Source organism: uncultured Pseudokineococcus sp. (assembly GCF_947499845.1).
Classification (GTDB): Bacteria; Actinomycetota; Actinomycetes; order Actinomycetales; family Quadrisphaeraceae; genus Pseudokineococcus.
The window spans coordinates 1-56,669 of sequence record NZ_CANMPM010000018.1 but is presented as its reverse complement, the minus strand read 5'-3'; the positions used below and the strand labels follow the sequence as shown (position 1 = coordinate 56,669).

45 protein-coding genes, 3 tRNA genes and 1 pseudogene are annotated in these 56,669 nt (G+C 78.2%); 34 read left to right on the top strand and 15 right to left on the bottom strand.

Annotated features, from left to right (window positions below):
• Window positions 1-117: 117 nt before the first annotated feature.
• A complete protein-coding gene (locus tag Q0789_RS14250; RefSeq protein WP_298806353.1) occupies window positions 118-1,023 on the top strand; it encodes a GntR family transcriptional regulator in 906 nt (301 codons plus the stop codon).
• Window positions 1,024-1,068: 45 nt separating this feature from the next.
• Here the strand turns inward: Q0789_RS14250 and Q0789_RS14245 are convergent, their stop codons facing one another.
• Complete coding sequence (locus tag Q0789_RS14245; protein ID WP_298806352.1) at window positions 1,069-2,706, bottom strand: alpha-amylase family glycosyl hydrolase; 1,638 nt, start codon at window positions 2,704-2,706, stop codon at window positions 1,069-1,071.
• Window positions 2,703-3,755: a TIGR03885 family FMN-dependent LLM class oxidoreductase gene (locus Q0789_RS14240; protein ID WP_298806351.1), complete on the bottom strand. Its 1,053-nt coding sequence runs from the start codon at window positions 3,753-3,755 to the stop codon at window positions 2,703-2,705. The genes Q0789_RS14245 and Q0789_RS14240 overlap by 4 nt, the downstream gene beginning before the upstream one ends.
• A gap of 88 nt (window positions 3,756-3,843) precedes the next feature.
• On the opposite strand from Q0789_RS14240, the gene Q0789_RS14235 reads away from it, so the two are divergent.
• A complete protein-coding gene (locus tag Q0789_RS14235; RefSeq protein WP_298806350.1) occupies window positions 3,844-4,509 on the top strand; it encodes a GntR family transcriptional regulator in 666 nt (221 codons plus the stop codon).
• An 8-nt stretch (window positions 4,510-4,517) separates the two neighbouring features.
• Complete coding sequence (locus tag Q0789_RS14230) at window positions 4,518-5,846, top strand: nitrate/nitrite transporter (RefSeq protein WP_298806349.1); 1,329 nt, start codon at window positions 4,518-4,520, stop codon at window positions 5,844-5,846.
• A gap of 24 nt (window positions 5,847-5,870) precedes the next feature.
• Here Q0789_RS14230 and Q0789_RS14225 read toward each other — a convergent pair whose 3' ends face one another.
• Window positions 5,871-6,692 carry an ABC transporter permease subunit gene (locus tag Q0789_RS14225; protein ID WP_298806348.1) on the bottom strand — a complete coding sequence of 274 codons (822 nt, stop codon included), beginning with the start codon at window positions 6,690-6,692 and terminating at the stop codon, window positions 5,871-5,873.
• A complete protein-coding gene (locus tag Q0789_RS14220; protein WP_298806347.1) occupies window positions 6,689-7,669 on the bottom strand; it encodes an ABC transporter ATP-binding protein in 981 nt (326 codons plus the stop codon). The genes Q0789_RS14225 and Q0789_RS14220 overlap by 4 nt, the downstream gene beginning before the upstream one ends.
• A gap of 445 nt (window positions 7,670-8,114) precedes the next feature.
• On the opposite strand from Q0789_RS14220, the gene Q0789_RS14215 reads away from it, so the two are divergent.
• From Q0789_RS14215 to Q0789_RS14205, 3 genes are all read left to right on the top strand, one after another.
• Entirely contained in the window at window positions 8,115-8,828 is a 714-nt protein-coding gene (locus Q0789_RS14215; RefSeq protein ID WP_298806346.1) for a GAF domain-containing protein, read from the top strand.
• 83 nt (window positions 8,829-8,911) lie between these two features.
• The gene (locus Q0789_RS14210) at window positions 8,912-9,637 is read left to right on the top strand and encodes a GAF and ANTAR domain-containing protein (protein ID WP_298806345.1); all 726 of its coding nucleotides are present in this window, start codon (window positions 8,912-8,914) and stop codon (window positions 9,635-9,637) included.
• A 158-nt stretch (window positions 9,638-9,795) separates the two neighbouring features.
• Window positions 9,796-11,121 (top strand): diguanylate cyclase, encoded by a 1,326-nt coding sequence (locus tag Q0789_RS14205; RefSeq protein WP_298806344.1) that lies wholly within the window; start codon window positions 9,796-9,798, stop codon window positions 11,119-11,121.
• Here Q0789_RS14205 and Q0789_RS14200 read toward each other — a convergent pair.
• Both Q0789_RS14200 and Q0789_RS14195 read right to left on the bottom strand, forming a co-directional pair.
• A complete protein-coding gene (locus Q0789_RS14200) occupies window positions 11,118-11,339 on the bottom strand; it encodes an ANTAR domain-containing protein (protein ID WP_298806342.1) in 222 nt (73 codons plus the stop codon). The genes Q0789_RS14205 and Q0789_RS14200 overlap by 4 nt on opposite strands.
• A 492-nt stretch (window positions 11,340-11,831) precedes the next feature.
• A complete protein-coding gene (locus tag Q0789_RS14195; protein WP_298806340.1) occupies window positions 11,832-12,854 on the bottom strand; it encodes an acyl-CoA desaturase in 1,023 nt (340 codons plus the stop codon).
• 364 nt (window positions 12,855-13,218) lie between these two features.
• Between Q0789_RS14195 and glgX the strand changes: the two genes are divergently transcribed.
• The 3 genes from glgX (at window position 13,219) to Q0789_RS14180 (ending at window position 16,482) form a co-directional block, all read left to right on the top strand.
• Window positions 13,219-15,267: a glycogen debranching protein GlgX gene (gene glgX / locus Q0789_RS14190; RefSeq protein WP_298806337.1), complete on the top strand. Its 2,049-nt coding sequence runs from the start codon at window positions 13,219-13,221 to the stop codon at window positions 15,265-15,267.
• A 199-nt stretch (window positions 15,268-15,466) separates the two neighbouring features.
• Window positions 15,467-15,919 carry an SRPBCC domain-containing protein gene (locus Q0789_RS14185; RefSeq protein ID WP_298806335.1) on the top strand — a complete coding sequence of 151 codons (453 nt, stop codon included), beginning with the start codon at window positions 15,467-15,469 and terminating at the stop codon, window positions 15,917-15,919.
• Window positions 15,916-16,482: a DinB family protein gene (locus Q0789_RS14180; RefSeq protein WP_298806333.1), complete on the top strand. Its 567-nt coding sequence runs from the start codon at window positions 15,916-15,918 to the stop codon at window positions 16,480-16,482. Before Q0789_RS14185 ends, Q0789_RS14180 begins: the two co-directional genes overlap by 4 nt.
• 58 nt (window positions 16,483-16,540) lie before the next feature.
• On the opposite strand, the gene Q0789_RS14175 is transcribed toward Q0789_RS14180, so the two are convergent.
• Window positions 16,541-18,589: a penicillin-binding transpeptidase domain-containing protein gene (locus tag Q0789_RS14175; RefSeq protein ID WP_298806331.1), complete on the bottom strand. Its 2,049-nt coding sequence runs from the start codon at window positions 18,587-18,589 to the stop codon at window positions 16,541-16,543.
• Window positions 18,590-18,893: 304 nt separating this feature from the next.
• On the opposite strand from Q0789_RS14175, the gene Q0789_RS14170 reads away from it, so the two are divergent.
• Window positions 18,894-20,378 (top strand): LCP family protein, encoded by a 1,485-nt coding sequence (locus Q0789_RS14170; protein WP_298806329.1) that lies wholly within the window; start codon window positions 18,894-18,896, stop codon window positions 20,376-20,378.
• A gap of 85 nt (window positions 20,379-20,463) precedes the next feature.
• Here the strand turns inward: Q0789_RS14170 and Q0789_RS14165 are convergent.
• Window positions 20,464-20,551, bottom strand: a tRNA-Ser gene (locus tag Q0789_RS14165).
• 123 nt (window positions 20,552-20,674) lie between these two features.
• A pseudogene (locus tag Q0789_RS14160) lies at window positions 20,675-21,559 on the bottom strand (phosphoenolpyruvate carboxykinase domain-containing protein); the annotation flags it as partial.
• A 104-nt stretch (window positions 21,560-21,663) separates the two neighbouring features.
• Here Q0789_RS14160 and Q0789_RS14155 point away from each other — a divergent pair.
• The 10 genes from Q0789_RS14155 to Q0789_RS14110 all read left to right on the top strand — a co-directional run bounded on the left by Q0789_RS14155 (window position 21,664) and on the right by Q0789_RS14110 (window position 31,921).
• Window positions 21,664-21,736: transfer RNA gene (locus Q0789_RS14155), tRNA-Arg, on the top strand.
• Between the two features lie 392 nt (window positions 21,737-22,128).
• Window positions 22,129-22,962 (top strand): hypothetical protein, encoded by an 834-nt coding sequence (locus Q0789_RS14150; RefSeq protein ID WP_298806327.1) that lies wholly within the window; start codon window positions 22,129-22,131, stop codon window positions 22,960-22,962.
• Between the two features lie 88 nt (window positions 22,963-23,050).
• Entirely contained in the window at window positions 23,051-24,115 is a 1,065-nt protein-coding gene (locus Q0789_RS14145; protein ID WP_298806325.1) for a CbiQ family ECF transporter T component, read from the top strand.
• 23 nt (window positions 24,116-24,138) lie between these two features.
• Entirely contained in the window at window positions 24,139-25,941 is a 1,803-nt protein-coding gene (locus Q0789_RS14140; protein WP_366917746.1) for an ATP-binding cassette domain-containing protein, read from the top strand.
• Between the two features lie 128 nt (window positions 25,942-26,069).
• Complete coding sequence (locus tag Q0789_RS14135) at window positions 26,070-26,891, top strand: ECF transporter S component (RefSeq protein WP_298806321.1); 822 nt, start codon at window positions 26,070-26,072, stop codon at window positions 26,889-26,891.
• Window positions 26,888-27,823 carry a hypothetical protein gene (locus tag Q0789_RS14130; protein WP_298806319.1) on the top strand — a complete coding sequence of 312 codons (936 nt, stop codon included), beginning with the start codon at window positions 26,888-26,890 and terminating at the stop codon, window positions 27,821-27,823. Before Q0789_RS14135 ends, Q0789_RS14130 begins: the two co-directional genes overlap by 4 nt.
• Before the next feature lie 160 nt (window positions 27,824-27,983).
• Entirely contained in the window at window positions 27,984-28,370 is a 387-nt protein-coding gene (locus Q0789_RS14125) for an STAS domain-containing protein (protein ID WP_298806317.1), read from the top strand.
• A gap of 117 nt (window positions 28,371-28,487) precedes the next feature.
• A complete protein-coding gene (locus tag Q0789_RS14120; protein ID WP_298806314.1) occupies window positions 28,488-29,708 on the top strand; it encodes a multidrug effflux MFS transporter in 1,221 nt (406 codons plus the stop codon).
• A 131-nt stretch (window positions 29,709-29,839) separates the two neighbouring features.
• Window positions 29,840-30,811 carry an aldo/keto reductase gene (locus tag Q0789_RS14115; protein WP_298806312.1) on the top strand — a complete coding sequence of 324 codons (972 nt, stop codon included), beginning with the start codon at window positions 29,840-29,842 and terminating at the stop codon, window positions 30,809-30,811.
• 87 nt (window positions 30,812-30,898) lie between these two features.
• Window positions 30,899-31,921, top strand: a complete 1,023-nt coding sequence (locus Q0789_RS14110; protein ID WP_298806310.1) for an aldo/keto reductase — start codon at window positions 30,899-30,901, stop codon at window positions 31,919-31,921.
• Between the two features lie 118 nt (window positions 31,922-32,039).
• On the opposite strand, the gene Q0789_RS14105 is transcribed toward Q0789_RS14110, so the two are convergent.
• Together Q0789_RS14105 and Q0789_RS14100 are read right to left on the bottom strand one after the other, a co-directional pair.
• Window positions 32,040-32,750 carry a hypothetical protein gene (locus Q0789_RS14105; protein WP_298806308.1) on the bottom strand — a complete coding sequence of 237 codons (711 nt, stop codon included), beginning with the start codon at window positions 32,748-32,750 and terminating at the stop codon, window positions 32,040-32,042.
• A 131-nt stretch (window positions 32,751-32,881) separates the two neighbouring features.
• Window positions 32,882-33,670, bottom strand: a complete 789-nt coding sequence (locus Q0789_RS14100) for an SDR family NAD(P)-dependent oxidoreductase (protein ID WP_298806305.1) — start codon at window positions 33,668-33,670, stop codon at window positions 32,882-32,884.
• 190 nt (window positions 33,671-33,860) lie between these two features.
• On the opposite strand from Q0789_RS14100, the gene Q0789_RS14095 reads away from it, so the two are divergent.
• Complete coding sequence (locus Q0789_RS14095) at window positions 33,861-36,236, top strand: bifunctional diguanylate cyclase/phosphodiesterase (protein WP_298806303.1); 2,376 nt, start codon at window positions 33,861-33,863, stop codon at window positions 36,234-36,236.
• 58 nt (window positions 36,237-36,294) lie between these two features.
• On the opposite strand, the gene gndA is transcribed toward Q0789_RS14095, so the two are convergent.
• On the bottom strand, window positions 36,295-37,824 hold the full coding sequence (gene gndA / locus Q0789_RS14090) for an NADP-dependent phosphogluconate dehydrogenase (RefSeq protein WP_298806301.1): 1,530 nt from the start codon (window positions 37,822-37,824) through the stop codon (window positions 36,295-36,297).
• A gap of 262 nt (window positions 37,825-38,086) precedes the next feature.
• Between gndA and Q0789_RS14085 the strand changes: the two genes are divergently transcribed.
• Window positions 38,087-38,860: a haloacid dehalogenase-like hydrolase gene (locus tag Q0789_RS14085; protein ID WP_298806298.1), complete on the top strand. Its 774-nt coding sequence runs from the start codon at window positions 38,087-38,089 to the stop codon at window positions 38,858-38,860.
• Window positions 38,861-39,058: 198 nt separating this feature from the next.
• Window positions 39,059-41,455, top strand: coding sequence for an HNH endonuclease signature motif containing protein (locus Q0789_RS14080; protein ID WP_298806355.1), 2,397 nt, complete (start codon window positions 39,059-39,061; stop codon window positions 41,453-41,455).
• Between the two features lie 33 nt (window positions 41,456-41,488).
• Here the strand turns inward: Q0789_RS14080 and Q0789_RS14075 are convergent, their stop codons facing one another.
• Window positions 41,489-42,748 (bottom strand): isochorismate synthase MenF, encoded by a 1,260-nt coding sequence (locus Q0789_RS14075; RefSeq protein WP_298806296.1) that lies wholly within the window; start codon window positions 42,746-42,748, stop codon window positions 41,489-41,491.
• A gap of 249 nt (window positions 42,749-42,997) precedes the next feature.
• On the opposite strand from Q0789_RS14075, the gene Q0789_RS14070 reads away from it, so the two are divergent.
• On the top strand, window positions 42,998-44,806 hold the full coding sequence (locus Q0789_RS14070) for a hypothetical protein (RefSeq protein WP_298806293.1): 1,809 nt from the start codon (window positions 42,998-43,000) through the stop codon (window positions 44,804-44,806).
• A 78-nt stretch (window positions 44,807-44,884) separates the two neighbouring features.
• On the opposite strand, the gene Q0789_RS14065 is transcribed toward Q0789_RS14070, so the two are convergent.
• Complete coding sequence (locus tag Q0789_RS14065; RefSeq protein ID WP_298806291.1) at window positions 44,885-45,511, bottom strand: DUF2231 domain-containing protein; 627 nt, start codon at window positions 45,509-45,511, stop codon at window positions 44,885-44,887.
• 294 nt (window positions 45,512-45,805) lie between these two features.
• Between Q0789_RS14065 and Q0789_RS14060 the strand changes: the two genes are divergently transcribed.
• From Q0789_RS14060 to Q0789_RS14040, 5 genes are all read left to right on the top strand, one after another.
• Window positions 45,806-46,537 carry a hypothetical protein gene (locus tag Q0789_RS14060; protein ID WP_298806289.1) on the top strand — a complete coding sequence of 244 codons (732 nt, stop codon included), beginning with the start codon at window positions 45,806-45,808 and terminating at the stop codon, window positions 46,535-46,537.
• Window positions 46,534-48,819, top strand: a complete 2,286-nt coding sequence (locus Q0789_RS14055) for a YhgE/Pip domain-containing protein (protein WP_298806287.1) — start codon at window positions 46,534-46,536, stop codon at window positions 48,817-48,819. The genes Q0789_RS14060 and Q0789_RS14055 overlap by 4 nt, the downstream gene beginning before the upstream one ends.
• 72 nt (window positions 48,820-48,891) lie before the next feature.
• Window positions 48,892-51,162: an acyl-CoA dehydrogenase gene (locus tag Q0789_RS14050; RefSeq protein ID WP_298806285.1), complete on the top strand. Its 2,271-nt coding sequence runs from the start codon at window positions 48,892-48,894 to the stop codon at window positions 51,160-51,162.
• A gap of 22 nt (window positions 51,163-51,184) precedes the next feature.
• The gene (locus tag Q0789_RS14045; RefSeq protein ID WP_298806354.1) at window positions 51,185-51,739 is read left to right on the top strand and encodes a MarR family transcriptional regulator; all 555 of its coding nucleotides are present in this window, start codon (window positions 51,185-51,187) and stop codon (window positions 51,737-51,739) included.
• A 53-nt stretch (window positions 51,740-51,792) separates the two neighbouring features.
• Window positions 51,793-52,572 carry a 1-acyl-sn-glycerol-3-phosphate acyltransferase gene (locus Q0789_RS14040; protein ID WP_298806283.1) on the top strand — a complete coding sequence of 260 codons (780 nt, stop codon included), beginning with the start codon at window positions 51,793-51,795 and terminating at the stop codon, window positions 52,570-52,572.
• Window positions 52,573-52,633: 61 nt separating this feature from the next.
• On the opposite strand, the gene upp is transcribed toward Q0789_RS14040, so the two are convergent.
• A complete protein-coding gene (upp, locus tag Q0789_RS14035) occupies window positions 52,634-53,269 on the bottom strand; it encodes a uracil phosphoribosyltransferase (protein WP_298806281.1) in 636 nt (211 codons plus the stop codon).
• A gap of 36 nt (window positions 53,270-53,305) precedes the next feature.
• Here upp and Q0789_RS14030 point away from each other — a divergent pair, with 36 nt between their 5' ends.
• The 5 genes from Q0789_RS14030 (at window position 53,306) to Q0789_RS14010 (ending at window position 56,646) form a co-directional block, all read left to right on the top strand.
• A complete protein-coding gene (locus Q0789_RS14030) occupies window positions 53,306-53,929 on the top strand; it encodes a hypothetical protein (protein WP_298806279.1) in 624 nt (207 codons plus the stop codon).
• Window positions 53,930-53,967: 38 nt separating this feature from the next.
• The gene (locus Q0789_RS14025; protein WP_298806277.1) at window positions 53,968-54,459 is read left to right on the top strand and encodes a nucleoside deaminase; all 492 of its coding nucleotides are present in this window, start codon (window positions 53,968-53,970) and stop codon (window positions 54,457-54,459) included.
• 10 nt (window positions 54,460-54,469) lie between these two features.
• The gene (locus Q0789_RS14020) at window positions 54,470-55,762 is read left to right on the top strand and encodes a winged helix DNA-binding domain-containing protein (RefSeq protein ID WP_298806275.1); all 1,293 of its coding nucleotides are present in this window, start codon (window positions 54,470-54,472) and stop codon (window positions 55,760-55,762) included.
• 191 nt (window positions 55,763-55,953) lie between these two features.
• Window positions 55,954-56,043: transfer RNA gene (locus Q0789_RS14015), tRNA-Ser, on the top strand.
• A gap of 63 nt (window positions 56,044-56,106) precedes the next feature.
• Window positions 56,107-56,646 carry a hypothetical protein gene (locus tag Q0789_RS14010; RefSeq protein ID WP_298806273.1) on the top strand — a complete coding sequence of 180 codons (540 nt, stop codon included), beginning with the start codon at window positions 56,107-56,109 and terminating at the stop codon, window positions 56,644-56,646.
• The last annotated feature ends 23 nt before the right edge of the window (window positions 56,647-56,669 follow it).

Here is a 56,669-nt window from a genome sequence, read left to right as displayed (position 1 = left end):
TCGCCCTGGTCTACCGCGGCGGCGTCGTCCTGGCCGCCATCCTCACCTGGCTCAAGCCGTAGAGAGACACGCTCTAGGCCCCTCGCCCCTCCCCGGCGGTCGCCTACCCTCCCGCGCGTGGACCACGAGGTGCGACGGCCGCTGCACGCCCGGGTGGCGGCGGCGCTGCGGGCGGAGGTCGACGACCACGCCGCCCCGCCGGGGACCCTGCTGCCGAGCGAGTCCGCGCTCACCGAGCGCTTCGGCGTGAGCCGCTCGGTGGTCCGCCAGGCGCTCGCCGCCCTGGAGGGCGAGGGGCGGGTGCGGCGCGAGAAGGGCCGCGGCACCGTCGTCGTCGACCGCGCCGACCACCGCCGCCTCGTGCAGCGGGCCGGCGGCCTGCACGACCAGCTGGCCACCGGCGGCGCCGTCGTGACCACGCACGTGCTCGAGGCCGTCGTCGAGCCGGCGCCCGAGGTGGCCCGCTGGCTCGACGCCGACGAGGTGCTGCGGCTGGAGCGCGTCCGCAGCGTCGACGGCCGCCCGGTGGCGCGCATCCGCACCCACCTGCCCCTGCCGCTGCTGGCCGGGCTGCGCGCCGAGGACCTCGAGGACGCCTCGCTGCACGCCGCGATGGAGACGCTCGTCGGCGTCCGGCCGCGGCGCGGCTCGCGGCAGGTCCGCGCCGTCGCCGCGGACGAGGGCCTCGCCGCGCAGCTCGGGGTGCGCGCCGGCGACCCGCTGCTCCTGCTCGAGGGGCGCGGTGCCGCCGAGGACGGGACGCCGCTGGAGGTCTTCGCCACCTGGCACCGCGGCGACGCCGTCTCGTTCGAGCTCGACGTCGACGACGTCCGGGCCCGCCCCCTGGCCCCGGGCGAGGCCGGTGGACCGGGGGACCTGCCTGCCCCGGCCGAGGCCGCGCGCCGGGTCGGGCCGACCGCGGAGGGCGACGGCGTCGACGCCCGCCGCCTGCTCGCCGACCTCGACGACGTGCGGGCCCGCCTCGAGGCGCTGGTGGAGGGCGGACCTGCTCGCCGCTCGTGACCGCGCACGGTCACGGGCGGCGACCAGCTCCCCGGGCCGGTGTCGTCAGCCCTTGTCGCCGTACCAGCGGTAGCCGTAGCGCGGCAGCGTGAGCACCAGCCCGCCGGCGGGCACCTCCACCGGGTCGCCGGAGAAGAGCTCGACGACGTCGTCGCCGAGGACGTCGCCCGGCAGGCGCACCTCGACCTCCGCGTCGGACAGGTTGTGCACGGCGACCGTGGTCCGCCCGTCCCAGCGGCAGGCGTGGGCGAGGACGCGCTCGTCGCCGACGTCGAGCAGCTCCAGCGACCCGGCGCCGAGCTCGGGGCGGTCGCGGTAGCGCGCCACGAGGCGCCGCATCGCGTGCAGCAGCGAGGAGGCGTCGGCCTCCTGCGCCGCCACGCCCGTGGGCGCGTCGCGGCCCCAGTCCAGGGGCGTGCGGACGGCGACGCGGCCGGGCACCGAGAGGTCCTCCCGCTGGCCGACCTCCTCGCCGTAGTACAGGACGGGCACGCCGGGCACCGAGAAGACGAGCGCGTAGACCATCTCGAGGCGGTCCTGGTCGCCGTCGAGGATGGTCGGCAGCCGCAGGCGCAGGCCGCGCCCGAAGAGCTGCTGGTCCTCCCGCGGCCCGAAGGCGGCGAGCACCTCGCCGCGCTCGTCCTCGCCCAGCTGGTCGAGGGTCAGCTCGTCGTGGTTGCGTGCGAAGACGCCGAAGGACTTGCCCTCGGGCAGCTCGGGCCGGGAGGCGAGCGTGCGGCGCAGCGGCTCGCTCGTCCCGCGGGCCAGCGCCAGGTACATCGCCTGGTTGAGCGTGAAGTCGAAGTTGATCGTCATGCGGTCGCCGAGGTCGCCGAAGAACGCCTGCTGCTGGGCGTACGGCAGGTTGACCTCGCCGAGCATGAGGGCCTCGCTGCTGCGGCGGGCGAGGAAGGCGCGCATGACGTCGAGCATCCGCATCGACTCGGCCATGTGGTCCCCGTGCTCGCCGCCCTGGCCGGCGTCGTCGACGCCCTCGCCGTCGGGCGCGCCCTCGTCGTCGGCGTCGCCCGTGCGGCTCGCCGTCTCGACGAAGAAGGGCACGGCGTCGACGCGGAAGCCCGCGACGCCGAGCTGGAGCCAGAAGCCCATGATGCGGAGGATCTCCTCGCGCACGTCCTCGTTCGAGGTGTTGAGGTCGGGCTGCGAGGAGTAGAAGCGGTGGCGGTAGTGCTGCCCCGCCTCCTCGTCGTAGGACCAGATGGAGTCCTCCGCGTCGGGGAAGACGTTCTGCGCGTCGGCGTCCGCCGGGTCCGGCTCGTCGCGCCAGACGTACCAGTCGCGGTAGCGCGACTCCCGCGAGGAGCGGGCCTGCTGGAACCACGGGTGGTCCGCGGAGGTGTGGTTGACGACGAGGTCGACGAGCACGCGCATCCCGCGCTCGCGGCAGGCCCGCACCACCTCGACGAAGTCCCCGAGGCTGCCGGTCTGCGGGTCGACGGCGTAGTAGTCGGTGATGTCGTAGCCGTCGTCGCCCTCGGGGGAGGGGTAGAAGGGCTGGAGCCACACGAAGCCGACGCCGAGGCGCGACAGGTGGTCGAGGTGCCGGCCGAGGCCGACGAGGTCGCCGTGCCCGTCGCCGCTGGAGTCGGCGAAGCGCTCGACGTCGAGGCAGTACCCGACGCTCGTCGTCCACCAGTGGTCGGCGGTCGTCGTGAGCCTCACGCCGGCACCCCCTGCGGCGCGCGGGCGACGAGGGCCTCCGCCGTCGTGCCCGCGCCCGTGGTGCCGACGAGGGGCTCGGGCGCCGTGACGTCGAGCTGCGGCAGCACGTGCTGCCCGGCCGCGTCGAGCCACGCGTCCTGGTCCTGCCCCACGTGGTGGAGGTAGAGGCGGTCGAAGCCGAGGCCCGCCATCTCGGCCAGGCGCTCGGCGAGGCGGCCCAGGTCGTGCTCGACGACGACCGGGCCGTCGACGCCGGGCGGTGTCACCTGCCGGCCGACGTCGTCGAACTGCTCGGGCACCGCCAGCTCGGAGAGCACGTGGGAGGCGAAGACGTTGGTGCGCCACTGGTCGTGGGCGAGTCCGAGGGCCTCGTCGCGCGTGGGCGCCCAGGCCACGTGCACCTGGAGGCAGGCCGGTCCGCGTCCCCCGGCGTCGCGGTAGGCGCCGAGCACCTCGCGCAGGACGTCGTCGGAGGAGTTGACGGTGATGAGGCCGTCGGCCCACGTGCCCGCCCACGCGGCGGTGCGGGGGGTGATGGCCGCGGCCAGCAGCGCCGGCGCCGCCTCGGCGGGCGGACGGCTCCACACCCGCGCCCGGTCGACGACGACGCGCCCGCGGTGGGTCACCTCCTCGCCGGCGAGCAGGCGCCGCACGACGTCGACCGTCTCGGCGAGCCGGGCGTCGCGCTCCTCCTTGTGCGGCCAGTCGGTGCCAGTGACGTGCTCGTTCATCAGCTGGCCGGTGCCGAGGGCCGCCCAGAACCGCTGCGGGAACATCTCGGCGAGCGTCGCCACCATCTGCGCGCTGATCGCCGGGTGGTAGCGCTGCCCCGGCGCGTGCACCACGCCGAAGGTCAGGCGCGTGCTCGCCAGCGCGGCGCCGAGCCAGCTCCAGGCGAAGCCCGACTGGCCCTGGGCCGTGCTCCAGGGGGTGATGTGGTCGGAGCACATCGCCGCGCTGAAGCCGACCTCCTCGGCGCGCACGACGTCGCGCAGCAGGCGGCTCGGCGGGATCTGCTCGTGGGAGGCGTGGAAGCCGACGACGGTCACGGGCGCGAACGCTAGGGGCGCCGGGCCGGTCCCGCTCCGTGGGACGCCGGGCCGTCACCCGGCCGGGGCGCGGCACCATAGATGCATCATGCGTCCCAGCCCCGCCCCGACCGTCCCCGCGAGCGCCGAGCCCGCCTCGGCCCGCGTCTACGCCCACCTCAAGGCGGGCATCCTCGACCGCACCTACCCGGGCGGCTCCCTCGTGACCGAGGGGGAGGTGGCCGAGCGCACCGGCGTCAGCCGCACCCCCGTGCGCGAGGCGCTCCTGCAGCTGCAGGCCGAGCGGCTCGTGCAGCTGTTCCCCAAGCGCGGCGCGCTCGTCCTGGCCGTCAGCGACGTCGAGGCCCGCGACGTCCTCGAGGCGCGCGAGCTCGTCGAGCGGTGGGCGGCGCCGCGCGCGGTGGAGCAGCGCGAGCGGCTCCTCCCCGTGCTCGACGCCCACCTGGCCGCCATGGTCGGGGCGCGCGACGACGGCGACGCGCCGGCGCTCGTCGAGGCCGACCGCGCCTTCCACGAGGCCGTCGTCGACGCCGCGGGCAACGCCGTCCTCTCGCGCCTGTACGCCTCGCTGCGCGACCGGCAGCTGTGCATGGGCGTCGCGAGCATGGACATGGGCGCCGCGCGCCGGGACCGCGCCGTCCGCGAGCACACCGGGCTGCGCGACGCGCTGGCCGCGGGCGACGGCGAGGCCTTCGCCCGCCTGTCGGCCGAGCACGTGCGCGGGGCGGGCGACGTGCTGCGGGGCGGGCGATGACGGGGGCGGTGACGACGACGGCGCCGCCGGGGCTGCGCCGCACCCGGGCGCGCGCCTACCTCGTGTGGGGCGTGGGCGTGCTCGCCTACGTCGTCGCCGTCTTCAACCGCACCTCGCTCGGGGTCGCGGGACCGACGGCGCTCGAGCGCTTCTCGACCGGCACGGCGGTGCTGTCGGTCTTCGCCGTCGTCCAGCTCGTCGTCTACGCCGCGATGCAGGTGCCGGTCGGCGTCCTCGTCGACCGCTTCGGCACCAAGCGGCTGCTCGTCGCCGGCGCGGTGGCGATGGTGGCCGGCCAGAGCGTGCTGGCGGTCGTCACCGACGTGCCGGGCGCCTTCGTCGGCCGCGTGCTCGTGGGGCTCGGGGACGCCGTCACCTTCATCAGCGTCCTGCGCCTCGTGCCCGCCTGGTTCGCCGCGCGGCAGGTGCCGGTGCTCACGCAGCTGACCGGGCTGCTCGGCCAGCTGGGGCAGGTGCTCTCGGCCATCCCGCTGGCGGCCGTCCTCGCGGGCCCCGGCTGGTCGGCCGCCTTCGGCGGCGCCGCGGCCGTGGGCGCGCTCGTCGCCGTGCTCGTCCTCGCCGTCCTGCGCGACGCCCCGCCGGACGCCGTCGTCGTCCGGCGCCGGCGGTCGGCCTCCGAGGTGCGCAGCGACCTCGCCGGGGCGTGGCGCGAGCCGGGCACGCGGCTCGGCTTCTGGTGCCACTTCACCTCGCAGTTCTCCGGCATGGTCTTCGCCCTGCTGTGGGGCTACCCGTTCCTCACCCAGGGCCTCGACCTGGCGCCGGTGACGGCCGGCTCCCTGCTCACGCTGCTCGTCGCGGGCGGCGTCGCCGCCGGGCCGGTGGTCGGCCGGCTCACCGCCCTGCACCCGCTGCGGCGCTCGTCGCTCGTGCTCGGCGTCGTCACGACGACGGCGGTCGCCTGGGCCGTGGTGCTCGCCTGGCCCGGCGGCCCGCCGCTGCTCGTCGTCGCGCTGCTCGTGCTCGTGCTGTCCGTCAACGGCCCCGGGTCGATGGTCGGCTTCGACTTCGCGCGCACGGACAACCCGCCCGACCGGCTGGGGACGGCGACCGGCGTCGTCAACACCGGCGGCTTCACGGCCTCGCTGCTCACCATCCTCGGGATCGGCGTGGCGCTCGACCTGCTCGCCGGGGCGGCGACGCCGGACCTCGCCGACTTCCGCGTCGCGCTCGCCCTGCAGTACCTCGTCTGGGGCACCGGCGTCGTCATGGTCCTGCGGACGCGGCGGGTCGCGCGCCGCGAGCTGGCCGCGCGCGGCGTCGACGTGCTGCCGCTGCGGCAGGTGTGGGGCAGCCGCCCGCTCTGGCGGGCCTGAGGGCGGCGGGCTCGGGGCCGCGGATCAGACGTCGCGCGAGCGCAGCAGCGCGACCGCCGCGCCGCCGAGGACGGCGATCCACGCCGCCATGACGAGCAGGCCGGTCCACGGCCCCAGCGGGTCCCCGGTCGGCGCCACCTGCGTCACGACGGCGCCGGCCTGGCCGGGCAGGAAGGGGACCACGCGCCCGAAGGCCTCGACGCCGAGGGCGAAGCCTGCGACCTGCAGGACGCCGGGCAGCACGAGCAGCAGGCCGAGGACGACGGCGACGGCGCCCGCGGCGCTGCGCAGCAGGGCCCCGACGGCCAGAGCCAGCAGCGCCACCCCCGCGAGCCGCAGGCCGGAGCCGAGGACGACCCGCCAGGCGGTCGCCGTGGCCAGCGACGGGGCGGCGTCGCCGTAGAGCGGCAGCGTCACCACCCACGCGAGCAGGACGCCGACGACGCCGACCAGGGCCGCGAGGACGGCGAGGACGACGCCCTTGGCGAGCAGGACGGGCGTGCGCCGCGGGACGGCGGTCATGGTGGCGCGCACCATGCCGGAGGAGTACTCGTTCGTCACGGCCAGGACGCCGAGGACCCCGAGCGTGATCACCGCGACCTCGGTGCCCGCGGTGAGGGCGCCGACGTCGGGCCCGAGCGCGCCGCCCAGGGACGCCGGGTCGGCGGCGTAGAGGGCCGCGGGGAGGACCGGGACGGCCACCACGGCGAGCAGCGTCAGGGCGAGGGCCCACCACGTGGACCGCAGCGTGAGGAGCTTGATGCGCTCCGAGCGCACCACGCGCCCGAAGGTGACGGCGCGGCCGCCGCGCGGGTCGGCGGGGCGGGCGGACGTCGCGGCGCTCATGCGCGGGCCTCCTCGTCGGGGCGCCCCTGCCCGGCGGGCCGTGGACCCGAGCCGGGGGGACCGGCGGGCTGGGACGGGCTCGTGGGGTACTCGACGGCGTCGGCCGTCAGGGTCATGAAGGCGTCCTCGAGCGAGGACTGCTGCGGGGTCAGCTCGTGGACGGCGATGCCGGCGCCCGCCGCGAGGTCGCCGACGGCGGCCGCGTCGGGGCCCCGGACGACGAGGGCCCCGTCGTCGCGGCGCTCCAGCCGCGCTCCCGACCGCTCGAGGAGGGCGCCCAGCTCGCCGGCCCGCGGGCTGCGGACGAGGACGCTCGCGCCGCCGACGCCGCCCACGACGTCGCGCACCGGCCCCTGCGCGACGACGCGCCCCCGGCCGATGACGACGAGGTCGTCGGCGGTGATGGCCATCTCGCTCATGAGGTGGGAGGAGATGAAGACGGTGCGGCCCTCGTCGGCCAGGTGCCGCACGGTCTGCCGCACCCAGCGGACGCCCTCCGGGTCGAGGCCGTTGACGGGCTCGTCGAGCACGAGGACGCGCGGGTCGCCCAGCAGGGCCGCGGCGATGCCGAGGCGCTGGCCCATCCCGAGCGAGAAGCCGCCGACCCGGCGGCGCGCGACGGCGGACAGGCCCGTCATCGCGACGACCTCGTCGACGCGGGCGTCACCGATGCCGTGCGTGGCGGCGAGGGCGCGCAGGTGGCTGCGGGCGCTGCGACCCGGGTGCACGGCGCGCGCCTCGAGGAGGGCGCCCACCTCCTGGAGCGGGGCCGCGGAGTCGGCGTAGGCGCGGCCGTCCACGGTCACGCGGCCCGAGGTCGGGCGGTCCAGCCCGACGACCATGCGCATGGTCGTGGACTTCCCCGCGCCGTTGGGGCCGAGGAAGCCCGTCACACGACCGGGCTCAAGGGTGAAGCTGACGTCGTCCACCGCCGTCCGGTCGCCGTAGCGCTTGGTCAGGTGCTCGGCGACGATCACGCGACGTCCCCCCGGTGTCCCATGGCCGCGACGCTAGGAGCGTCCGACGGAGCGCGGACGAAGGCGCGCCCCGTCGGCGCGTCGCCGACGCGACCGGCTCAGGAGGCGGCGGTGCCCACGACGCCGAGGAGCCCGGCGCCCGGCGCCACGACGAGGAGCCCGCGGAGCCCCGCCGCTGCCGGGCGGCCCCGGGAGGTGGTGCGGCGCTGTCGGTGCGGACGCGCGGCACCCGAGCCCGGACCGCGGGAGCGCGGCGGCTCGCGGCAGGGGGCCGGACGGGAGCACGACCACCCGGGCGGGCGGGGTCGCACGGCGCGAGCGGCTGCCCGCGGCCTGCGATAATGGAGGCTCCTGCGGTGCAGCCAGCAGCGTGGAGCGGGCGCCGGACGTCGTCGACGGCCGGAGCCGCCCGCTGCAGGCCGAGCGACCGACGGGAGGGTCCGGCATGGCGCCGTCGCGCACGCGCGAGATCCTCACCCTCATCAGCGACCCCGACGCGGACCCCGGTGCCCTGGCCCAGCGCCTCGTCGAGCTCTGCACCGCCTCCCTCCCCGTGACGGGCGCGGGCCTGGTCGTGATGACGGACGCGGGCCCCGCCGGGACCGTCGCCGTCTCCGACGGCGCGGCGCGGACCCTCGAGGACCTCCAGTTCACCCTGGGGGAAGGGCCGTGCGTCGCGTCCTCGAGCAGCGGGCGTCCGGTCCTCGTCGCCGACCTCGCCGCCGCCGGCCCCGCCCGGTGGCCCGCCTTCACGGAGGGGGCCCTCGCCGCCGGGGTGCGCGCCGTCTTCGCCCTGCCGCTGCGGGTGGGCGGCATCCGCCTCGGGGTGCTCGACCTCTACCGGGCGGAGGTCGGCCTGCTCGGGCCGCTCGAGCTCGCTGAGGCCCTGGCCTTCGCGGACGCCGCCACGACGGTGCTCCTGCACCTGCAGTCCCGCGCGCCGGAGGGCGGCGACCCGCTCGCACCCTCGACGGTCCCCGTCCTCGACGACCGCGCCGAGGTCCACCAGGCGACCGGCATGGTGTCGGTCCAGGCCGACGTGCCGCTCGCGACGGCGCTGCTGCTGCTGCGGGCCCGGGCCTTCGCGACCGGTCGGCCCGTCGCGGACCTCGCCCGCGACGTGCTCGCGGGCGCCGTCCGCTTCGACGGTGGGGCATGATCGACCGCGGGTGCCCACCGGCACCGGGCGCAGGCCGACCGCATCGCGGTGCCGACGCCGCCGCCCGGCTGAGGAGGACCGACGTGGACGGAGCGCCCCGACGGATCGCCGAGGTGTTCGTGGAGCTGGCGGACACCCTCGTGGACGACTTCGACGTCGTCGACTTCCTCCAGGTGCTCACCGAGCGCTCGGTGGAGCTGCTGCACGCCGACGCGGCCGGGCTCATGCTCGCCGACCAGCGCGGCGGCCTGCGGCTCATGACGTCGACGACGCCGCGGGCCCGATCGCTGGAGATCTTCGAGGTCCAGTCGCTCGAGGGGCCGTGCCTCGACTGCTTCGCCACCGGGGTGCCCGTCGTCAACGTCGACCTCGCCACCGCGGGCGGCCGGTGGCCGCGCTTCGCCGCCGCCGCGGCCGAGCACGGCTACGGGGCCGCCCATGCGCTGCCCCTGCGGCTGCGCAAGGAGGTCATCGGCGCGATCAACCTCTTCAGCGACGCCGCGGTGCGCCTCGACGACGAGGACCTGGCCGTGGGGCAGTCGATGGCCGACATCGCGACGATCGGCCTGCTGCAGGAGCGCTCGCTGCGGGAGAAGTCGGCCCTGTCCGAGCAGCTCCAGACCGCCCTCAGCAGCCGCGTCCTCGTCGAGCAGGCCAAGGGCGTCCTCGCCGAGCGCGCGGGCGTCGGCGTCGACGAGGCCTTCACGCGCTTGCGCACGCGGGCGCGCCGACGCGGCGAGGCGCTGAGCGACGTCGCCGCCGCCGTCGTCCGCGGCGAGCTGGACGTCGAGGACCTCAGCGACCACTAGCCGCCGTCCCCACGGACGCTGCTGGGCGGGTCCGGTCGATCGTCCCCTCACCGGCCCGGGTGGTGGCACCATCGGCCCGTCCGCCGGGTGGGTCCCGGCGGTCGTCGCCCCAGACCCCGGCGGCGCGCTCTCGGGCGCCCCCTCGGCCGGAGCGCGCCATGAACCACCCGAAGGTCCCTCCCGTGCACCGCGGAGCGGTCGTCATCAGCGGCGACCTCGACGAGGACTCCGCCGACGACGTGCGTCGGCGGCTGGCCGCGGCGCTGCGCGCGTCCCCCGACGACGACGTCGTCGTCGACCTGTCGCGCGTGGCCTTCGTCGACTGCGCGGGCCTGGGCGTCCTGCTCGCGGTGCACGACCGCCTCCGGGTCCGGGACCCGGCGCCCCTCGTGCGCCACCTCCTGGCGGCCACCGGCACCGGCGGTCTCCTGCGCGGCGAGGCCGTGCCGGAGGACCCCCTCTGGTCGGACCCGCTGGTCACGTCCACGGTCGGCGCGGTCGAGCACCTGCGCGCGCGCTGGCCGGGCAGCGCCTGGTGGGTGGTGCGGGGCTCGGGGGACGCGTCGGACGTCGTGGCCGCGGCGGGGTCCCTCCCGCCGCGGCTGGTGCCGCCCTGGCCGGGGCCGCCCGCCCCGACGGTGGTCGAGGTCGCCCTGGTCGTCGCCGGCGAGCCCTCGGCCCTGCTCGTGGGCACGGGGGGAGGCGTGGGCGAGGACGACGGCGCCCGGGCGAGCGCGCACCTCATCGGCGGCCTCCTGCAGGCGGCGCTGGGGCAGCGCGCCGCGCTGCTGGCGGCGGAGGGCGCCGCGGCCGTCGCCCGGCGCCTCGCCGAGGTCGACGCGCTGACGGGGCTGCGCAACCGCCGCGGGTGGCGCGCGGCCCTCGACGACGAGCAACGCCGACGCGGACGGACCGGGGCCGCGACGGGCGTCGTCGTCGTCGACCTGGACGGGCTCAAGGCCGTGAACGACCGCCAGGGGCACGCCGCGGGCGACGCCCTGCTGGTGGCGGCCGCCGGCATCCTGCTGCGCTCCTGCCGCCCCCACGACGTCGTGGCCCGCTCGGGCGGCGACGAGTACGCCGTCCTGGCGCTCGACGTCGGGGTGGCGGGCCTCGAGCGGCTGTGCGAGCGCATCCGCGGCGGTCTGGCCGACGCCGGCGTCGCCGCGTCGGTGGCGGGCGCCTGCGAGGAGCCGGACGCGGGGCTGGCCGGCGCGTGGGAGCGGGCCGACCGGCGCATGTACGACGTCAAGCGCGCCCACCGGTCGGGGGTCGGTGCCCGGCCGGACGACCCGTCCGCGGACCCGCGGGCGGGCACCGCGGCGCGCCTGGCGTACATCCACGAGGCGGTGCGGGCGGGGCTCACCCCCTCGCAGGTGCGCGACGCGCTGGCCCAGCAGCAGGACGGGCGAGAGGACGACGAGCCGGGCGAGCGGCGTCGTCCGGGGGGCGAGCCCGCTCCCGACCCGTCGCCCCGGCGCTAGCCCGTCCCGCTGCCCGAGGTCTCCGCCACCACCTCGGCCGCCAGGTCGCGCAGCTTGCGGCCGCTCGCCTGGGACGCCGAGGACAGCAGGGCGAAGGCCTCGTCGGCCGAGCACCCGCGACGGGCCATGAGCACGCCCTTGGCCTGCTCGATGGTGGCGCGCGACGCCATGGCCGCCGTCAGCTGCTCCGCGCGCCCCCGTGCCGCCGCCAGCGCCACCGCGTTGGCGAGGACCGGGCCGGCGCAGCGCGCGACCTCGTCGGCGACGGCCAGGGCCGCCGCGTCCAGGTCCCCGGGCTCGCGGCTGCAGAGGGCGAGGGCGCCGACCGGTCCGGCGGGTCCGGGCAGGGGGGAGGGCGACGACCGAGCGCAGGCCGCGGCGGGCGGCGGCGCTCGCGAAGGGGGCGAGGTGCTCGGGGGGGCGGGCGGTGTCGACGTGCACGGCGCCCCCCGTGGTGGCGGCCTCGAGGACGGGGCCGGGGCCCGCGGCGAGGGCTCGCTCGTCGAGGACCGCGGCGTCCGCGCCCTCGAAGGCGGCGGCCCGGGTGCGCCCCTCCTCGACGACGAGGACGGCGAGGCCGTCGACGCCGGGCAGGGAGCGGGCCCCCGCGCGGACCGCGCGCGCCGCGACCTGGGCGAGGGAGAGGCCGCCGAGCGGCGTCCGCACGAGGTCCTCGAGCGTCTCGGCGGGATCCGCCGGCGCTGGGCCGCTCATCGCAGCTCCCGCGCCAGCGGGCACGAGAAGGTGCCGGGGGCGTGGACGCCGACCCGGTGGAGGTGCCCCACCACCGCCCGGTACGCGCCGAGCACGGAGGTCTCCGTGTAGAGGACGCCCTGCTCCGCGCAGTAGGCGCGCACGAGCACCTGGGCGTGGCGCAGGTTGGCCCTCGGCATGCTCGGGAAGAGGTGGTGCTCCACCTGGTAGTTCAGCCCGCCCATGGCGAGGTCGACGAGCGGCCCGCCGCGCACGTCGCGCGACATGAGCACCTGGCGCTGGAGGAAGTCGACCTTGGCGCCGCGCGGCACGACCGGCATGCCGACGTGGTTGGGCGCGAAGGCGAGCCCCATGGCCACGCCGAGGACGGCGAGGTGCACCCCGGCGAAGGCGGCCGCCCGCCCCGGGGGCAGGAGCAGCAGGAGGAGCGACGCGGCGGCGGCCCAGTGCGCGGCCACGAGGGCGACCTCGACCCGGCGGCGGGGGAGCGCCCGGCGCCCGAGGAGGCGGCGGGTGCTGTCCACGTGCAGGTTGAGCCCCTGCAGCAGCAGGAGGGGGAAGAAGAGCCAGCCCTGGTGCCGGATGATCCAGGCCCGCGGCCCGCGGCGCGCCCGCGCCGCCTCCGGGGTGAAGGCGAGGGCCTTCGAGTCGAGGTCCCCGTCGACGCCGACCTGGTTGGGGGCCTGGTGGTGGCGCGTGTGCTTGCCCGTCCACCAGCCGTAGCTGAGCCCGGTCATGAGGGAGGCGAAGACGCGGCCGGCCACCTCGTTGGCGCGCGCGGAGGCGAAGACCTGGCGGTGCGCGCCGTCGTGGCCGAGGAAGGCCATCTGGGTGGTCACGAGCGCCAGGGCGCCGGCCGCGAGCAGCACCAGCCACGAGTCGCGCAGCAGCGCGGCGGCGGCGACGACCGCGGTCCAGGCGAGGGCCGTGAGGACGATGCGGCGCCAGTAGTCGGCCCGGCGGCGCTCGAGCAGGCCGGCGGCGCGCACCCGGCGGGAGAGCTCGCGGTAGCTGCTCACCTGGCGCTCGCGCGGCCGGCCTCCCACGGCAGCCGGTCCCGCGGCGGGCGAGGGCGGGGCGCTCCCGGTCCGGGCTGGGCCGGGCAGGGCTGGGCCGGACAGCGCTGGGCCGGTCCGGGCGGGGCCGGACAGGGCGGGGCCGGACAGGGCGGGGCCGGACAGGGCGGGGGAGGGGTGCACGGGGGCGCTCCGGGCGTTCGAGGCGACGTCGAGGGCCGACGCGCGGCCGGGTCCGGGGCTGCGAGGCGATGGCCCGATGGGACCACCTCTCGCGGTGCCCGTCCACCCGGCGGCGCGGGTCGCACCGGCGGTCGCCCCGCCGTCCGGTCGCGCCGCGCGGCGCCGGACCGCAGGATCAGCCGTCGTGACCGCTCCCCGCTCCCGCCCCTACCCGCTCGGCGCCACGTGGCGCGACGGCGTCCTCGACGTCGCCGTCTCCTCCGAGACCGCCGACGCCGTCGAGGTCTGCCTCTTCGGCACCGCCGACGAGCCCCACGACGAGCGGCGGGTGCGCCTGACCGAGCGGACCGGCCACGTCTTCCACGGCCTCGTCGACGGCGCCGGGCCCGGCACCCGCTACGGCCTGCGCGTCCACGGCGAGTGGGCCCCCGACCGGGGGCTGCGCCACAACCCGCACAAGCTGCTGCTCGACCCGCACGCCCGCGCCGTCGAGGGCGGGTGGACCTGGGGCGAGGAGGTCTTCGGCCACCACCACGACGCGCCCGAGACGCTCAACGAGGCGGACTCGGCGCCCTCGAGCCCGCGGTGCGTCGTCGTCGACGACGCCTTCGACTGGGGCGACGACGCGCCGCCGCGCACGCCGATGGCCGACACGGTCGTCTACGAGGTGCACGTCAAGGGCTTCACGCAGCAGCACCCGGACGTGCCGGAGGAGATCCGCGGGACGTACGCGGGCCTGGCGCACCCGGCGGCGGTCCAGCACCTCGTCGACCTCGGGGTGACCGCCGTCGAGCTGCTCCCCGTCCACCAGTTCGCCCAGGACAGCCACCTCCTCGAGAAGGGGCTGCGCAACTACTGGGGCTACAACTCGATCGCGTTCCTCGCGCCCCACGGCGAGTACTCCTCGGCCGGCGACGGGGGCGCGCAGGTCGGCGAGTTCAAGGCGCTCGTCAAGGCGCTGCACGCCGCGGGCCTGGAGGTCGTCCTCGACGTCGTCTACAACCACACGGCCGAGGGCAACCACCTCGGGCCGACGCTGTCGCTCAAGGGCATCGACAACGGCGCGTACTACCGGCTCGTCGAGGACCAGCCGGACGCGTACTTCGACACCACCGGCACGGGCAACAGCCTCAACGTCGGCCACCCGGCGGCGCTGCAGCTCGTCATGGACTCGCTGCGCTACTGGGTCACCGAGATGCACGTCGACGGCTTCCGCTTCGACCTGGCGACGACGCTGACCCGCCAGGACGGCGACGCCGAGGTCCACAGCGCCTTCCTCACGCTCGTCCACCAGGACCCGGTGCTCGCCCGGGTCAAGCTCATCGCCGAGCCCTGGGACGTCGCCGGCTACCAGGTGGGCGGCTTCCCGGCGCGGTGGTCGGAGTGGAACGGCAAGTTCCGCGACGACGTCCGCGACTTCTGGCGCGGCGCGGACGGCGCCCTCGGCGCGCTCGCGCAGCGGCTCACCGGCAGCCCCGACGTCTACGAGGGCGCGGGCCGCTCGGCGCTGTGCAGCGTCAACTTCGTCACCGCGCACGACGGGTTCACGCTCGCCGACCTCACGATGTACGAGCAGAAGCACAACGAGGCCAACGGCGAGGACAACGAGGACGGCGAGAGCGACAACCGCAGCGACAACAACGGCGCCGAGGGCCCGACGGCGGACGCCGAGGTCGACGAGCGCCGCGACCGCCAGCGCCGCAACCTCCTCGCCACCCTCGTGCTGTCCGCCGGCGTGCCGATGGTCCTCGGCGGCGACGAGATCGCCCGCAGCCAGGGCGGCAACAACAACGCCTACTGCCAGGACGACGAGATCTCCTGGTTCGACTGGGCGCAGGCCGACCGGGACCTGCAGGCGTTCACGACCGAGCTGCTCGCTCTGCGCCGCGACAACCCCGTGCTGCGTCCGCGCTGGTACGGCGACGAGGGCCCCGGCACCCGCTCGGTGCGGATGCTGCGCGCCGACGGCGCCGACATGGGCCCGGAGGACTGGGACGACCCGGCGGCCAAGTCGCTCGGCGTCCAGATGAGCCCGGGCGAGGGCGCGGAGGAGGGCGCGTCGTTACTCCTGCTGCTCAACGCCGCCGACGGGCCGGTCGACTTCTCGGTGCCCGACGCGCCGGGCGGCGCCTGGACGCTGGCGATGTCGAGCGACCCCGAGCAGGAGGTCGGCAAGCAGGTGCAGGACCTCTTCGTCCGCGACCGGTCCTTCACGCTGCTGCGCTCGGCCTGACGCCGGGCTCCCGCCGTCCGTCACCCCCGGACTTCGTAGCCTCCCTCCGCCTCCGGGGCCCTCGAGGGCGGACGAAGGCTACGAAGTCCGGGGGGCGGGGATCCGTCGCCCCTCCCGTCCTCGTCGTGACGTGCGCCGCCGCGATGAGTCCCGGCCGTCGGACCGGTCTCCCCTCCACCAGGACCGCTGAGGAGGAGCCATGGGCATCCGCGTGATCGAGACGACCGTCGAGGTCGCCGCACCGCCCGAGCGCGTGTGGGACGTGCTGCTCGACGACGCCACCTACCGGCAGTGGACGGCGGCCTTCGCCGAGGACTGCTGGGCCGAGACCGACTGGTCCGAGGGCAGCGAGGTGCGCTTCCTCGGCCCGGGGCGCTCGGGGCTGCGCGGCCGCGTCGTGACGAGCCGCCGCCCCGAGCTCGTCGACGTCGAGTTCGACGGCCTCGTCGTCGACGGCCGCGACGACGTCGACAGCGAGGGCGCCCGGGAGTACCGAGGTGCTCACGAGACCTACCGGCTCAGCCCCGTGCCCGGCGGCACCCGGCTGGAGATCTCGGCCGCGATGGAGGAGGAGCACCACGACGCCATGACCGCCGCCTGGGACGACGCGCTCGCGCGGGTGCAGGAGCTGTCGACGGTGTCCGACCGGTGAAGGACGTCCTTCACGACTACCTCCGGCAGGGCCGCGACGTCGTGCTGTGGAAGCTCGAAGGGCTGACCGAGCGTGACGTGCGGCGCCCCAAGACGCCGACCGGCACGAACCTGCTGGGCCTCGTCAAGCACCTGGCGGGCGTGGAGGCCGGCTACCTGGGCGTCGTCTTCGGGCGCCCCTTCCCCGAGCCGCTGCCCTGGATGGAGCTCGACGCGGAGCCCGACGCCGACCTGTGGGCGACGGCCGAGGAGTTCCCGGCCGCCGTCGTGGCGCTCTACCGCCGCGTCCACGCGCACGCCGACGCGACCATCGCCGCGCTGCCGCTCGACGCCCCGGGCGAGGTGCCGTGGTGGCGTCCCGGAGCCCGGGCGGTGACCCTCCAGCGGGTGCTCGTCCACCTCGTCGCCGAGACCCACCGCCACGCCGGGCACGCCGACCTGGCGCGCGAGCTGGTGGACGGGGCCGCCGGGCACCGGCGCGACGTCTCGAACCTGCCCGACGGCGACGCGGCGCGGTGGGCCGCGCACCGGGCGCGGCTGCAGGAGGTCGCCGACCGGGCCTGAGCGGGAGCCCTCGACGCCTCGGGCCGCCCGTGCGCGGGCTCGCGTCCCGCCCGGCGCCTCAGCCCTCGTCGGCCAGCGCGGTGAGGAGGTCGGCGACGACGGGCGCGGCGACGGCGCCGCCGGCGCTGCCGCCCTCGACGACGACCGCGACGGCGACGCCCTCGCCGTCGGGGCCGGCGGGCCCGGTGCCCGGCTGGAAGGCCACCGTCCACGCGTTCGTCGGGTAGGTGCCGTCGGCGTCCGGCTGCCCGACCTCGGCCGTGCCCGTCTTGGCCCCGACCGGCGCGCCCGGCAGCCCGGCGAGGGCCGCGGACGCCGTCCCCTCCGTCGCCACGAGGCGCATGAGGTCGCGGACGGCGCCGAGGTCGGCGACGGGCTCCGGGGGAGCGGCACCCTCCTCGGGGGCCGGGTCGAGCACCACGCGCGGCGGCAGCCAGGACCCGCGGGCGATCGTCGACGTCAGCACCGCCATGCCGGCGGGGCTGGCGAGGACCTGGCCCTGGCCGATCATCTCGGCGGCCTGCAGGTCCTCCGAGCCGGCCTCGGGCACCTCACCGGTGAAGGCGGGGACGCCGACCGACCAGTCGACGCCGAGGCCCATCGGGGCCGCCGCGGCCGGCAGCGCGCCGGCGTCGAGCCGGTCGGCGAGGGAGACGAAGGCCGTGTTGCACGACTGGGCGAAGGCCGTCGAGAACGGCACCTGGCCCAGCGCTCCGCCCTCGGCGTTGCCGAAGGTCCGCCCGCCCACGGTCACCGACGGCGGGCAGGGCACCACCTCGTCCACGGAGAGCCCCCCGGCGAGCAGGGCCTGCGTCGAGACGGTCTTGAAGGTCGACCCGGGCGCGTACCTGCCCTGCAGCGCGCGGTCGAAGCCGCCGGCCGGGGTGGAGGACACGGCCAGCAGGTCCCCGCTCGCGACGTCGACGACGACCGCCGCGCCGACCCCCGCGTCGCCCAGCCGCCCGGTGAGCGCCGCGTCGGCGGCGAGCTGCACCTGCGGGTCGAGGGACAGCTGCACGTCCTCGCCCGGCACGGGGCCCTGGGAGAAGAGGACCTGCTCCTCGGCCGCCGTGTCCCCGCCTGCGTCCCCGCCCGTGTCCTCGTCCGTGTCCCCGCCCGCCTCGCCGACGGCGTCCTCGGCCCCGCCGGGCACGCGCACCACCGTGGCTCCCGCGGTGCCGGCGAGGCGCTCGTCGTACTGGCGCTGGACGCCCGACAGGCCGGCCTGGTCGCCCGCGGCGACCCGGCCGCCCGAGCCCTCGACGACCTCCGCCGTCGCGTCGCCTACGACGCCGAGCAGGTCGCGGGCGAAGCCGCTCGTGGGCGCCAGCGCCCGCCGGCCGCTCACCCACTGCACGCCCGGCAGGGCGTCGAGCTCCGCCCTGACGGCGTCGAAGGCCTCCTGGCGCAGCGTGATGACGGGGACGGCCCGGTCCTGCGGCGCCGATGCGATGCGCTCGGCCAGCGAGCCCGCGTCCACGCCGAGCACGTCGGACAAGCCCTGCGCCAGGGTGCCCGGGTCTCCCGCCCGTGCCGGGGCCACCGACACGTCGACCACGGGTCGGTCGGTGACGAGGGGCTCGCCGTCCCGGTCGAGCACCTGGCCGCGCCCGGCGCGCACCCGGTCCAGGCGCAGCGCGTCGCCGTCCTCGAGCGAGGGGGCGAGGGCCGACGGCGACCACGTGGCCGTCCACCCGGAGGCCTCGCGGTCCTCGCCCGTGGCGGCCAGCGGCAGCGACGTCTCGCTCGTCCACCCGTCGCCCACGGGCCACGTGACGCGCAGGTCGGCGCTGGCCGTCGCCTCGTCGCGCTCGACGTCGACGAGCTCGACGGAGGGCTCGAGGTCGCCCATGCCCGCGGTCACCGCCTCCTCCGCGGCGGCGACGGCGTCGGCGCCGCCACCCCCGGCGAGGATGACGGGCGCCCCGGCGAGGTCCCCGGCCGTCCAGGCCGCCACGACCTGCTCCGCGGCGGCGCGGGCGGCTTCGTCGCGCTCGCGGTCGGCGCGCTGGCCGAGGACGACGGCCGCGCCGGTCCCCGCGGCGGCGACGGCGACGACCGCGCCGACGACGAGGAGGGCGGTGGTCCGACGCGAGGGGCGCTGCACGACCCCGACCCTGCCACCCCGGGCGCCCGCGCCGTGGCCGGACGCCGCCCCACGTCCCGCGGTCGGTGCGCTCTCCCAGCGAGTTCCCGGCTCCCGGACCTCCTGCGGCCCGGGGGGCGCGCCGATGACCCCTCTACCATGGCGGGACGACGAGCCGCGACGGACGCCGGGCCGCGCGCCCGTCGCGGGACGGCCCCGGCCCGGCCCGGACCGACCGCCCCGCCGGAGTCCTCGTCCCACCGACCGCAGGGTCCGACCGCTGGACCCGCCCCCCGCACCACCACCGAGGAGAGGCCCCGCCCGCATGACGTCCCCGCGCACCGCCGCAGGCCGCCACGTCCGCGCCCGCTCCCGGGCGCGCCGCGCCGTCGCCGTCGTCGCCACGACCGTCGCGGGCGCCGTGGTGGTGGCAGGAGCCGCGGGCGCTGCGGTCGTCGCGCACCTCGACGGCAACATCACGTCGGTCGAGGTCGACTCCGTGCTCGGGGACGACCGCCCCGAGGCGGCGCCGACCACGGCCGGTGAGACGGGACCGCTCAACATCCTGCTCATGGGCTCCGACGACCGGTCGCAGCTCCGCGAGGGGGGCAGGGCCTTCGGCGGTGACATCGGCGGCGGCGGGTCCGACACCACCATCCTGGTGCACCTCTCCGGGGACCGGCAGCGCGCCGTCGCGGTGAGCATCCCCCGCGACTCGATGGTCCAGGTGCCGGCCTGCGGCGACCCGCGGGGCGAGGGGCGGGTCCGCCTCGCGATGTTCAACTCCGCCCTCGCCGAGGGCGGCCCGGCGTGCGCCATCGAGACCGTCGAGAAGAACACGAGCGTCCGCATCGACCACTTCGCCGTCGTCGACTTCGACGGCTTCCAGGACGTCGTCGACGCCCTCGGCGGCGTCGAGGTCTGCCTGCCCGAGGCCGTGCAGGACCCGAAGAGCCACCTCGACCTGCCGGCCGGCGTGAGCCGCGTGTCGGGGGAGCAGGCGCTGGCGTACGTGCGGGCCCGCTACAACGTCCCGGGCACCGAGGGCAGCGACATCGGCCGCATCGGGCGCCAGCAGCAGTTCCTGTCCTCCGTGGTGCAGGAGGTGACGAGCGCGCAGATCCTCCTGCGCCCGGACCGCCTCGTGCGCTTCCTCGACGCAGCCACGGCGTCGCTGACCACCGACCCGGGCCTCGACAGCATCGGCGACCTCACGCGGCTCGCGCAGAGCGCGTCGGGGCTGCGGCCCGACGACGTCTCCTTCGTCACGGTCCCCTTCGAGGCCTACGCCCCCGACCCCAACCGCCTGCAGTGGGCGCCGGAGGCGGACGAGCTGTGGGACAGCATCCGCGAGGACGCCCCGCTCCCCGGCTCCCCGGAGGCGGAGGCGGCCGCCGACCCGGCACCCGAGCCCGCGCCGCTCACCGTCTCGCCCGGCTCCATCACCGTCGAGGTCTACAACGGCACGGGCGAGGGCGGCCGGGCGGGCGAGGCGCAGGCCGACCTCCAGCTGCAGGGCTTCACCGTCCCGGTCGCCGGGAACGCCGAGCCGGACGCCCCCGCCGGCGTCCGCGTGTCCTACCCGACGGGCGAGGAGGACGCCGCCGAGACGGTGGCGGCGGCCTTCCCGGGCGCGAACGTCGTCGAGGACCCGACCCTGCAGGGGCGGGTCGTCGTGACCCTCGGGCCCGGCGCGCCGGACGTCGTCGAGGTGCCCAACCGGCTGGGCGACCAGCCGCTGCCCGACCGCAGCGAGCCGGCGACCGCCATCGAGGCCCGCTCGGCGTCCGAGGACATCTGCGCGTCCTGACCCGGCCTCACCGCCCGAGGACCTGGCGCGACCCCGGGACGACGAACGGCGCACGACCCGCGGGTCGTGCGCCGTTCGGTCACTGCGGAGGCGGCGGGATTTGAACCCGCGATGGGGTATCACCCCAAACCCGCTTAGCAGGCGGGCGCCATAGACCACTAGGCGACGCCTCCGCGGGCGAGGGTACAGACGGCGGTGCGCCACCCGCAAAGCCGCCCGCGGAGCGCCGGGTGCGCCGCCCGTGGAGCGCCGGGTGCGACGCGCCCGGGAGGCCGGGTCCGCGGTCGGCGCGGCGGTCAGCCCAGGCGGCGGGCGAGCTCCTCGCGCTCGGCGTGGAGGGCGGCGGGGACGGTCGGGCCCAGCGCGTCCAGCCAGGCCCCGACCTCGGGGCGCTCGGCGCGCCACTCGTCGACGTCGACGGCGAGGGCCGCGCGCACGTCGTCGGGGTCGGCCTCGAGGCCCTGCAGGTCGAGCGCCTCCACGGGCGGGACGAGGCCGACCGGCGTCTCCTCGGCGTCGCCGCGGCCCGCGGCTCGGCCGACGACCCACGCGAGGACGCGCGTGTTCTCCCCGAAGCCCGGCCACAGGAAGCGGCCGTCGTCCCCGCGGCAGAACCAGTTCACGCAGAAGATCTTCGGACGGCGCTCAGGCGAGAGGCCCTCGCCGACGCGCAGCCAGTGGGAGAGGTAGTCCCCGGCGTCGTAGCCGATGAAGGGGAGCATCGCGACGGGGTCCCGTCGCACGACGCCGACCTGACCGGTGGCCGCGGCCGTCGTCTCCGAGGAGAGCGTCGCGGCGAGGAAGACCCCGTGGTGCCAGTCGCGCGCCTCGACGACGAGGGGCACGGTGGTGCGGCGCCGGCCGCCGACGAGGATCGCGGACAGGGACACGCCCTCCGGGTCCTCGTAGGCCGCGGCGAGGCTCGGCAGCTGGCGGATCGGGGTGCAGAAGCGGGAGTTCGGGTGGGCGGCCGGCTCGTCGGACGCCGGCGTCCAGTCCCGGCCCCGCCAGTCGACGAGGTGCGCGGGCGGCTCGTCGGTCATCCCCTCCCACCACACGTCGCCGTCGTCGGTGAGCGCGACGTTGGTGAAGATCGACCGGCCCGCGGCGACCGCGCGCATCGCCGTGGGGTTGGTGGACCACCCGGTGCCCGGAGCGACGCCGAAGAGGCCCGCCTCGGGGGGAGACCCGGGTCACACGCACGGGCCCGCGGCCCGGCGGCCGGCGATTTCGGGCTCCGCCGCGGACCGGGTACTGTTCTCCACGGCTCGCACGGCGGGCCGCTGCGCCCGTAGCTCAACGGATAGAGCATCTGACTACGGATCAGAAGGTTGGGGGTTCGAGTCCCTCCGGGCGCGCTCGTTGAGACAGCGACGACGACAGCCCCCCAGCAGACGTGCTGGGGGGCTGTCGTCGTCTCCGGCCACCTCCGGCTGGGCGCCCGCCGCGCGGGCGTGCGGGCGCCGGCCCCACCGGGGCGGCTACCCTCGCCGACGAGAACTGCCCGTCCCCGCGCGGGGGAAGCCGGTCCGACGCCGGCGCTGACCCGCAGCCGTGGGCGACGACCGTCCCCGCCCCGGCGGAGCGGGCCGTCGCGAGCCGGAACGCCCGCCGGGGGCCAGCGGCTCCCGCCATCCCCGCCGTGGTCTGCGGGGCGGAGCCCGGTCGGCCTCCCGCTGCGCGCCCGTCGGCGCCCCGGGCCGGGCCCGGTCGGGGCGACGCCCGGCCGGCCCCTCCCGAGAGGCTCTCCGTGCCCGTCGCCCCCACCTCCCGCCTCGCCGCCCTCGCCGGTTCCGCCGGCCTCGTGCTCGCGCTCGGCGCCGGACCGGCCCTGGCCGCCACGCCCTCGACGACGTCGTCCGCCGCCCCCTCGGCGTCGGCCGACGTCGAGCTCGCGGGCGAGGCGTGCCCCGAGGACGAGGGCGCGACCGTCCTCGTCGACCCGCAGGGCCTCGCGGGCGGCGACCTCGCCGCGCCGACCGCCGGCTGCGCGCTCGAGGCGCCCGACGGGCTGACGGCGCTCACCGAGGCCGGCTTCACGGCCACGGAGAGCCAGCCCGGCTTCGTCTGCACCATCGAGGGCCTGCCCGCGCCCGACCAGGCGGACTGCCTCGACGACGGGTACTGGGCGTACTGGTACGCCCCGCGGGACGGCGAGTGGACCTCCAGCCAGGTCGGCGCGGCCGATCGCGTGCCCGAGGTCGGCGGCGTCGAGGCGTGGTCGTGGACCGAGCTGTCCGGCGACAGCCTCGAGGGCGCCCCGCCGCGGGTGGAGCCCGCCGCCGTCGCGGCGCTGCCCGTGGCCGGCGAGGCGGCGCCGACCGCCACGTCGTCGCCGTCGTCCACGCTGACGGGCGCTCCGGAGAACGGGACGGCGGGCGACTCCCCGGCCGTCGACCCCGAGGGCGCCGACGCGTCCGAGGTCGGGGCGGACACCGAGGAGGCCGCCGGGGTGCCGTGGACGACGCTGGTCGTCGTCGGGGTCGTCGCGGTGCTCGTCGTCCTGGCGCTCGTGCTCGGCGCCCTGCGCGCCCGTCGCCGCCGCGACGAGGAGATGGACGAGCGGAGGCCCGACGCGCGCTGACCGCCGCGGGCTCCACCCGGGCGCCTGGTGGCTGTGGGCGCTCGGGCTGGCCGCGGCGGCGAGCCGGACCAGCGACCCCCTGCTCCTCGTGGGGGTCGTCGCGGTGGCCTGCCTCGTCGTCGTGGCCCGGCGGCCGGACGCCCCCCACGGTCTCGACCTGCGGGCCTACCTCGTGCTCGCCGGGGTCGTCGTCGCCGTCCGCACGCTCTTCCGCGTCCTCTTCGGCGGCACGGCGCTCGGCACCGGGCCGGTGGTCCTCGACCTGCCGGCGGTGCCGCTGCCCGACCTCCTCTCCGGGGTCACCCTCCTCGGGCCCGTGACGGCGGGCTCGCTGCTCGCCGGCGTCTACGACGGCCTCCGCCTCGCCGCCGTGCTCGTCTGCGTGGGGGCGGCCAACTCCCTCGCCGACGCGCGCCGCCTGCTCCGCGCCGTCCCGGGGGCGCTCGCCGAGGTCTCCACGGCCGTCGTCATCGCCCTGACCGCCGCCCCGCAGCTGCTCGACAGCGTGCGGCGGGTGCGGCGGGCGCGCCGGCTGCGGGCGGGCGGGGCCGAGGGGGTGCGGGCGCTGCCCGCCGTCCTCTCGCCGGTGCTCGCCGACGCGCTGGACCGCTCGCTCGCCCTGGCCGGGGCGATGGCGGTGCGCGGCTACGGGCGCACGGCCGACGTGCCGCGCCGCGCCCGGCGGACGTCGGCCGCGCTGCTGCTCGGCGGCCTGCTCGGCACCTGCTGGGGGCTCGTCGGCCTCCTCGACCCGACGGCGGGCGCGGCGACGGGTCTCCCGGTGCTGCTCGGCGGCGCCCTCCTCGCCGTCCTCGGGCTGCGGCTGGCCTCCGCGCGCGTGCGCCGGACGGCCCACCGCCCCGACCCGTGGGGAGCACCGGAGTGGGCCGTCGTCGCGGCGGGGGCGGCCTCGGCCGGAGCCATGGTCCTCGCGGCGGCGCTCGACCCGACGGGCGTGGCGCCGTCGACGACGCCGCCCGCCTGGCCGGAGCCGAGCCCCCTCGCGCTCGCGGCGGTGCTCGTGGCCGCCCTCCCCGCCGTCCTCGCCCCGCGTCCCGGCGCGGCCCCGCGGCCCCGCCGCACGTCGGTCGGCGCCGCCGGGACGGCGCGCCCGGCCGCGCCGGCGGCGGCGCTGCGCGGGGGAGCCCGGTGACCTCCGCCTCCGCCCCGGCCCCGGTGCTCCGCCTCGACCGGGTGAGCGTCACCTACCCGGGCGCGGAGCGGCCCGTGCTGCGCGACGTCGACCTCGACGTCCCCGAGGGGGAGCTGTGCCTCGTCGCCGGGCCGACGGGCAGCGGCAAGTCGACGCTGCTGGGGGCCGCCTGCGGTCTCGTGCCCCACCTCACCGGCGGCGAGCTCGCGGGGGAGGTGCTCGTGGCGGGCGCCTCCACGCGGACGACGCCGCCGCGCGACCTCGCCCACCTCGTCGGCTTCGTCGGCCAGGACCCGGTGGCGGGCTTCGTCACCGACTCGGTCGAGGACGAGCTGGCCTACGCGATGGAGCAGCTCGCCGTCCCGGTCCCGGCGATGCGCCGCCGCGTGGAGGAGGTGCTCGACCTCCTCGGCGTCGCCGACCTGCGCGACCGGCCGCTGCGCACCCTCTCCGGCGGCCAGGCGCAGCGCGTGGCCATCGGCTCGGTGCTCGCGGCCGGGCCGCGGGTGCTCGTGCTCGACGAGCCGACGTCCGCCCTCGACCCGGGCGCCGCCGAGGACGTCCTGGCAGCCCTCGTCCGGCTCGTGCACGACCTCGCCGTCACCGTGCTCGTGGCCGAGCACCGGCTCGAGCGCGTCGTCCAGCACGCCGACCGCGTCGTCCTCGTCGGGCGGGACGGCCGGGTCCGCGCCGGGGAGCCCGCCGCGATGATGCGCGACCACGACGGCGCCCCGCCCGTCGTCGAGCTCGCGCGCGTCGCCGGCTGGGACCCGCCGCCGCTGTCGGTGCGCGACGCCCGCCGGCGCGCCGGCCCGCTGGTCGAGCGCCTCGCCGGGCGTCGCCCCGCCCCCCGCCCGGCGCCCGGGCGCGACGACGGCCCGCCCCTCCTCCGCTCGCGCGGCCTCGCGGTCGTCCACGGCCGCGGCTCCGGGGCCGTGCGCGCCGTCGCGGGGGTGGACCTCGACCTCGCGGCCGGGGAGGTCGTGGCCCTCATGGGTCGCAACGGCTCCGGGAAGTCGTCGCTGCTGTGGGCGTGGCAGGGCTCGGGCCCCCGGTCGGGCGGCGACGTGCGCGTGCTCGGCGACGTCCCGGAGCTCGGGGCGGCGGGCGCCGGGACGGACGCGCACCCCTGCACGACAGCGCCCCGCGGTCGTCGTCCCGGGCTGCGCGACCTCCTCCGGCCGGCTCGGCGGCCCGTCGACGGACCCGACGCCGAGGGCCGCCGCGACCCCGGGGCGCTGGCGCCCGCGGCCGCGCGCGCCCTCGTCGGCCTCGTGCCCCAGACGCCGGGCGACCTGCTCTACCTCGGCAGCGTGGCCGCCGAGTGCGCGCAGGCGGACGCGGAGTCGGGCCGTCCGCCCGGCACCTGCCGGGCCCTGCTCGACGAGGTCTCGCCCGGCGTCCCGGACGACCGGCACCCGCGCGACCTGTCCGAGGGGCAGCGCCTCGCGCTCGTGCTCGCCGTGCAGCTCGCGGCGGCGCCGCGCGTCGTCCTGCTCGACGAGCCGACGCGGGGCCTCGACGAGGGCGCCAAGCGGCGCGTCGGCGAGGCCGTGCGCGCCCTCGCCGCCGAGGGCCGCGCCGTCGTGCTCGCCACCCACGACGTCGAGCTCGTCGCGGGGGCGGCCGACCGGGTCGTCGTCATGGCCCAGGGCCGGGTCGTCGCCGACGGCGCGACCGCCGAGGTCGTCGCCGCCTCGCCCGCCTTCGCGCCCCAGACCGCCAAGGTCCTGGCCCCCGAGCCGTGGCTGGTGCCCGACGAGGTGCGGGCCGCGCTCGCCGGCGAGGGGCTCCCCGAGGGGGACGTCGTGAGGGGCATGTCGTGAGGCGCGCGCCCCGCCGCACGGGGTCCCGAGACGCAGTGCCCCGAGACGCAGCACCTCGAGACGCAGCGCCGCGCCCCGCTGCCCGTCGTCCCGCCGCCCGTCGTCCCGCCGCCCCGCGCCCCGCCGCGGTGCGGCTGCGCCCGCGCTCGGCCCTCGTGCTGGCGCTGGCCTCCGTCGCCGGGCTGCTGATGTTCGCGTGGCCGCTGCTGGTGCCCGCCGGCGCCGCGCTGGCGGGCAGCGCCGGCGCCCCGCTCCTCTTCGCCCTCCTCCTGCCGCTCGTCCTCGCCGTCGTCCTCGCCGAGCTCGCCGACGGCGGCATCGAGGTCTCCGCGCTCGCGCTGCTCGGCGTGCTGTCGGCCGTCAACGCGGGCCTGCGGGCCCTCGGGGCCGGCCTCGTCGGCGTCGAGACCGTCTTCTTCCTCCTCGTGCTCGCCGGGCGGGTGCTCGGCCCGGGGTTCGGCTTCGTCCTCGGCTGCACGTCGCTGCTCGCCTCGGCGGTGCTGACGGCGGGGGTGGGGCCGTGGCTGCCGTTCCAGATGGTCGCCGCGGGATGGGTGGGGCTCGGCGCCGGGCTGCTGCCCCGCCGACCGCGCGGGCGGGCCGAGGTGGCGCTGCTCACCGGGTACGCCGTCGTCGCCGCCCTGGGCTTCGGGCTGCTCATGAACCTCTGGGGGTGGCCCCTCGCGACCGCGGGCACGGGCGCCTCCTACGTGGCGGGCGCGCCGCTCGGGGACAACCTCGGCCGGCTCCTGCTCTACTCGGCCCTCACCTCGCTGGGCTGGGACGTCGGCCGCGCGGTCACCACGGCCGTCGGCGTCCTCCTCGCCGGGCCCGCGGTCCTCGCCGGCCTGCGGCGGGTGGTCCGCCGCACCTCGTTCGCCCCACCCGCAGGCGACCCGGCCGGCGACGACCCGGCCGGTGGTGCCCCGGGCGGCAGGATGGCCGGGTGACCGCCGTCCCGCCGCCCGCCCGCCCCACCGGTGGGCGCCCCTCCGCCCGTCGGCCGCTCGTCCTGCTCGCCACGTGCCGCGACCTGCCGGACCTCGACGCCGAGGGCCAGGGCCTCCTGCGCGCCCTCCGGGGCCGGGGCGCCGACGCCCGGCCCGCCGTCTGGGACGACGGGGGCGAGGACTGGGCGGCCGCCGACCTCGTCGTCGTCCGCTCGACGTGGGACTACGTGCCCCGGCGGGCCGACTTCCTCGCGTGGGCGGAGCGGGTGGCGGCCGTCACCGCGCTCGACAACCCGCCGGACCTGCTGCGCTGGAGCACCGACAAGACCTACCTGGAGGACCTGCGGGCGGCCGGGCTCCCCGTGGTCCCGTCGGCCCTCCTCGCCCCCGGGGACGGGGAGGAGCACCCCTTCCTCGACCGGGAGCACGTCGTCAAGCCGACGGTCTCGGCGGGCTCGAAGGACACGCTGCGCCTGGGCGCCGAGGAGGTGGATCGGTCGCGGGCGCACGTGCGCGCCGTCCACGCGAGCGGCCGGACGGCCCTGGTGCAGCCCTACCTCGCGGGCGTCGACGACCACGGGGAGACGGCGGTGGTCCTCCTCGACGGCCGGGTCTCCCACGCCGCCCGCAAGGGGCCGCTGCTGCGACGCTCGGCCGACCTCGTGGACGGCCTCTTCGCCCCCGAGCAGATCACCGCCCGTGAGCCGTCGGCGGCCGAGGCGGACGTCGCGCGGCGGGCGCTGGAGGTCGTCCGCGCCCGGACCGGCGCCACGCCGCTGTACGCCCGGGTGGACCTCCTGCCCTCCCCGGACGGCCCGCTGCTCCTCGAGCTCGAGCTGGCGGAGCCCTCCCTCTTCCTCGAGGTGGCGCCGGGGGCGACCGAGGCCCTCGCGGCGGCGGTAATCGCCCGCCCGGCGACACCCGGCGGCTGACGGGCCCGCACGGAGGGGTGACCCGCGCGCCCTCCCCGTCCGACCGGCGGTTACGGTGTACGCGCGAGTGCCCGCCGACGGACGCGCGGGACGGCCCAGCGGGCTCGGTGGAGCAGACCGGCGAGCGCGACGGAGCACCGGCGGACGGGCGAGGAGACGCATGGACCGCACCCCCCGGGGGCACGACGTCGGGCGACCGGCCGGCCGTGTGCAGGCGCTGCCCGACGAGCGGCTGCTCGTCCTCGAGGGCGACGTCGACCTGGCGGCCGTCGAGACCTTCGACCGCAGCACGAGCGACGACCTCGCCTGGGTCCGCTCCATCGACGTGAGCGGCGTCAGCTTCGTCGACACCCAGGGGCTCGGGCTCCTGCTGCGGGTCGCCGCTCCCCGCGGGCGCGACGCCCCGACCGAGCGGCCCGCGCTGCTGGGCCCCTCGCCGCAGGTGCAGCAGCTGCTCGAGATGCTCGGCGTCGACGCGCTCTTCGAGATGCGGGCGGTCGCGGGCGGCGACGGCGTCGCGGCGGACGAGCTGCGCCCGCCCGCCTGAGGGAGGGCCCTCCACCTCCGCTCCCGGACGCGCGCCGGGTCCCGCGTCCCCCCCCCCCCCCGCCCCGGCAGGACCGTCGGCCGGAGGCCCGTCCCCGCGGCGTGGTGAGGTGGGGGCGTGCCAGCACGAGGACCGGTCGCGCGCAGGACGACGTCCACCCGGGCGCCGGCCTTCTGGGTGCTGGTGCTCCTCAGCGGCGTCTCGGCGCTGGCGACGGACATGTACCTGCCCGCCCTGCCCGCGGTCGGCCGCGACCTCGGGACGGGGGACGTCGCCGCGCAGCTCACGCTCACCGCCTTCCTCGTCGGCTTCGCCGTGGGATCGCTCGTGCTGGGGCCGGTGAGCGACGCGGTGGGGCGGCGTCCGCTGCTGCTGCTCGGGCCTGCGGCCTTCGCCGTCGCCTCGGTGCTGTGCGCGCTGGCGCCGGGCGCCGGCGTCCTCGTCGTCGCGCGCCTCGTGCAGGGCGTCGCCGCCTCGGCGGGGGCGGTGTGCGCCCGCGCCGTCGTCAGCGACACCCACCGGGGCGCCGACGCCGCCTCCCGCTTCGGGCTGCTGACGGCGGTCGGGCTCCTCGGGCCGGTGGTCGCGCCGACCGTCGGCGCCGGGGTGCTGCAGGTGGGGGACTGGCGCCTGGTCTTCGGCGTCCTCGCGGGGATCGGGCTGCTGCAGGTGCTGGGGGCCTGGCGGGGCGTGCCCGAGAGCCTCCCGGTGCACGAGCGCGGCGGGGCGTCGGCCGCGGCCACGGCGGCGCGGGTCGTCGACCTCCTGCGGGACCGCCGCTTCACCCGGCACGTGGTGGTCGCCTGCCTCGCCACCGTCGGCTTCTTCAGCTACATCGGGGGCTCGAGCCTCGTCCTCCAGGGCGTCTACGGCGTCGGCGCCGCGACGTACGGGCTCGTCTTCGCGGCGAACGGCGCGGCGATGGCGGCGACGAGCTTCGCCTTCGCCCGCCTCGTGCACCGCTGGCCGGCGACGGCGCTGCGCCGCACCGGTCTCGCGGTGGCCGCCGGGTCGTCGGCCCTCCTGCTGGTCGCCGCCCTGCTGGCGCCGGCCGTGGCCGGCGGGCCGCCGCCCTTCCCGCTCGTCTGGGTGCTCCTCTCCGGCCTCACCGCGGGCATGGGGCTCGTGCTGCCGGCCGGCTTCGCGCTCGCGCAGGCCGCCGGGGACCGCGCGCGCGGCACGGCCTCGGCGCTGAGCGGCGGGCTCGCCTTCACCTGCGGCGCGCTCGTCATCCCGGTGACCGGCGCCGTCGGCACCGGCTCGGTGGTGCCGATGGCGGCGCTGATGACGCTGGGGCTGTCCCTGGCGCTCGTCGCGTCGCGCCGCGCGACGGCCTGACGGAAGCCGGCGGGCGGGGACGCCGGGCGGCCGGGCCGGTGATGCGGCCCGGGGGTGCGGCGGGCGCGCGGACGTGGTCGCGTGGTCACCGCGCCGCGGGACCCGCCCGGGACGCGGAGCAGGAGGTCGACGTGCAGTACACGAGGCTGGGCAGCACCGGGCTGGAGATCTCGCGGATCGCCCTGGGGTGCATGAGCTACGGCGTCCCCGAGCGGGGCGGGCACCCCTGGTCCATGCCGGAGGAGGAGAGCCGGGAGTCCATCCGCCGCGCGCTCGAGGCGGGGGTGACCTTCTTCGACACGGCCAACGTGTACTCCGACGGCACGAGCGAGGAGATCGTCGGGCGCGCGCTGCGCGACATGGCCTCCCGCGACGACGTCGTCATCGCGACGAAGGTCCACGGGCGCATGCGCCCGGGCCCGAACGGCGCCGGGCTCTCGCGGAGGGCGATCCTCACGGAGGTCGACAACAGCCTGCGGCGCCTCGGCGTCGACCACGTCGACCTCTACCAGATCCACCGCTTCGACCCGGCGACGCCGGTCGAGGAGACGATGGAGGCCCTCCACGACGTCGTGCGGGCGGGCAAGGCCCGCTACCTCGGCGCCTCGTCGATGTGGGCCTGGCAGTTCCAGCAGATGCAGCACGTCGCCGAGCGCCACGGGTGGACGCCCTTCGTCTCCATGCAGGACCACTACAACCTCCTCATGCGCGAGGAGGAGCGCGAGATGCTGCCGTACTGCGAGGCCACCGGCGTCGGCGCCATCCCCTGGAGCCCGCTGGCCCGGGGCCGCCTGACGCGGCCGTGGGACTCCGAGACCGCGCGCAGCGACACCGACGAGTTCGGCAAGGGCCTCTACCGCGACGACGACGCGCGCATCGTCGACGCCGTCGCCCAGGTCGCCCGCGAGCGCGGCGTGACGCCGGCGCAGGTGGCGCTGGCCTGGGTCATGCGCCGTCCCGCGGTGTCCGCGCCCATCGTCGGGACGACGAAGCCCCACCACCTCGACGACGCGGTCGCCGCCGTCGAGCTCGAGCTGACCGACGACGAGGCCGCGCGCCTCGAGGAGCACTACGCGCCGCGGGAGGACGCCGGCTTCGCCTGAGCCGGGGGAGGGGCGGTCCGCCCACCTCGCCCGGGACGTCCCCGGGGGGCAGGGTGGGCGGACACCCCACCGGAGGAGAGCACCGCGATGGAGCACCGCACCCTCGGCCGCAGCGGCCTGGCCGTCTCGACCTACGCGCTCGGCACCATGACGTTCGGGGCGGAGGCCGACGAGGCCGCCTCGTTCGAGATGATGTCGCAGTACGTGGACGCCGGCGGCCTCGTCCTCGAGACGGCCGACGTCTACGCCGGCGGCCTGTCCGAGTCGATCATCGGTCGCTGGATGGCCGCGCAGGGCTCGAGCACGCGCGACCGGGTCGTCCTGGCCACCAAGGGCCGCTTCCCCAGCCGCGGCGTCGAGCCGCGCGACGCCGGGGGCTCCCGCCGCAACCTGCGCCGCTCGCTCGACCGCTCGCTGCAGCGCCTCGGCGTCGACCACGTCGACCTCTACCAGGTGCACGCCCACGAGGCCGTGACGCCGATGGAGGAGACCGCGGGCTTCCTCGAGGACGCCGTGCACCAGGGCAAGATCGGCTACGCGGGCCTGTCGAACTACACGGGCTGGCAGACCGCCACCATGACCGCCCTGGCCGCCGGGCGGTTCCCGCTCGTGAGCCACCAGCCGCAGTACAACCTGCTCGTCCGCGAGACCGAGCACGAGATCGTGCCCGCGGCGGTCGCCGGGGGCCTCGGGCTGCTGCCCTGGAGCCCCCTCGCCGGGGGCTGGCTCAGCGGCAAGTACCGCCGCGACGCCCGCCCCGAGGGGGCCACGCGCCTGGGCGAGGACCCGCAGCGCGGCATGGAGGCCTACGACAAGCGCAGCGGCAGCCAGCAGACGTGGGACGTCCTCGAGGCGCTGCAGCAGGTCGCCGAGGGGCGGGGCGCGACGATGGCGCAGGTGGCCCTGGCGTGGCTGCACGACCGCCCGGGCGTCTCCTCGGTCATCCTCGGCGTCCGCACCCCCGAGCAGCTCGAGGGCAACCTCGGCGCCGTCGGCCTGCACCTCACCGACGTCGAGACGGCGAAGCTCGACGAGGCCAGCGCCCCCGCCGTGGCCGACTACCCCTACGGCCCCGCCGGGGTCGCGCAGCGCACGCGCACGCTCGACTGAGCAGGGGAGGGGCCGCCCGCCGGGGCGGCCCCCTCCCGCCGGCCCCTCCCGCCGGCCCCTCCCGCCGGCCCCTCCCGCCGGCCCTCCCGTCGGCCCCCTCCCGTCGGCCCCGTCAGCCCTATCCCAGCGCCTCGGCGCAGAAGTCCGGGGCGCGAAGCTCCGAGTAGCGCTCGCCGCAGGTGACGCCGAAGCGCTCGTCGTCCGAGCCCTCCTCGGCGAGGGCGTAGAGCTCGTCGCAGTCCACGCCGTCGCCCTCCGCGCAGCCGTCGCGGAGGCGGTCGAGGACGGCGTCGTCGGCGGGGCGCGCGTCGTCGCGCACCCTCGTCGCCCCGTCCAGCTCGTCCTCGCACCACTCGGGGGCCGACGCCTCGGTGAAGCGCTTCCCGCAGGTGAGACCGAAGGTCTCGTAGGCGGTGCCGAAGCCGGAGGAGTCGAAGAGGTCGTCGCAGGCGAGGCCGTCGCCGGCCTCGCAGTCGTCCCACAGCGCGTCGAGCACCGGGTTGTCGCCGTAGCGCTCGCCCTCCTCGAGGCCGAAGAAGGAGCCGTCGCCGAGGGCGTCCCAGGCCGCGCGGGCGCCCGTGACCGCGAGCGCGGCGCCACCGACGACGACGGCGAGGAGGACCGCGGCGCCGACGACCCACCGCCACGCCGGGCGCGGGGGCCGGGGCGGCGGAGCGGCGCCCCACGCGGTCGTGCCGTCGGGGCCGGCGGGGGCCGCGGTGCCGCCCGGCGGGGAGGTCGGTGCCGCTGGGCCGGGACGCGCCCAGACGGCGGTCCACCCGTCGGGGGCGGGACGCGGGGGCTCGTCGGGGGGCTGGGGCGGGGTCACCGCGCCTCCTCGTGGCGGGGCCGTCGGCGACGGCGAGGAGGCGAGGAGAGCGCACCGCGAGGACGTCGCGCAGCCGTTCCGCCGGGGCGTGGCCGTCTCGTGACCGCCGTTCCCCCGTCCGGTCGCGCGCGCTACGCCGGCGGCATCCGCAGGGCTCCGTCGAGGCGCACGACCTCGCCGTTGAGGTAGGCGTTCTCGACGGCGTGGCGGGCGAGGGCGGCGAACTCCTCGGGCCGCCCGAGCCGGCCGGGGTGCGGCACGCCGGCCTCGAGGCCGGCGACGGCGTCGTCGGGCAGCCCCGCCACCATGGGCGTGCGGAAGACGCCGGGCGCGACGGCGAGGACGCGCACGCGGTGCGCGGCCAGCTCGCGGGCGGCCGGGAGGACGAGGCCCGCCACGCCGGCCTTCGAGGCGGCGTACGCGGGCTGCCCGACCTGGCCGTCGAAGGCGGCCACCGACGCCGTCAGCACGACGACGCCGCGCTCCTCGCCGTCCGGGCCGGCGGGCTCGGAGGCGGCCATGGCCGCGGAGGCCAGCCGCAGCACGTTGAAGGTCCCCACGAGGTTGACCCGGACGACCTGCTCGAAGGCCTCGAGCGGCAGGGGCCCGCGGCGGCCGAGGACCTTGCCGGGGGTGCCGACCCCGGCGCAGTGCACGACGGCCCGCAGCGCCGCGCCCGGGACGGCGCCGGCGGCCTCGACGGCGGCTCCGACGTCCGCCTCCGAGGTGACGTCACCTCCCAGCGCGGCGTGCGCGCCCGCGGCGGGCGCCGGGAGCGCGCCGGCCGTGCGCGCCGCGGCGTCGGCGTCGCGGTCGAGGAGCACGACGCGGGCACCCGCCCGCGCGAGCTCGAGCGCCGCCGCCGCCCCGAGGCCGCTGCCCGCGCCGGTGACCAGGGCCGTCGTCCCCTCCAGCTGCACGGCGGCGAGGCTAGCGGCGCCCGAGGGGCGGGAGCGGAGAGGGCCGGTGGCGGGGATCCGGAGGAGGTGGAGGGGCCGGACGGGCGGTGCCGCGCCCTCGGGCGGCGCCGCACCTCAGGAGCGTCGTCCTGCCCGCCGACGGGAGGAGGCGTGAGCCCGGCGCCCGGCCGGGCGGCGGGGGAGGTGGCCGGTGCCCGCACCGTCGTCGACGCGCGCGGAGCGCGCGGCCCTCGCGGCCGTCCTCGTCGTGGCGGCCGGTGCCGCGGTCGCCGGCGTCGCGGCGCCCGGCCTGCGCCCCGCGCTCCTCGCCGCCGCGGCCTGGGCCGCGGTGGCCGCCGTGCTCGTCGGGACGGCTGTCCACCGGCCGCCGCACCGCCGGGCGTGGGCCGCCACCGGCCTCATGCTCACGTGCTGGGCCGTCGGCCACACGGCCGCGCTGGTCGCGCCCGGCGGGGACCTCCCGCAGGACGCCGTGGCGGTGGGCCAGGTGGTCGGTGCGGGCGTCGTCGTCCGCCTCGTCGCCGGGGGCCTCCCGCGACGGCGACGGCGACGGCGCGAGGGCGACCCGGGCGTCCTCCTCGAGAACCTGCTGCTGGCCGCGGTGGTGGCGCTCGCGGTGGCCGACCTCGTCGCGCGCCTCCTGCGGGGCGGGACCGACGGCCCGGGGGCCACCGGTGCGGCCCTCGACGTCGTCCTGCTCGCCCTCGTCCTGCGCTTCGCCCTCTCGCGCTCCGAGCTCGGCGCCTCGGCCCGTCTCCTCGTCGTCGGGGCCCTGGCGGGCGTCGGCTACCACCTCGGCGCGGCTGTGCACCCCGCCGCCGCCGCACCGGGCGGCCTGCTGCAGGTGCTCGGCGCCGTCTGCCTCGTCGTGCTCGGCGGCGCCGCCCTCCTGCCCTCCATGGACGGGGCGCTCGAGCCGGGGGGGCGCGCGTGCCGACCGGCCTCCGGACGCCTCCTCGGCCTCGTGCCCCTCGTCGTCGTCGCCCCGGCGCTGTGGGCGCTCGACCGCACCTCCGGCAGCGCCGCTCTCCCGGCCGGCGCGGTGGTCGGGGGCGGGGCCCTGCTGGCCGCGCTCGGCATGCTGCGCGGCGTCGTGGCCCTGCGGGCCAGCGAGCGCGCCGCCGACCACGACGCCCTCACGGGGCTGCGCAACCGCCGGGGCCTCGACGCCGCCTTCCGCCGCATGGTCCGCGGGCCCGACGGGCTCCTGCTGTGCCTCGTGGACCTCGACGACTTCAAGGCCGTCAACGACACCCACGGCCACGAGGTGGGGGACGAGCTCCTGCGCGACGTCGCCGCGGCGCTCGTGCGCGCGGCCGGCCCGGACGCCGTCGTCGCGCGTCAGGGCGGCGACGAGTTCGTCGTCCTGCTGCCGGCCACCCCGGAGCCGCTGGACCCGGGCGGGCCCGCATCGGGGGCCGTCGACGCCGAGCGACGCCGGCTCCACGACGGGACCCCCGGGCGCCTCGTCGAGGCCCTGCAGCGCCCGCGCACCGTCTCCGGCCACGACCTGCGGGGCAGCGGGAGCGTCGGCGTCGTCCACGTGCGCGCCCCGTCCTCGCTGCCGCAGGCGCTGACCCGCGCCGACATCGCCCTCTACGAGACGAAGGCGGCGGGCAAGGCCGGGGTGACGACGTACCGGCCGCGCATGCGCACGCAGGTGCAGCGCCGCCAGCGCCTCGCCGAGGACCTGCGGCTCGTCCTCGAGGGCGCGCCGGCCGCCCGGGTGGGCTCGCTCGTCGTCCACCACCAGCCGCTGGTGCTCCTGGAGACCGGGGAGGTCGTCGGCTCGGAGGCGCTCCTGCGCTGGCACCACCCGCTGCTGGGCCTGCTGCCGCCCGCCGACTTCCTGCCCGTCGCCCACGAGGGGGGCCGCGACGTCGACGTCGACGCCCACGTCCTCGACGTCGCCCTGGGCCAGCTCGCCGACTGGCGCGGCCGAGGGCTCGACGCCGTCCCGGTCAGCGTCAACGTCACCCCCGCGAGCCTCGTCGAGGGGCGCCTGGCCTCACGGGTCGAGCGGCAGCTGCGGCGGCACGGGGTTCCGGCGTCCCTGCTGCGGCTGGAGATCACCGAGCACGAGCAGGTGCCCGCGTCCGCGGCCGTGGTGCGCGAGCTGCGGGCGCTGCAGGACGCGGGCGTGCGGATCAGCCTCGACGACTTCGGGGCCGGCTACACCTCGCTCGGCTACCTGCAGCGCTTCCCCGTCTCCCTGCTCAAGCTCGACCGCTCGCTCGTGACGTCGCTCGAGGAGGACCTCGACCTCCTCGCCGGCATCGCGGCGATGGCGCGGGCGCTGCGCCTCGACGTCCTGGCCGAGGGCGTCGAGACGACCGAGCAGCGCAGCGCGCTCGTGGACCTGGGCATCCGTTACGGCCAGGGGCACCTGTTCTCCCCGGCCCTGGCGGCCGAGCACATGGCGGGGCTCCTGCCCGTGGTGCCTCCGGTGCCTCCGGTGCCGGGGGCGCGGCCGACCCGGTCGACGGGCGGGCGCGCCCCCGTGCCGGCCCCCGCCGTCCCTCTCCAGGCGCTGCCGTCCGCACCGCTCCCGGACGCCGTCCCCTGATGACGCGGGCCCGGCACCCCAGGGGTGCCGGGCCCGCGCCGCCGAGCGGGTACGGCGCTCAGTGGGGGCTGTGGGAGCCCTGGTCCTGGGTGTCCTGACGCTCCTCGGAGCCGTCCTCCGACCACAGCACGTGGTAGGTGCCCTCGGCGTCGACGCGCCGGTAGGTGTGGGCGCCGAAGAGGTCGCGCAGCCCCTGGACGAGGGCGGCCGGCAGGCGGTCGCGGCGCAGGCCGTCGTAGTACGCCAGCGCGCTCGAGAAGCCGGGGGCGGGGACGCCGAGCCGGACGGCCGTCGCGACCACGCGCCGCCAGGCGTCCTGCGCGTCGGCGACGGCCTCGGCGAAGTAGTCGTCGAGCAGCAGCGAGGCCAGGTGCTGGTCCTTGTCGTAGGCCTGCTTGATGCGGTCGAGGAAGCGGGCGCGGATGATGCAGCCGCCGCGCCAGATCGTCGCCATCATCCCGCGGTCGATCTCCCAGCCGTACTCCTGGCTGGCCGCGGTGATCTGGTCGAAGCCCTGCGCGTACGCCACGACCTTGGAGGCGTAGAGCGCCTGGCGGACGGCGTCGACGAAGCCCTCGGCGTCGGCGCCCTCGAGGCGGCCGCCGCTCGGGCCGGCGAGCCCCTTGTCCAGCACCGCCTTCCGCTGGCCCGCGGCACCGGAGAGGGCGCGCGCGAAGACGGCCTCGGCGATGCCCGTCACGGGCACGCCGAGGTCGAGCGCGGACTGCACCGTCCAGCGGCCGGTGCCCTTCTGCTCGGCCTGGTCGACGACGACGTCGACGAACGGCTTGCCCGTGCTCGCGTCCTCGTGGCGCAGCACCCGGGCGGTGATCTCCACGAGGAAGGACTCGAGGTCGCCCTCGTTCCACTCGTCGAAGACGTCGGCGAGCTGGGCGGGGGAGAGGCCGAGCCCCTGGCGCAGGAGGTCGTACGCCTCCGCGATGAGCTGCATGTCGGCGTACTCGATGCCGTTGTGGACCATCTTGACGAAGTGGCCCGCGCCGTCGGGGCCGACGTAGGTGCAGCACGGGGTGCCGTCGACGTCGACCGCGATGTCCTCGAGGATCGGCCCGAGGGCCTCGTAGGACTCGCGCGAGCCGCCGGGCATGATGCTCGGCCCCTCGAGGGCGCCCTCCTCGCCGCCGGAGACGCCGGTGCCGACGAAATGCAGGCCGCGCTCGCGCAGGTCGTGCTCGCGGCGGCGGGTGTCCTCGTAGTGCGCGTTGCCGGCGTCGACGACGATGTCGCCCTCCTCGAGGAGGGGCACCAGCTCGTCGATGACGGCGTCCGTCGCCTTCCCGGCCTTGACCATGATGATCACGCGGCGCGGCTTGGCGAGGGACGCGACGAAGTCCTCGAGCGAGTGCGAGGGGCGGAAGTCGCCCTCGTCGCCGTGCTCGGCGACCAGCTCGTCGACGCGGGACGCCGTCCGGTTGTGCACCGCCACCGCGTGGCCGTGCCGGGCGATGTTGCGGGCCAGGTTGCGGCCCATCACCGCGAGGCCGGTGACGCCGACGTCGGCGAGGCCGCCCGGGTCCGGCTTCGCGGGGGTGCCCGTGCTCGAGGTCGTGTCGGTCGTGCCGGCCATGCGGTCTCCCGGAGGGGTCGGGGCCGCCGCAGCGGCCCGGGGCGGGGTCAGGGCGCTCGGGGGGAGCGTCGCGCCCGCCGGCGCGGGGCGCCGGGGGCCGCTGCTGATCGTGCCCGACACCGGCGCGCCCGGCAGGACGGTCCGTCCGCCGGACCCGTGGCGGGTCCGCCGACGTCGCGGAGGGCGGGCGGGCGGGCGTCGTCGCCGAGGGCGCGGCGTCGCGCGGCGAGCACGGGCCGCCAGCGCCTGCCACGGTGGCCGTATGGGTCCCACCGCACCGACGTCGCCCGGGCGCGGGAGCGGTGGTGGCGAGCGCGCGACGGTCGTCGTCGACCTCGACGGCACGCTCGTCGCGGGTGACGCCTCCGGCGCCCTCCTGCGCCACCTGCTGTCCCGCCACCGGCTGCGCCTGCTGGTGGCCGTCGTCGCCGCGCCGCTGTGGGGGCCCGGGCTGGTGCTGGCGCCGACGCGCTCGGCGGCCGAGCGCGGGCTCGTGTGGCTCGCCGGGCTGGGCCTCGACGACGACGCCTTCGCCGCCGAGGTCCGGCGCGTCGCCGCCGTCCACGCGGGTGGGGGTCGGGTCGCGGGCGCCGGGGTGGCGCGCGTGCGCGAGCACCTGCGCCGCGGGGACCGGGTCGTCCTCGCGACCGGCTGCGCGGAGCCGCTGGCGCTGGCCGTGCGCGACGCCCTGGGCCTGCGCGAGGTGGAGGTGGTCGGGACCCGGCTGGTCCGCCACCGCTGGCGACCGCCGCCGCCCGTCGTGCACGCCCGAGGGCCGGGCAAGGTGACCGCTCTGCGGGCGGCGGGCGTCGAGCTGCCCGTCGACCACGCGTACTCCGACAGCGCCCGCGACCTGCCCCTGCTGCGCGGGGCGCGGGTGCCCCACGTCGTCGACCCGACGCGCCGAGACCTGCGCCGACTGCGCAGGGGACTGGGCCGGGACGTCGAGGTGCTGCGCTGGGCGGGGACGGCGTCCGTCGACGCCGCCGACGCCGGGGGCGGGGAGAGCGGCGAGGACGGCGCGCGACGCGCGTGAGAGGGACGCCGGTCCGCGGTCGGCGAGACGTCCGGCGGGGACGCCGGTCGACCCCTGCCGGGGCCGGTGGCGCGAGCCGGTCCGTCGAGCGGTGTCCGGTGGCTGCGCACAGGACGGTGGAGCGAGGTCTCGTCCACAGACCACGGGACCGGCGCGGCGCTGTCAGACCCCACCCCTAGTCTCGTACACGTGTTCGAGATGGGCGTGGGTGGGGCTGAGGGGGACGACAACGTCCTGCCGTCCGCCTCGCCTCGCGCCGGTCGTGGCGCCGGCCTCCCTGACGTGGCGGGTGCTGCCGGGGACCAGGACGGCGGCGCCTCCGAGCTCGTGGGCGAGGTCGGGCGGGTGCGGTCGGCGGTGCGGGCGGGCGCGCTGGGCCGGGTGCAGGCGGTGGTCGCGCTGGAGGCGGCGCGGTCGGTGGCGTGGGCGGGGCTGCTGCGGCAGGTCGCGGCCCTGGTGGACGAGATGGGTGCGTCGGGTGGGCCGGCGGCACCGATGGCCGACGACGACGGCCACAGCACGGGCGGGCGCGCGAGGGGCACGGTCGGGGTCGCGGAGCGGAGCGCGGGTGCAGACCCGGCGTCGATGCCGGCGTCGATGCCGGGGTCGGGGCGGGATGCGGGTCTGGCGTTCGAGGCCGCCGCGGCTGAGCTGGCGGTCGCGCTGGTCGTGCCCTTGCGCCGGGCGCAGGACCTGGTCGCCGAGGCCCTCGCGGTCACGACCCGGCTGCCGGTCACGTTGGCCGCGTTGGAGGCCGGGCGGATCGACCCCCAGCGCTCCCGCCTGGTCGCCGAGGAGACCATCGCCCTGTCCCCGGCGCACGCCGCGACGGTCGACGCGGCCCTGGCCGGCGACCTCGGCCCCCTCACCGTCCCCGCGCTGCGGGCGCGGGTGCGTCACCTCGTCGCGACGACCGACCCCGAAGCGGTACGCCGCCGGGTGCGGCGGGCGACCTGCGCCCGCGGCATCCGCCTGTTCCCCGTCGAGGACGGGATGGCTCAGCTGGTCGCGACGGGCCCGGTGCTGGACCTGGCGTGCGTGTTCGAGCGCCTGACCACCACCGCCCGGGCCCGCGCCGGGGAGCACGGGCGAGTCGACCCCCACGCCGCGACCACCGCGGGCCTGGACCCCCTCGCCCTGAGCGACGGTGGCGCGGGGCTGCCCGACCGGCGCGGTATCGACGCGCGCCGCTTCGACGCCCTCGTCGACCTCGCCACCACCACCGACCTACCCGCCGGCGCCGGCGCCGGCGCGGACCCGGCTGCGGCAGCGACCACGAGCACGCCCCGGGCGCGCAGCCCCCACGGCCCGCAGGTCACCGTGGCCCTGACCAGCCTGCTGGGCCGGGACGACGACCCCGCCCAGCACCCCACCCTCGGACCCGTCCCGGCCGTGGCCGTCGCCGAGCTCCTCGCCGCCGGGCACCGCTTCCGCCGCGCCCTGACCGCACCGCTCACCGGCCACCTCGTCGGCCTCGACGGCCACCTGCTCACCCTCGACCCCACCACGGCGACGCCGCTACCCGGTCCGCCGGGGAAGGGCCCAGGGACCACACCGGCCCGCCGAAGCCGCAGGGAAGCCATCACCGTGCGCGTCGAGACGCCCGACGACCCCACGTCGCTGCCGACGTCGTCGCCGTCACCCACCGACCCCGCCGCAGCCGCAGCGGCGCCCGCAGCGGCGGCCGGGACGACAGCTGCGCCCGCAGCCGCGGCGGGCAGGACAGCCGCGACCGCAGCCGCACCGGCGGCCGGGAGGGCAGCTGCGCCCGCAGCCGCGGCGGGCACGACAGCCGCGACCGCAGCCGCACCGGCGGCCGGGAGGGCAGCTGTGCGCGCAGCCGCGACCGCAGCCGAGCTGGCGTCGTCGCCGTCCTCGCCTTCCCCGCCCCGGCCGCAGACGAGTCCCTCGTCGACCTCGCGGCACACCTCGCTGCGCCACGCGGCCCGACGGTCCGCCTGCTCCTACGCCGCCGCGACCGGCGGGCCCGGCCCCTACACGCCGACCGACGCCTGCGCCCGCTGGGTGCGCACCCGCTCACCGCGCTGCCAGGCCCCCGGCTGCCGGATGCCCGCGACCCGCTGCGACCTCGACCACCGCACCTCCCACGCCACCGGCGGACCGACGTGCCCGTGCAACCTCGACGTCCTCTGCCGGCGCCACCACCTCGCCAAGCACCACTTCGGATGGGTGGCGGCCCTGACCTCCGACGACCCCATAGACCCGGGGCTCACCTGGACCACCCCGCTCGGGCAGACCGTCGAGGTCCCCGCCCAACCCCTCCTGCCGCGACCCGCACCCCGCGCCACCGACGACGACACCTGGGGGCAGATGCTGGCCGACGACGCGGCCGCCGCCGCCCTCGAGGACCACCTCCTCGGCGGACCCCACTACCCCCACCACGACAGCGCCGCCCACGACCTCGACCGGGTGCACGCCGAACTCGCCCGCCAGCACGCCGAAGCTCGGACCCAGCGTGACGACACCGAACCAGAGGCTGGCGGAGGCGCGGGTGGTGACCGCTCCGGCGACGACGCGACCGGCGCCACGGGCGGAGCAGGCGGGTGGGACGAGGGGAGTCTCCCGCCGTACTGACGACCCGCCCGGTCCGTGAGCCGGCTGCGAGGGTCAGGCCCCGAGCGCGGAGCGGAGGAGGGCGAGCTTGGCCGTCGTCTCCGCCAGCTCGGCGTCGGGGTCGGAGCCGCGGACGATCCCTGCGCCCGCGTGCAGCCGAACCGAGCGCCCCTGGACGACGCCGCAGCGGATGGTGACGGCCCACTCGCCGTCGCCCGAGGCGTCGGTCCAGCCCACGGCGCCCGCGTAGAAGCCGCGGTCGACAGGCTCCAGCCGGTCGATCGCCGCCCGGGCCGGGCCCGACGGCGTCCCGCCGACGGCCGGCGTGGGGTGCAGGGCGCGCGCGAGGTGCAGCGAGGTCGTGGACGGGTCGGCCGTGCGCCCCTCGAGCCGGGTCGCCAGGTGCCAGACCGTCGGCGTGGCCACCAGCTCGGGCGCCTCCGGGACGACGAGGTCGGCGCACCACGGCCGCAGCGCCCGCACCATGGCCTCGACGACGAGCGCGTGCTCGCGGCGGTCCTTGTCCGAGGCCAGCAGGGCCCGGGCGCGCGCCGCGTCCTCCTCGAGGTCGGCCGCGCGGGTCGTCGAGCCGGCGAGCGGGGTCGCGAGGACGCGCCCGGCGGTCAGCGACACGAGCAGCTCCGGGCTCGCGCCCACGAGCACCGGCGGACGACCGACCACGCCCGGGGCCGTGGACGTCGCCCCGCCGGCGTCCGTCGCCAGGGGCACGGAGAACACGCGGGCGTCGTCGTCGGGGCGGGCCAGCGCGGCGACGAGCGCCCGGACGTCGACGTCCTCGCGCGCCGTCACGTCGAGCGCCCGCGCCAGCACGACCTTCTCGAGGTCCCCCGCTCCGAGCAGGTCGAGGGCGGTGCGGACGGAGTCGCGGTACACGTCCTCCGCCGGGGACGGCTCCTCGGCGACGACCACCGGCGCGGCGCCGCGCGCGGCCGCCGGGCCGAGCCGCCCGGGGGCCCGCAGCAGCCGCTCGGGCCTCACCAGCGCCGCCGGCTCCCCCGTGCGGAAGGGGAGCGCCCCGACGACGACCGCCTCTCCCGCGCGCGAGGCCGCGACGGCGCGGAGCCGGTCGGCGACGGCGCCCGGCAGGTCGACCGTCCACGGCAGGTCGAGCCGCTCGGCCGTCCCGCGCGCGAGCGCGGTGCCGCGGGCGGACGACCACAGCACGTCCTCGTGCGGTCGCAGGGCCGCGAGCAGGTCCGCCGGAGCGGGCGTGCGCTCCCCGCCCTCGCGGGGCGGGGCCACGGGGGGCGCCCCGCGCCGCGCCCGCGTCGTCCCGCTGCCCGCTGCTGCCACGCCTCCATCATCCCCCCGCCCGACGCGCCGGGCGACGCCGCCCCGGCGGCGGTCCCACGCCGGACCGACGCCGGACCGACGCCGGGCCGACGCCGGACCGACCCGCGGCCGGGCGCTCGCGCCGCCGGCGCGGCCACCGTCGGCCGGGCCCTCGCGGGGGGACGGCGCCTGCACGGGCGCTCGGGCGTGACGTGGTCGACGGCGCGCGTGACCCGGTCGAGCAGCGTGCGGCGGCTACCGTCGGCGGTGATGACGACGACGACGCCCGCCCAGAACCCGTCGAGCGGCGCCCGCGGCCGCCGCTCCGCCCGCGCCGCGGCGGCGGGGGTCGTCGGCCTCCTGCTGCTCACGGGCTGCACCGGTGGCGACGACGGCGGAGGTGGCGGCGGCGTGGGCGGCTTCCTGGGCGGCGGTGACGAGCCGACCGTCGAGCTCGCCGCCCTCCCGGCCGTCTCCGTGCTGCCGGCCGAGGGCGACCGGTCCGTGCCCGCCAGCGAGGCGCTCTTCGAGGCCTCGCCCCTCGTCGTCCTCGTCGCCGCGGACGGGGACGTCGCCGCGGCGGGCTCCCGCGCCGAGGAGCTGGGCGTGCCGCTGCTCGTCGTCGCCGTCCCCGCGCCCGCGCCGTCGGCCTCGCCCTCGGGCAGCGGGACCTCCTCGACCGCCGCCCCGACGGACGGCGCCGCCCCGACGGGGACCACCACCACGAGCGCCGCCCCCACGGACGGCGCGACCACGACCGCCGACGGGGGAGGGGCCGTCGAGGGCGCGCCCCCGGCCGCCGAGCCGCCGGCCCCGGCGGTGCCGGGCGCCGACCCGGCCGCCGTCGTCGCGGAGGTCGAGCGCCTCGGCGCGGAGCAGGTGCTGGCCGCCGACGAGGAGTCCCGCGCCTGGGCCGAGGGCGCCCTCGACGCCGAGGTCCTCGACGCGGCGAGCGACGACGTCGAGGCCCCGGAGCGGGCGGAGCCCGCCGCCGACGGCGCGGCGACGGCCACCCCCACGGCGGGTGCCACCGCCGACGGGGCGACGGCGGCCGGCGACGGCGTCCTCGTCCTGTCCACGGGCGAGGCCGCCGACCTCGCGCCGGCCGCGACGGCGCGCGCCGCGGGAGCGAGCGTCGAGGAGGTCCCGGGCGGGGACCCGCGCGCGGACGGCGCCCTCGTCGAGACCGCCTCGGCGGCGCCCCCCGCGTCGGTCCTCGCGCTGTCGCCGGACTTCGGCGACACCGACCGCCTCGACCAGCGCATGGACGTCGTCGAGACCGGCTACCAGCTGCCGGGCGGCGGGCAGGTGCCCTTCCCGGGCCGCCACATGATCGCCCTCTACGGCTCCCCGGGGACCCCCTCGCTCGGCGTCATGGGCGAGCAGGACGTCGACGCCGCCGTCGAGCGGGCGAAGGAGGTCGCCGCCGAGTACGACGACCTCGTCGAGGACCCCGTCGTCCCCACGTTCGAAATCATCACCACGGTCGCCTCCGCCTCGGCAGGACAGGACGGCGACTACTCCCAGGAGCTCGACCCCGAGGTCATCCGGCCGTGGATCGAGGCGGCGGCGGACGCGGGCGTGTACGTCGTCCTCGACCTGCAGCCGGGGCGCACGGACTTCCTCACCCAGGCGCAGCGCTACGAGGACCTGCTCACCCACCCGGGCGTCGGCCTTGCGCTCGACCCGGAGTGGCGGCTGGAGCCCGACCAGCGGCACCTGCGGCAGGTGGGCCAGGTCGGCGTCGACGAGGTCAACGCCGTGGGTGACTGGCTGGCGGAGCTGGTGCGGGAGGACGACCTGCCGCCCAAGGTCTTCCTGCTCCACCAGTTCCAGACCCGGATGATCGTCGACCGCCAGCGCCTGGACATGTCGCACGACGAGCTCGTCCCGCTCGTCCACGCCGACGGGCACGGGACGCCCGGTCAGAAGCTCGACACGTACCGCGCGCTGCAGACGGACGCGCCCGAGGGCATGCGCTGGGGCTGGAAGAACTTCTACGACGAGGACACCCCGACGATGACGCCGGCGGAGACGATGGCCGTCGAGCCGATGCCCGACTTCGTCTCCTACCAGTAGGCGCGTCACCGAGCGACGAGCAGGCGGGTCGCCGGGCGACGGCCCGCCCGGGCCCGACGGGGTGCGTCGCAGCGGTCGTCAGACCCGGTGCGGGCTGACGGGCTCGCGGGAGGTCGGGTCGCCCGCGTAGGCGGGGTCGCGGCTGCCGATGTCGCGGGCGACCGACAGGTGCCCGCCGAGGTAGCCCCCGACGGCGGCGACCGCCCCGGCGCCGAGCGCCAGGGCCACCCCGAGGCCGTGCCGGCGCTCGTGCCGGCGCACCCACCACGACGCCGCGTACATCGCGAAGGACGTGCCGTTGGCGGCCGCGTGCACGTAGCCGACGCGCTTGTCGCCCCCGCGCAGGCCGACCCACTCCGCGCTGCCGGTCGCGAAGGTCGGCAGCGCCGCCACGCAGCCGAGGCCGACGAGCAGCCGCGCGGCGGGCCGGCCGGAGCGCCCGCCCACGAGGTCCAGGGCGGACGCCGAGAGCCACGCGCCGATCGGCACGTCGGTCATGGGCGGGTGCACGGCGTGCCCGACGCCCCTGCCCCGCAGGAGCCCGAGCAGCCCCGGCGTCGCCGTGAGCGCCCTCTCCACGAGCCTCTGCTCGACGTCGGCGGTCGTGTCGAGCCACGTCGCGCCCTCGACGGCCTCCATCGCCCGGACGGACAGGGGGCGGGCGTCGCCCGCGCTGGTCGTGCCGGTCGTCGACGTGTCGGTCACGGTGGTGCCTCCGGTGGCGTCGTCGTCGGGCCTCCCCGGTGCGGGCGACCCTCCTCGCCCCACTGTGGGCGCTCCCCGCCCCCCGCGCGCGGCGGGTGCCCGCGTCCCCGCGCCGGTCCGGCGCTCCCGTCCCGGCCCTCCCGTCCGGGGCTGGGCGCACTCCCGGGCGCCGGTGCCGGTCGGGGCGCCCGCCGCCGGTGCGTACCGTCGTCGGTGACGCGCCCGCCCCCACCGGCGGGCGCCCGTGCGCCGGGAGCGGTCCGGCGCCCGCGAGCGGCAGCCGGGGAGCGCAGCATGGAGATCGAGGCCCAGGACGTGTCCGTCCGGGTCGGGGGCGCCGACGTTCTGCCGCCCACGGGCGTGCTCGTCGCCGCGGGCCGGCGGACCCTCGTCGCCCTCGACGCGGGCGCGGACGGGCAGGCACCCGTGGCCCTCGCCCTGGCCCTGACGGGTCGCCTCGTGCCGACGGGCGGGCGGGTCCTCGTCTCCGGGCACGACGTCGGCCTCTGGGGGCGCGGCGAGCTGCGCTCCCGCACCGCCGTCGTCGACGTCCCGGGCGTCAGCGACCCCGACCCCGTCCTGCCCCTGCGGGCCGCGGTCACCGAGGAGCTGCGCGCGGCGGGCCGGCCGGCGGGGCGGGCCGACGCCCGCGCCTGGCTCGCGGACGAGGGCCTCGAGGACCTCGCCGACGTCCCCGCCCGGGACCTGCCGCCCTCGGCGCGCACCCGGGCGCTCGCGGCCCTGGCGGCGGGGCGCCCCGGCGTCGAGGCGCTCGTCCTCGCCCGCCCCGACCGCGGCGGCGGTGACGCCCGGGCGAGCGGCGGCTGGTGGGACGTCGCCGCCGAGGTGGCGGCCCGCGGCCTCGGCGTCGCCGTCCTCGTGCCCCGCGCCGAGGCGGCGCTGCTCGAGGGCGCCGGGCTCCTGCGTCCCGCCGACCTCCGGGCCGCCGCCGGCGTCGCGCGCGCCGCGCGCCCGGGCGACCTGCCCCCGCGACCGACCGAGATCGCCGTGGAGGCGACCCTGTGAGCTCACGCCCCGATCCCACCGGCGGCCCCCGCCCCTCCGACGAGGGCGACCGCCTCGAGCTCCCCGACGCCGGGGAGCGGCCCCGCGCCCGCCGGTCCTCCCCGCTGGCCGGGGTCGGCGCCGCGGCCCGGGCCTCGTCGGGGGCGGAGCTGCGCCGCCTGCTCGCCTCGCCGATGGCGCGCCTGGCCGTGCTGGCTCTCGCGCTCGTCCCCGTGCTCTACGCGGGGCTGTACCTGTGGGCCAACCACGACCCCTACCAGCGCCTGGACCAGGTGCCCGCCGCGCTGGTCGTCGAGGACGAGGGCGCCAGCACGGGCGGGGTGCTCCTGTCCGTGGGCTCGCAGGTCGCGCGCGACCTCGAGACGGACGGCGAGCTGGACTGGCAGCGGACCGACGCGGCGGACGCGGCCGAGGGCGTGCGGGACGGGCGCTACGAGGCCTCGCTCCTCGTGCCCGCCACCTTCTCCTCCGACCTCGCGTCGGTCCAGCAGGCCGTCTCGGCGGGCGAGCCCGCCCCGCCCCGCCAGGCCCAGCTCGAGCTGACGACGAACGACGCCACCAGCTACCTCGGCCGCACCATCGCCGAGCGCGTGGTCGCGGCCACGCAGCAGGCCGTGGCCGACCAGGTGGGGGAGCAGGCGGCGAGCTCCTTCCTCGTCGGCTTCTCCACCGTGAGCCAGCAGCTGCAGCAGGCCGCCGACGGCGCGGGCGCCCTCGCGGACGGGTTGGGACAGGCGTCCGAGGGCGCCGACGGCCTCGTCCAGGGGGCCGACGCCCTGCTCACCGGCCAGCGCGCCCTGGCCGAGGGCGCCGACGGCCTGGCCACCGGCGCCGGGCAGCTGGCCGACGGCACCGGCGCGGCCGTGGCGGGCGTCGACCAGCTGGTCACCGGGGTCGAGCAGCTCGACGACGGCGCCACCGCCCTCGCCGGCGGCCTCGGGCAGCTGCGCGACGGCACGGCCGCGCTCCCCGAGCAGGCCCGGGCGCTCGCCGACGGTGCCGCCGCCGTCGCCGAGGGCAACGCGCAGGTGGCGCAGACGGCGGACGCCGTCGCCACCGCCTCCGCGGAGGCCGTGGCCGGTCTCACGGCCGCCCGCGGCGACCTCGAGGCGCAGCTGCGCGACCTCGGCCTCGACGACGCGCAGGTCGCCGCCGTGCTCGCGCGCACCGACGAGCTCGTCGCGCCCGTGCAGGACGCCCAGGCGCAGGTCCAGGAGGCCGACGCCTCCCTCCAGGCGCTGGCGACCGGCTCGGCCCAGGTCGCGCAGGGCGCCGGCGCCCTCGCGGACGCCGCCCCCGCGCTCGCGCAGGGCGTGGCCGCCTCGGCCGACGGCGCGGACGCGCTCGCCACCGGCACCGGGCAGCTCCTCGAGGGCGTCCGGCCGCTGGCCGCCAGCGCCCGGGCGCTGGACGAGGGCGCCTCCGCGCTCGCGGACGGCGCCGGCCAGCTCGCGGCGGGCGAGGACCAGGCCGTCACCGGCACCGAGCAGCTGGCCGAGGGTGCCCGCGCCCTCGCGACGGGCGTCGGCCAGGCCCGCGACGGGGCGGCGTCCCTGCGCGACGGGCTCGTCCAGGGCGCCTCCGGCGTGCCGGACCTGTCGGCGGACCAGCGGGAGCGGGCGGTCGGCGCCATCAACGACCCGGTCGTCACCGCCAGCGCCAGCACCGCGCAGGTGAGCACCTACGGCGCGGGCCTCGCGCCGTACCTGCTGGCGCTGTCCCTGTGGATCGGCGGCTACGTGCTCTTCCTCGTCGTCCGCCCCCTCTCGCGGCGCGCGGCGGCCGCGGGCCGGTCGGCGCTCGGGACGGCGCTCGGGGGGTACGGGCCGGCGGCCGCCGTCGGCGTCGTGCAGTCCGTGCTGCTGTGGACGGTCGTCGTCGCCGTCCTGCGACTGGAGCCCGCCGCGCCGCTCGGCCTGCTGGCCCTCCTGCTGCTGACCTCGGCGACGTTCGTCGCCGTCGTGCACGCCCTCGTCGCCTGGTTCGGCCTCACCGGCCAGTTCGCGGGGCTCGTCCTGCTCGTCCTCCAGCTGGTCAGCTCCGGCGGCACCTTCCCGTGGCAGACGCTGCCCGCGCCTCTCGCGGCGGTGCACCAGGTGCTGCCCATGAGCTACGCCGTCGAGGCCTTCCGGTCGCTGACGGCGGGGGGCTCGGCGCGCCCGGTGCTCGTCGCCGTGGCGGTCCTCGGCGGCTACCTCGTCCTCGCCCTGGCCGCGTCGGCGCTCGCCGCGCGGCGCGGACGGGTGCTCTCGCCGGCCGACCTGCGGCCCGCCCTGGGCTGAGCGGCGTCCTCGGCGTACAGTGGTTACTCGCCGGTAACTTACCGGCGCCCCGGTGCCGCGAGGAGGCTCGCCATGACGCAGACGACGGAGACCCCGACGCCCGCGACCACCCCGACCGCCGCCCCCACGACGGCCGGTCCCGCGAGCGACGGGACGGCGCCCGCCGCGCGTCGCCCCGACCAGCGCGAGGGCCGCCCGGGTCGCCGTCGCGCCGCGGGCCGGGGCGGGGAGCGCGGTGACGCCCGGACCGGCGAGCAGTCGGGCGCCCAGTCCGGAGCCCAGTCCGGCGACCGCGCCGTCGTCACCCCCGCCGACCTCACCGCGCTGCTCGCGGGCCGCTGGGGCTGGGTGCGCGAGGAGGCCCGGGCGACGCTGCCGGCCGGGATCTTCACCACCGACCCCTCGGCGCCGCTGGACGTCTACCGCGACGAGGTCATGGGGCTCGTGCGCGAGCTGGCCGCCACCGGCTCGCCCGCGCACGGCTTCCCCCGCGAGGTCGGGGGCGGCGGCGACGTCGGCGCGAGCGTCGTCCAGTTCGAGATGCTCGGCTACGGCGACCTGTCCGTGATGATCAAGTCGGGCGTCCACTTCGGCCTCTTCGGCGGCGCCGTTCAGAGCCTCGGCTCCGCCGAGCACCACCGCCGGTGGCTGCCCGCGACCATCGCCCTCGAGACCGTCGGGTGCTTCGCCATGACGGAGACCGGGCACGGGTCCGACGTCGCCAACCTCGAGACGACGGCCGTCTACGACGCCGCGACGCAGGAGTTCGTGCTCACGACTCCGCACGACGGCGCCCGCAAGGACTACATCGGCGGGGCCGCGCGGCACGCGCGCGTCGCCTCGGTCTTCGCCCAGCTCGTCACCGGCGGCCCGGGCGAGGAGCCCCGCGGGCGCGGCGTCCACTGCGTCGTCGTGCCGCTGCGCGACGCCGACGGCGCGCTGCTGCCGGGCGTCGAGGTCGAGGACGACGGCGTCAAGGCCGGCCTCAACGGCGTCGACAACGGGCGGATCCGCTTCACGGGCGTCCGCGTGCCGCGCGAGGACCTCCTCGACCGCTTCGCCCAGGTGGCGCCCGACGGCTCCTACGCCAGCAGCATCGAGAGCCCCGGTCGGCGCTTCTTCACCACGCTGGGCGCCCTCGTCCGCGGGCGCGTGTGCATCGCCGCGGGCGCCGGGGCGGCGACCCAGCAGGCGCTCGCGGTCGCCGTCCGCTACGGCCTCACCCGGCGGCAGTTCACCCGGCCGGGGGCCGACGGGGCGCAGGAGGAGGTCGTCCTCCTCGACTACCGCGCCCACCAGCGCCGCCTCATGCCGGCGCTCGCGACGAGCTACGTCCTCCAGCTCGCGCAGAACGAGCTGACGGCGCGCCTGCACGACCTGCAGTCCGCGCCCGAGGGCTCGGTCACCGACGACGACCAGCGCGAGCTGGAGAACCGCGCGGCCGGGCTCAAGGCCGTGGCCACCTGGCACGCGACGTCGACCATCCAGACGTGCCGCGAGGCCTGCGGCGGCGCGGGGTACCTCGCCGCCAACCGGCTGCCCCAGCTCAAGGCGGACACGGACGTCTTCACGACCTTCGAGGGCGACAACACCGTCCTGCTCCAGCTCGTCGGCAAGGGCCTGCTCACCGGCTACGCCGAGGACTTCGGCGAGCTGGGCACGTGGGGGACGGTGCGCGCCGTCGCCGACCAGGTCCGCAGCCGCGTCATGGAGCGCACGACGGCGCGCGTCACGGTTCAGCGCCTCCTCGAGGCCGCCCCGGGGCGCGACGAGGACGCCGACCTGCGCGACCGCGGCTGGCAGATGCGCCTCCTCGTCGAGCGCGAGGCCCACCTGCTCGTCGGGGTGGCCCGCCGGCTGCGCCGCGCCAAGGCGCCCGGGGCCGACGCCGCCGCCGTCTTCGACGACGCCCAGGACCACCTGCTCGCCGCGGCCCGCGCCCACGTCGACCGCGTCGTCGTCGAGGCGCTGGTGGCCGCCGAGGAGGAGTGCGAGGACGACGCGACGGCCGAGCTCCTGGCCCGCGTCGGCGACCTCCACGTGCTGTCCCTCGTCGAGCGCGACCGGGCCTGGTACCTCGAGCACGGCTGGCTGACGCCGGGCCGCAGCAAGGCCGTCCTCGCGGCCGTCAACGAGCTCTGCCGCGAGGTGCGCGCCGACGCGCGCCTCCTCGTCGACGGCTTCGGCATCCCCGAGGCGTGGATCACCGCGCCCATCGCCCACGGGGCGGTGCCGCAGCCGACGCCGGTCCCGGGGACGGGGCGCACGACGACCTCGACGGCCGGCGCGGCCCCGGTCGAGGACGCCGCGGCCGTCGCCGCCGTCCCGGTCCAGGCGGGGTGAGCGGCGTCGGCGGCAGGCCATGATGGGGCCCGTGGTGGACGAGGCGGTCGCGGGGCGCGAGCAGCAGCAGGGCCCGGCGGCGCCCGGGCCGCGGTGGCTGGACGACGACGAGCAGCGCACGTGGCGCGACCTGCTCGCCATGACCCAGCTCCTGCAGGTGAGCCTGGACCGGCAGATGCGCGCCGAGGCGGGCATGCCGCAGGCCTACTACACGGTCCTCGCCATGCTGTCCGAGGCGCCGTCCCGGCGGCTGCGGATGAGCGAGCTGGCGGCCATCACGACGTCCTCGCCCAGCCGCATCTCCCACGCCGTCACGCGGCTCGAGGAGAAGGGCTGGGTGGCGCGCTCGCGCGCCGCCGACGACGGCCGCGGCGCCGTCGCCGCGCTCACCGACGAGGGGTGGGACGTCCTGCACCGCACGGCCCCCGGCCACGTCGAGCACGTGCGGCGGGCGCTCTTCGACCCCCTCTCGACCGAGCAGCGGGACCAGCTGGGCGAGATCTGCCGGGCGGTCCTCGGCGCCCTCGCGGAGGCCCCGCACGGCGCGCGGCGCGACGAGGCCGACCCCGCGGCCTAGGGGCCGCGAGGCTCCGGTGGGGGCGGCCCGCCGCGGCGGCTAGTGTCCTGCGGATGAGCAGCCGCGGCGGCGACGCGCACGACCGCCCGACGCGGGCGCGCCCCGAGCGCGTCTACCCCCCGGTCATCGGCCTGGCGAAGACGGCGTTCCGGGTGCTCGGCGTCCGGACGCGGCTCGAGGGGCTCGAGCACGTCCCCGCCACGGGCGGCGTCGTCCTCGCGATCAACCACGTGGGGTACGCGGACTTCATCTTCGCGGGGCTGGCGCCGTGGGAGGCCCACCGGCGCCTCACGCGCTTCATGGCGAAGGAGAGCATCTTCCGCCACCCCGTCGCGGGGCCCCTCATGCGCGGCATGCACCACATCCCCGTCGACCGCTCGGCGGGCTCGGCGTCCCTGCGGGCCGCGCTGCGGTCCCTGCACGCCGGGGAGGTGGTCGGCCTCTTCCCCGAGGCGACGATCTCGCGGTCCTTCACCGTCAAGCCCATCAAGTCCGGCGCTCTGCGGATGGCGGCGTCGGCACGCGTGCCGGTGCTGCCGACGGCGGTCTGGGGCACGCAGCGGCTCCTCGGCAAGGGCAACCCGCGCGACCTCACCCGCGGCCAGACCGTCCAGGTGAGCGTCGGCGAGCCGCTCGAGGTGACCCCGCGGACCGTGGAGGAGTGCGCGGTCGAGCTGCGGCGGCGCCTGCAGGCCCAGCTCGACGCGCTGCAGGCGACCCACCCGGACACGGCGCACCCCGGGCCGCACGCGTGGTGGCTGCCGGCGCACCTCGGCGGCACCGCGCCGACGCCCGAGGAGGCCGCCGAGGTCGAGCGCGAGCGGGGCCTCTAGCCCCTCCGCCGCCCGCGGTCCGGGGTGGCCCGCCGTCCGGGGCCGGGAGCGGGCAGGGGCCTCAGACGACGCCGTAGAGGCGGTCCCCGGCGTCGCCGAGGCCCGGGACGATGTAGCCGTTCTCGTCCAGGCGATCGTCGACGGCGGCCGTGACGACCTGGACGCGGGCGTCCTCGCCGACCGCGACGCGCAGGGCCTCGACCCCCTCGGGGGCGGCGAGCAGGCACAGGGCCGTGACGTCGTCGGCGCCGCGCGCGAAGAGGTACTCCACCGCGGCGGCCAGGGTGCCGCCCGTCGCGAGCATCGGGTCGAGCAGGTAGCACTGGCGGCCCGAGAGGTCGTCCGGCAGGCGTGTGGCGTACGTCGTCGCCTGGAGGGTCTCCTCGTCGCGGATCATGCCGAGGAAGCCGACCTCCGCCGTCGGCAGGAGGCGCGTCATGCCGTCGAGCATCCCGAGCCCCGCGCGCAGGATCGGCACGACGAGCGGCTTGGGCGAGCTGAGCCGCGTGCCCGTCGTCGGGCCGACCGGCGTGGTGATGGCGACGTCCGTCGTCCGCACGTCCCGCGTGGCCTCGTAGGCCAGCAGCGTGACGAGCTCGTCCGCCAGGCGCCGGAAGGTGGGCGAGTCGGTCTCGCGGTCGCGCAGCACCGTCAGCTTGTGGGCGACGAGCGGGTGGTCCGCGATGTGCAGGCGCATGGCGTCGACCCTAGCCGTGCGCCACCATCTGTCCCCATGTCCTACTTCACCGCCGTCATCACCTGCGAGGAGGGGGCCTGGCGCTCCCACGACGTCTCCATCGAGGAGATCACCGACCTCGAGGACCTCGCCGAGGTCCTGCGGGGCGTCGCGCCCGACGGCGGGACGGCCCTGGCGGTGCTCGAGCACGAGGACGAGTGGTTCGCCGTCGTGCGCGTCGACGGCGACGCCATGGCCGCCACCGAGGACGTCGACGAGGACGTGCGGCTCTTCGTCTCCGACCTCGCGGCCTCCCAGCGCAGCCACTACGGCGACCTCGTGGCCCCGGCGGCCGACATGGAGGCCGAGCTGGGCGACGAGCCCGAGGAGGCGCCCGAGGAGGTCACCGAGCCCGCGGCCCGCACGGCCGGCAGCCCCGAGGCCGAGGCGGCGGCCGCGGCGCCCGTCGTCGCCGACGCCGAGGAGGAGGAGGACCAGCCCGACGAGCAGACGCCGGGCCTCGCGCTGTGGGCGGGCGACCCCGACGTCCTCTCCGACCTGGGCGTCGACCGCGCCCGGCTGCTCGAGGTCACCGAGGCCGCGCCGGAGGACCCGGACAGCGCCCTCGCGCAGATCGGCGCGGACTGCGGCTTCGACGAGCTGCTCGAGGCGCTGCGCTGACGGCGCCGCCGGGCTCGCCCGGCCACCTGGCGGCCCTCGTGGGCCTCGCGCTGGAGGCGGCACGGGCGACCCCCGACGGCGACGTCCCGGTGGGCGCCGTCGTGCTCGGCCCCGACGGCGCGGTGCTCGGCGAGGGCGTCAACCGCCGTGAGGCCGACGGCGACCCGACGGCGCACGCCGAGGTCCTCGCGCTGCGCGCCGCGGCCCGCCGCGCCGGCACGTGGCACCTCGCGGGGAGCACGCTCGTCGTCACCCTCGAGCCGTGCGCCATGTGCGCGGGGGCCCTGCTGCTGGCCCGCGTCGAGCGGCTCGTCCTCGGGGCGTGGGACCCGAAGGCGGGCGCCACGGGCTCGGTGCTCGACGTCGTGCGCGACCGCCGGCTGCCCCACCGGGTCGAGGTCGTCGGCGGCGTGCGCGAGGAGGAGTGCGGCGACCTGCTGCGCGCCTTCTTCGCCGCGCGCCGAGGGCGCCCGGAGGAAGAGCCCGCCGTCGACGCCGACCCCTGGACGCCCGGCGCCCGGCGGGGGTAGGACACCGGCCGTGGCCGAGGTCGACCCCTCCGAGGTGGCGCTGCTGCGCCTGGTGGCCCAGCGGCTGGCCGGGCCGGGCGAGCCGGACGCGGCCGCCGCGGTGCGGTGGCTCCTGGCCGCGCAGGCGCAGGACCTGCGCGGCGCCCTGCTGTCGACGGCGCTGCGGTCGCCCGCGGACGGGGCCTCGAGCGAGGCCCCGGACGACCCGGCGGCCGCGCGCCCCGCGTCCGGGCCGGCCGGGGCACGGCTGGACGGGGCGCGGCTGGACGGGGCGCGGCTGGACGGGGCGCGGTCCGCACCGGACCTCGGGGGAGTGCGCGCGGCGCTGGCGAGCGGCGCGCTCGTCCGCTCGTGGCCGCTGCGCAGCACGCTCCACCTCGTCGCGGCGGAGGACCTGGGCTGGCTGCTCGCGATCTCCACGGAGCGGCAGCTGCGAGGAGCTGCGAGCCGGCGGGCCGGGCTGGGGATCGACGAGGCGCTCGTCGAGCGGGCACGGGGCGTCGTCGTCGACGCGCTCGCGGGCGGCAGGCGGCTCGCGCGCGAGGAGGTCCTCGCGCTGTGGGAGGAGGCCGGCGTCCTCGGGGACGGTCCGGACGGGGGCGACGGCGGGGGCGACGGCGGGGGCACCAGCAGCGGGACCGGCAGGGTGCCCCAGCGCGGCTACCACCTCCTGTGGACGCTGTCGCAGACGGGCATCACCTGCTGGGGGCCCCTGCTGCCCGACCGCGCCGGCGCCGGGACGTCCGACGAGCAGGCGCTCGTCCTCCTCGACGAGTGGGTGCCCGCGCCCCGGCGGCTCGAGCGCGAGGAGGCGCTCGGCGAGCTGGCGCGCCGGTACCTCGCCTCCCACGGCCCCGCGAGCCTCGCCGACCTCGTGCGCTGGTCGGGCCTCACCGTGCGCGAGGCGCGCGCCGGGCTCGCGCTCGCCCGCCCGCACCTGGAGGCGCTCGTCTGCGACGGCACGGAGATGCTGCTCGACCCCGCGACGCCCGAGCGCCTGGCCCGGTGCCGGGACGACGCCCGGCGCACCCTGCTGCTGCCCGGCTTCGACGAGATGGTCCTCGGGTACGCCGACCGGTCCGCGACCGTGCCCGCCGAGCACGCCGCGGCGGTGGTGCCCGGCGGCAACGGCGTCTTCCTCGGCACGGTGGTCACCGGCGGGCGCGCCGTGGCCACGTGGCGCCGGACGGGGCGCCGGACGGGGCCGCCCGTCGTGGCGACGCCCTTCGACGGCGGGGACGACGGCCTCGCCCCCGCCGTCGCGGCCGAGGTGGCCCGGCTGGGTGCGGCGCTGCCCGCCTGACGACGCGGCCGGGCGCCGCCGGGCCGGGGCTGGGTCTGGCCGTGGGAGGAGGCCCGCCGCGAGAGGGGGCCCGCCTCGGACGAGGCTCGCTCGAGGAGGGGGCCGCCGGGGACGAGGCTCGCTCGAGGAGGGAGCCGCCGGGGACGGGGCCGGTTTGGGACGGGCGGAGGGCCGCCGCTACTGTTCGTCGCGGTGGCGTGTCCGAGCGGCCGAAGGAGCGCGCCTCGAAAGCGCGTGAGGGGGCAACTCCTCCGTGGGTTCAAATCCCACCGCCACCGCCAGCACGAGCAGGACCCCCGCCGGCACCGCCGACGGGGGTCCTGCCGCACCCGGAGGGACCGCCCGTGCTCCTGGACGTCGTCCTGCTCCTCGTCGGCTTCGCCGTGCTCGTCGGCGGCGGCGAGCTGCTCGTGCGCGGGGGCGGCGCCCTGGCGCGCGCCCTCGGCATGTCCCCGCTCGTCGTCGGGCTGACGGTCGTCGCGGCCGCCACCAGCGCCCCCGAGCTCGCCGTGACGCTGCTCGCCACCCTCGAGGGTTCTCCCGGCCTGGCGGTGGGCAACGTCGTCGGCAGCAACCTGGCCAACGTCCTGCTCGTCGTGGGCGTCGCCGCGCTGCTCCTCCCGCTCGCCGTGGGCCGCCAGACCCTGCGGGTCGACCTGCCGGTGGTGATCGCCGTCAGCGCCCTCGCCCTGCTGCTCGTCCAGGACGGCGCGGTCGGGCGCCTCGACGGCGCCCTGCTGCTCGCGGTGGTGGCCGCCCACATGACGTGGACGGTGCGCGCCGGCCGCTGCGCCGAGCGCGAGCGGGCGCGGCGCGAGGTCGTCGGCGCCGGGGGGTGTCCCTATGAGGTTGGTCAAGCCGCGCGGGCGGGGCGGGGCTCGTAGAGGGTGGCGTTGCGGAGCATGGC

Excerpts from the sequence above, each read along its gene's own strand:
- Q0789_RS14235 (WP_298806350.1), top strand. The coding sequence starts at position 3,844 with ATGCGTCCCAGCCCCGCCCCGACCGTCCCCGCGAGCGCCGAGCCCGCC.
- Q0789_RS14225 (WP_298806348.1), bottom strand. The coding sequence starts at position 6,692 with ATGAGCGCCGCGACGTCCGCCCGCCCCGCCGACCCGCGCGGCGGCCGC.
- Q0789_RS14215 (WP_298806346.1), top strand. The coding sequence starts at position 8,115 with ATGGCGCCGTCGCGCACGCGCGAGATCCTCACCCTCATCAGCGACCCC.
- Q0789_RS14205 (WP_298806344.1), top strand. The coding sequence starts at position 9,796 with ATGAACCACCCGAAGGTCCCTCCCGTGCACCGCGGAGCGGTCGTCATC.
- Q0789_RS14185 (WP_298806335.1), top strand. The coding sequence starts at position 15,467 with ATGGGCATCCGCGTGATCGAGACGACCGTCGAGGTCGCCGCACCGCCC.
- Q0789_RS14170 (WP_298806329.1), top strand. The coding sequence starts at position 18,894 with ATGACGTCCCCGCGCACCGCCGCAGGCCGCCACGTCCGCGCCCGCTCC.
- Q0789_RS14125 (WP_298806317.1), top strand. The coding sequence starts at position 27,984 with ATGGACCGCACCCCCCGGGGGCACGACGTCGGGCGACCGGCCGGCCGT.
- Q0789_RS14110 (WP_298806310.1), top strand. The coding sequence starts at position 30,899 with ATGGAGCACCGCACCCTCGGCCGCAGCGGCCTGGCCGTCTCGACCTAC.
- gndA (WP_298806301.1), bottom strand. The coding sequence starts at position 37,824 with ATGGCCGGCACGACCGACACGACCTCGAGCACGGGCACCCCCGCGAAG.
- Q0789_RS14085 (WP_298806298.1), top strand. The coding sequence starts at position 38,087 with ATGGGTCCCACCGCACCGACGTCGCCCGGGCGCGGGAGCGGTGGTGGC.
- Q0789_RS14080 (WP_298806355.1), top strand. The coding sequence starts at position 39,059 with ATGGGCGTGGGTGGGGCTGAGGGGGACGACAACGTCCTGCCGTCCGCC.
- Q0789_RS14070 (WP_298806293.1), top strand. The coding sequence starts at position 42,998 with ATGACGACGACGACGCCCGCCCAGAACCCGTCGAGCGGCGCCCGCGGC.
- Q0789_RS14060 (WP_298806289.1), top strand. The coding sequence starts at position 45,806 with ATGGAGATCGAGGCCCAGGACGTGTCCGTCCGGGTCGGGGGCGCCGAC.
- Q0789_RS14050 (WP_298806285.1), top strand. The coding sequence starts at position 48,892 with ATGACGCAGACGACGGAGACCCCGACGCCCGCGACCACCCCGACCGCC.
- Q0789_RS14045 (WP_298806354.1), top strand. The coding sequence starts at position 51,185 with ATGGGGCCCGTGGTGGACGAGGCGGTCGCGGGGCGCGAGCAGCAGCAG.
- Q0789_RS14040 (WP_298806283.1), top strand. The coding sequence starts at position 51,793 with ATGAGCAGCCGCGGCGGCGACGCGCACGACCGCCCGACGCGGGCGCGC.
- upp (WP_298806281.1), bottom strand. The coding sequence starts at position 53,269 with ATGCGCCTGCACATCGCGGACCACCCGCTCGTCGCCCACAAGCTGACG.
- Q0789_RS14030 (WP_298806279.1), top strand. The coding sequence starts at position 53,306 with ATGTCCTACTTCACCGCCGTCATCACCTGCGAGGAGGGGGCCTGGCGC.